Annotated in this window: 55 protein-coding genes, 2 pseudogenes and 1 other annotated feature (2 of these 58 cut by a window edge); of the genes and pseudogenes, 21 read left to right on the top strand and 36 right to left on the bottom strand. The window is 62.8% G+C overall.

Features of this window, described 5'->3' with window-relative positions:
* Positions 1-698 carry the 3' portion of an ImmA/IrrE family metallo-endopeptidase gene (locus tag L8G49_RS18145; RefSeq protein WP_242187157.1) on the top strand. It extends 184 nt beyond the left edge of the window, so 698 of the gene's 882 nt are visible here — the last part of the coding sequence; its start codon lies beyond the left edge, outside the window; the stop codon is at positions 696-698.
* 15 nt (positions 699-713) lie between these two features.
* On the opposite strand, the gene L8G49_RS18140 is transcribed toward L8G49_RS18145, so the two are convergent.
* The 12 genes from L8G49_RS18140 to L8G49_RS18085 form a co-directional block, all read right to left on the bottom strand.
* The gene (locus tag L8G49_RS18140) at positions 714-2,021 is read right to left on the bottom strand and encodes an MBL fold metallo-hydrolase (RefSeq protein WP_242187156.1); all 1,308 of its coding nucleotides are present in this window, start codon (positions 2,019-2,021) and stop codon (positions 714-716) included.
* 95 nt (positions 2,022-2,116) lie between these two features.
* On the bottom strand, positions 2,117-4,054 hold the full coding sequence (locus tag L8G49_RS18135; RefSeq protein WP_242187154.1) for a hypothetical protein: 1,938 nt from the start codon (positions 4,052-4,054) through the stop codon (positions 2,117-2,119).
* Positions 4,055-4,429: 375 nt separating this feature from the next.
* Entirely contained in the window at positions 4,430-5,716 is a 1,287-nt protein-coding gene (locus tag L8G49_RS18130) for a hypothetical protein (protein WP_242187151.1), read from the bottom strand.
* 276 nt (positions 5,717-5,992) lie between these two features.
* Positions 5,993-7,156, bottom strand: a complete 1,164-nt coding sequence (locus L8G49_RS18125; protein WP_242187150.1) for a DUF1501 domain-containing protein — start codon at positions 7,154-7,156, stop codon at positions 5,993-5,995.
* 4 nt (positions 7,157-7,160) lie between these two features.
* The gene (locus L8G49_RS18120) at positions 7,161-8,570 is read right to left on the bottom strand and encodes a DUF1800 domain-containing protein (protein ID WP_242187148.1); all 1,410 of its coding nucleotides are present in this window, start codon (positions 8,568-8,570) and stop codon (positions 7,161-7,163) included.
* Between the two features lie 67 nt (positions 8,571-8,637).
* Entirely contained in the window at positions 8,638-9,084 is a 447-nt protein-coding gene (locus tag L8G49_RS18115) for a periplasmic heavy metal sensor (RefSeq protein ID WP_242187147.1), read from the bottom strand.
* Positions 9,085-9,099: 15 nt separating this feature from the next.
* On the bottom strand, positions 9,100-9,489 hold the full coding sequence (locus L8G49_RS18110; protein ID WP_242187146.1) for a hypothetical protein: 390 nt from the start codon (positions 9,487-9,489) through the stop codon (positions 9,100-9,102).
* Positions 9,482-10,039, bottom strand: coding sequence for an RNA polymerase sigma factor (locus tag L8G49_RS18105; RefSeq protein ID WP_242187145.1), 558 nt, complete (start codon positions 10,037-10,039; stop codon positions 9,482-9,484). The genes L8G49_RS18110 and L8G49_RS18105 overlap by 8 nt, the downstream gene beginning before the upstream one ends.
* A 37-nt stretch (positions 10,040-10,076) precedes the next feature.
* Positions 10,077-10,520 carry an EF-hand domain-containing protein gene (locus tag L8G49_RS18100; protein ID WP_242187144.1) on the bottom strand — a complete coding sequence of 148 codons (444 nt, stop codon included), beginning with the start codon at positions 10,518-10,520 and terminating at the stop codon, positions 10,077-10,079.
* A gap of 98 nt (positions 10,521-10,618) precedes the next feature.
* Positions 10,619-10,870: a hypothetical protein gene (locus L8G49_RS18095; RefSeq protein WP_242187143.1), complete on the bottom strand. Its 252-nt coding sequence runs from the start codon at positions 10,868-10,870 to the stop codon at positions 10,619-10,621.
* A 62-nt stretch (positions 10,871-10,932) separates the two neighbouring features.
* The gene (locus tag L8G49_RS18090; protein ID WP_242187142.1) at positions 10,933-11,244 is read right to left on the bottom strand and encodes a hypothetical protein; all 312 of its coding nucleotides are present in this window, start codon (positions 11,242-11,244) and stop codon (positions 10,933-10,935) included.
* 345 nt (positions 11,245-11,589) lie between these two features.
* Positions 11,590-12,570, bottom strand: a complete 981-nt coding sequence (locus tag L8G49_RS18085) for a LysR family transcriptional regulator (RefSeq protein ID WP_242187141.1) — start codon at positions 12,568-12,570, stop codon at positions 11,590-11,592.
* A gap of 115 nt (positions 12,571-12,685) precedes the next feature.
* Here L8G49_RS18085 and L8G49_RS18080 point away from each other — a divergent pair, with 115 nt between their 5' ends.
* The 5 genes from L8G49_RS18080 to L8G49_RS18060 all read left to right on the top strand — a co-directional run bounded on the left by L8G49_RS18080 (position 12,686) and on the right by L8G49_RS18060 (position 15,376).
* Positions 12,686-13,546, top strand: a complete 861-nt coding sequence (locus L8G49_RS18080) for an alpha/beta hydrolase (RefSeq protein ID WP_242187139.1) — start codon at positions 12,686-12,688, stop codon at positions 13,544-13,546.
* A 66-nt stretch (positions 13,547-13,612) separates the two neighbouring features.
* Positions 13,613-13,996: a nuclear transport factor 2 family protein gene (locus tag L8G49_RS18075; protein ID WP_242187137.1), complete on the top strand. Its 384-nt coding sequence runs from the start codon at positions 13,613-13,615 to the stop codon at positions 13,994-13,996.
* Positions 13,996-14,298, top strand: coding sequence for an SDR family NAD(P)-dependent oxidoreductase (locus L8G49_RS18070; RefSeq protein ID WP_242187134.1), 303 nt, complete (start codon positions 13,996-13,998; stop codon positions 14,296-14,298). The genes L8G49_RS18075 and L8G49_RS18070 overlap by 1 nt, the downstream gene beginning before the upstream one ends.
* Positions 14,295-14,915, top strand: a complete 621-nt coding sequence (locus L8G49_RS18065; RefSeq protein WP_242187132.1) for a pyridoxamine 5'-phosphate oxidase family protein — start codon at positions 14,295-14,297, stop codon at positions 14,913-14,915. Before L8G49_RS18070 ends, L8G49_RS18065 begins: the two co-directional genes overlap by 4 nt.
* Complete coding sequence (locus L8G49_RS18060; RefSeq protein ID WP_242187131.1) at positions 14,912-15,376, top strand: nuclear transport factor 2 family protein; 465 nt, start codon at positions 14,912-14,914, stop codon at positions 15,374-15,376. Before L8G49_RS18065 ends, L8G49_RS18060 begins: the two co-directional genes overlap by 4 nt.
* A 903-nt stretch (positions 15,377-16,279) precedes the next feature.
* Here L8G49_RS18060 and L8G49_RS18055 read toward each other — a convergent pair.
* From L8G49_RS18055 to L8G49_RS17965, 19 genes are all read right to left on the bottom strand, one after another.
* Positions 16,280-17,227 carry a replication initiator protein A gene (locus L8G49_RS18055; RefSeq protein WP_242187130.1) on the bottom strand — a complete coding sequence of 316 codons (948 nt, stop codon included), beginning with the start codon at positions 17,225-17,227 and terminating at the stop codon, positions 16,280-16,282.
* 461 nt (positions 17,228-17,688) lie between these two features.
* Complete coding sequence (gene repC, locus L8G49_RS18050; protein ID WP_242187129.1) at positions 17,689-18,930, bottom strand: plasmid replication protein RepC; 1,242 nt, start codon at positions 18,928-18,930, stop codon at positions 17,689-17,691.
* 375 nt (positions 18,931-19,305) lie between these two features.
* Positions 19,306-21,000 carry an LPD7 domain-containing protein gene (locus L8G49_RS18045; RefSeq protein WP_242187127.1) on the bottom strand — a complete coding sequence of 565 codons (1,695 nt, stop codon included), beginning with the start codon at positions 20,998-21,000 and terminating at the stop codon, positions 19,306-19,308.
* An 18-nt stretch (positions 21,001-21,018) separates the two neighbouring features.
* Positions 21,019-23,112 carry a type IV secretory system conjugative DNA transfer family protein gene (locus L8G49_RS18040; protein ID WP_242187126.1) on the bottom strand — a complete coding sequence of 698 codons (2,094 nt, stop codon included), beginning with the start codon at positions 23,110-23,112 and terminating at the stop codon, positions 21,019-21,021.
* Complete coding sequence (virB11, locus tag L8G49_RS18035; protein ID WP_242187246.1) at positions 23,112-24,113, bottom strand: P-type DNA transfer ATPase VirB11; 1,002 nt, start codon at positions 24,111-24,113, stop codon at positions 23,112-23,114. Before virB11 ends, L8G49_RS18040 begins: the two co-directional genes overlap by 1 nt.
* A 156-nt stretch (positions 24,114-24,269) precedes the next feature.
* Positions 24,270-25,601 (bottom strand): type IV secretion system protein VirB10, encoded by a 1,332-nt coding sequence (virB10, locus tag L8G49_RS18030; RefSeq protein ID WP_242187125.1) that lies wholly within the window; start codon positions 25,599-25,601, stop codon positions 24,270-24,272.
* The gene (locus L8G49_RS18025; protein ID WP_242187124.1) at positions 25,601-26,440 is read right to left on the bottom strand and encodes a TrbG/VirB9 family P-type conjugative transfer protein; all 840 of its coding nucleotides are present in this window, start codon (positions 26,438-26,440) and stop codon (positions 25,601-25,603) included. Before L8G49_RS18025 ends, virB10 begins: the two co-directional genes overlap by 1 nt.
* Before the next feature lies 1 nt (position 26,441).
* Positions 26,442-27,119 (bottom strand): type IV secretion system protein, encoded by a 678-nt coding sequence (locus L8G49_RS18020; RefSeq protein WP_242187123.1) that lies wholly within the window; start codon positions 27,117-27,119, stop codon positions 26,442-26,444.
* Between the two features lie 344 nt (positions 27,120-27,463).
* The gene (locus L8G49_RS18015; RefSeq protein WP_242187122.1) at positions 27,464-28,579 is read right to left on the bottom strand and encodes a type IV secretion system protein; all 1,116 of its coding nucleotides are present in this window, start codon (positions 28,577-28,579) and stop codon (positions 27,464-27,466) included.
* 321 nt (positions 28,580-28,900) lie between these two features.
* Positions 28,901-29,644, bottom strand: a complete 744-nt coding sequence (locus tag L8G49_RS18010; protein WP_242187121.1) for a type IV secretion system protein — start codon at positions 29,642-29,644, stop codon at positions 28,901-28,903.
* Positions 29,645-29,664: 20 nt separating this feature from the next.
* The gene (locus L8G49_RS18005; protein ID WP_242187119.1) at positions 29,665-32,025 is read right to left on the bottom strand and encodes a VirB4 family type IV secretion/conjugal transfer ATPase; all 2,361 of its coding nucleotides are present in this window, start codon (positions 32,023-32,025) and stop codon (positions 29,665-29,667) included.
* Entirely contained in the window at positions 32,015-32,365 is a 351-nt protein-coding gene (locus L8G49_RS18000) for a VirB3 family type IV secretion system protein (RefSeq protein WP_242187117.1), read from the bottom strand. The genes L8G49_RS18005 and L8G49_RS18000 overlap by 11 nt, the downstream gene beginning before the upstream one ends.
* Positions 32,366-32,368: 3 nt before the next feature.
* The gene (locus tag L8G49_RS17995) at positions 32,369-32,686 is read right to left on the bottom strand and encodes a TrbC/VirB2 family protein (RefSeq protein WP_277923353.1); all 318 of its coding nucleotides are present in this window, start codon (positions 32,684-32,686) and stop codon (positions 32,369-32,371) included.
* Positions 32,687-32,697: 11 nt separating this feature from the next.
* Positions 32,698-33,303: a lytic transglycosylase domain-containing protein gene (locus L8G49_RS17990; RefSeq protein WP_242187114.1), complete on the bottom strand. Its 606-nt coding sequence runs from the start codon at positions 33,301-33,303 to the stop codon at positions 32,698-32,700.
* Positions 33,300-33,677 carry a hypothetical protein gene (locus L8G49_RS17985; RefSeq protein ID WP_242187113.1) on the bottom strand — a complete coding sequence of 126 codons (378 nt, stop codon included), beginning with the start codon at positions 33,675-33,677 and terminating at the stop codon, positions 33,300-33,302. The genes L8G49_RS17990 and L8G49_RS17985 overlap by 4 nt, the downstream gene beginning before the upstream one ends.
* A gap of 778 nt (positions 33,678-34,455) precedes the next feature.
* Positions 34,456-34,668: a DUF2171 domain-containing protein gene (locus tag L8G49_RS17980; RefSeq protein WP_242187245.1), complete on the bottom strand. Its 213-nt coding sequence runs from the start codon at positions 34,666-34,668 to the stop codon at positions 34,456-34,458.
* Between the two features lie 126 nt (positions 34,669-34,794).
* The gene (locus L8G49_RS17975) at positions 34,795-35,823 is read right to left on the bottom strand and encodes a magnesium and cobalt transport protein CorA (RefSeq protein ID WP_242187112.1); all 1,029 of its coding nucleotides are present in this window, start codon (positions 35,821-35,823) and stop codon (positions 34,795-34,797) included.
* Between the two features lie 80 nt (positions 35,824-35,903).
* Positions 35,904-36,185, bottom strand: a complete 282-nt coding sequence (locus L8G49_RS17970) for a GNAT family N-acetyltransferase (RefSeq protein ID WP_242187111.1) — start codon at positions 36,183-36,185, stop codon at positions 35,904-35,906.
* 199 nt (positions 36,186-36,384) lie between these two features.
* Entirely contained in the window at positions 36,385-36,879 is a 495-nt protein-coding gene (locus L8G49_RS17965; protein WP_242187110.1) for a TlpA family protein disulfide reductase, read from the bottom strand.
* 550 nt (positions 36,880-37,429) lie between these two features.
* Between L8G49_RS17965 and L8G49_RS17960 the strand changes: the two genes are divergently transcribed.
* The 3 genes from L8G49_RS17960 (at position 37,430) to L8G49_RS17950 (ending at position 38,845) form a co-directional block, all read left to right on the top strand.
* Positions 37,430-37,747: a DUF2218 domain-containing protein gene (locus L8G49_RS17960; protein WP_242187109.1), complete on the top strand. Its 318-nt coding sequence runs from the start codon at positions 37,430-37,432 to the stop codon at positions 37,745-37,747.
* A 148-nt stretch (positions 37,748-37,895) separates the two neighbouring features.
* Positions 37,896-38,501, top strand: a complete 606-nt coding sequence (locus L8G49_RS17955; protein WP_242187108.1) for a transcriptional regulator — start codon at positions 37,896-37,898, stop codon at positions 38,499-38,501.
* Positions 38,498-38,845, top strand: coding sequence for a hypothetical protein (locus tag L8G49_RS17950; protein WP_242187106.1), 348 nt, complete (start codon positions 38,498-38,500; stop codon positions 38,843-38,845). Before L8G49_RS17955 ends, L8G49_RS17950 begins: the two co-directional genes overlap by 4 nt.
* Before the next feature lie 234 nt (positions 38,846-39,079).
* Here the strand turns inward: L8G49_RS17950 and L8G49_RS17945 are convergent, their stop codons facing one another.
* The 3 genes from L8G49_RS17945 to L8G49_RS17935 form a co-directional block, all read right to left on the bottom strand.
* The gene (locus tag L8G49_RS17945) at positions 39,080-40,564 is read right to left on the bottom strand and encodes a hypothetical protein (RefSeq protein ID WP_242187104.1); all 1,485 of its coding nucleotides are present in this window, start codon (positions 40,562-40,564) and stop codon (positions 39,080-39,082) included.
* Positions 40,565-40,578: 14 nt separating this feature from the next.
* On the bottom strand, positions 40,579-41,583 hold the full coding sequence (locus tag L8G49_RS17940; RefSeq protein ID WP_242187103.1) for a site-specific integrase: 1,005 nt from the start codon (positions 41,581-41,583) through the stop codon (positions 40,579-40,581).
* A gap of 688 nt (positions 41,584-42,271) precedes the next feature.
* A complete protein-coding gene (locus tag L8G49_RS17935; protein ID WP_242187101.1) occupies positions 42,272-45,388 on the bottom strand; it encodes a sensor histidine kinase in 3,117 nt (1,038 codons plus the stop codon).
* Positions 45,389-46,322: 934 nt separating this feature from the next.
* Here L8G49_RS17935 and L8G49_RS17930 point away from each other — a divergent pair.
* Positions 46,323-46,766: a hypothetical protein gene (locus L8G49_RS17930; RefSeq protein WP_242187099.1), complete on the top strand. Its 444-nt coding sequence runs from the start codon at positions 46,323-46,325 to the stop codon at positions 46,764-46,766.
* Positions 46,767-46,772: 6 nt separating this feature from the next.
* Positions 46,773-47,282, top strand: coding sequence for a peptide-methionine (S)-S-oxide reductase (locus L8G49_RS17925; RefSeq protein WP_242187097.1), 510 nt, complete (start codon positions 46,773-46,775; stop codon positions 47,280-47,282).
* 100 nt (positions 47,283-47,382) lie between these two features.
* Here the strand turns inward: L8G49_RS17925 and L8G49_RS17920 are convergent, their stop codons facing one another.
* Positions 47,383-47,877 carry a hypothetical protein gene (locus L8G49_RS17920; RefSeq protein WP_242187095.1) on the bottom strand — a complete coding sequence of 165 codons (495 nt, stop codon included), beginning with the start codon at positions 47,875-47,877 and terminating at the stop codon, positions 47,383-47,385.
* 304 nt (positions 47,878-48,181) lie between these two features.
* Between L8G49_RS17920 and L8G49_RS17915 the strand changes: the two genes are divergently transcribed.
* The 5 genes from L8G49_RS17915 to L8G49_RS17895 all read left to right on the top strand — a co-directional run bounded on the left by L8G49_RS17915 (position 48,182) and on the right by L8G49_RS17895 (position 52,049).
* Positions 48,182-49,549, top strand: coding sequence for an FAD-containing oxidoreductase (locus tag L8G49_RS17915; protein ID WP_347272081.1), 1,368 nt, complete (start codon positions 48,182-48,184; stop codon positions 49,547-49,549).
* A 131-nt stretch (positions 49,550-49,680) separates the two neighbouring features.
* Positions 49,681-50,370 carry an antibiotic biosynthesis monooxygenase gene (locus L8G49_RS17910; protein ID WP_242187094.1) on the top strand — a complete coding sequence of 230 codons (690 nt, stop codon included), beginning with the start codon at positions 49,681-49,683 and terminating at the stop codon, positions 50,368-50,370.
* A 41-nt stretch (positions 50,371-50,411) separates the two neighbouring features.
* Positions 50,412-51,029, top strand: coding sequence for a molybdopterin-dependent oxidoreductase (locus tag L8G49_RS17905; RefSeq protein ID WP_242187093.1), 618 nt, complete (start codon positions 50,412-50,414; stop codon positions 51,027-51,029).
* A gap of 1 nt (position 51,030) precedes the next feature.
* Complete coding sequence (locus L8G49_RS17900; RefSeq protein ID WP_242187092.1) at positions 51,031-51,768, top strand: ferredoxin reductase; 738 nt, start codon at positions 51,031-51,033, stop codon at positions 51,766-51,768.
* Entirely contained in the window at positions 51,768-52,049 is a 282-nt protein-coding gene (locus L8G49_RS17895) for a DUF6510 family protein (protein WP_242187091.1), read from the top strand. The genes L8G49_RS17900 and L8G49_RS17895 overlap by 1 nt, the downstream gene beginning before the upstream one ends.
* 408 nt (positions 52,050-52,457) lie before the next feature.
* Here the strand turns inward: L8G49_RS17895 and L8G49_RS17890 are convergent.
* Positions 52,458-52,571: pseudogene (locus L8G49_RS17890) on the bottom strand (IS481 family transposase); the annotation flags it as partial.
* Positions 52,572-52,792: 221 nt separating this feature from the next.
* Here L8G49_RS17890 and L8G49_RS21045 point away from each other — a divergent pair.
* From L8G49_RS21045 to L8G49_RS17860, 5 genes and pseudogenes are all read left to right on the top strand, one after another.
* Complete coding sequence (locus L8G49_RS21045) at positions 52,793-53,914, top strand: methyl-accepting chemotaxis protein (protein ID WP_277923352.1); 1,122 nt, start codon at positions 52,793-52,795, stop codon at positions 53,912-53,914.
* A 224-nt stretch (positions 53,915-54,138) separates the two neighbouring features.
* A pseudogene (locus tag L8G49_RS17875) lies at positions 54,139-55,070 on the top strand (IS3 family transposase); the annotation flags it as partial.
* Positions 54,420-54,536: a sequence feature (AL1L pseudoknot), on the top strand. It overlaps the preceding pseudogene by 117 nt.
* Before the next feature lie 436 nt (positions 55,071-55,506).
* Complete coding sequence (locus L8G49_RS17870) at positions 55,507-55,677, top strand: hypothetical protein (protein ID WP_242187090.1); 171 nt, start codon at positions 55,507-55,509, stop codon at positions 55,675-55,677.
* A 79-nt stretch (positions 55,678-55,756) separates the two neighbouring features.
* A complete protein-coding gene (locus L8G49_RS17865) occupies positions 55,757-56,155 on the top strand; it encodes a hypothetical protein (RefSeq protein WP_242187089.1) in 399 nt (132 codons plus the stop codon).
* Positions 56,156-56,251: 96 nt separating this feature from the next.
* On the top strand, positions 56,252-56,438 hold the 5' end (the start) of the coding sequence (locus L8G49_RS17860; RefSeq protein ID WP_242187088.1) for an IS481 family transposase. Its footprint extends 779 nt past the window's final position; 187 of the gene's 966 nt are visible here — the first part of the coding sequence; it begins with the start codon at positions 56,252-56,254; the stop codon falls past the right edge of the window.

Genomic DNA, 56,438 nt, shown 5'->3' with positions numbered 1-56,438 from the left:
TCGGGATCCTCTATTCGACGAACGTGGCGAGCATCGGTTTCCAGCGGTTCAGCGTCGCGCACGAGCTCGGCCACTACTTCCTCGACGGCCACTGCGATCAGCTCCTGTCGACCGGCCTGCATGTGAGCCGTGCCGGCCAGGGATCGCCGGACCCGTTCGAGCAGGAGGCCGACGCCTTCGCTTCCGGGCTGCTAATGCCGAGAGCGCTGCTACGGCCGCTGCTGACGCGACGTGAGCTCTGCCTCGATCTCCTCACCGAGATAGCCGATGCGTTCCAGACCTCACTCAGCGCGACCGGTCTGCGCATCGCCGAGATGAGCCACGACCCCATGGCGCTTGTCGTCAGCCGCGGCGGGACCATCGAATACTGCCAGATGTCCGAGGCGATGAAACCGCACGCCCGGCGCGGCTGGCTTAAACGCGGCGACCGTCTGCCACCAGGGTCGGTGTCCGCGTTGCTCGCAGGCGACGGCGGTGCGGTTCTTCGCGCCGGGAGGCGCGATGCGGATGTCGACATTGCCGACTGGTACGATTGCGAAGGTCGGGTGCACGGGCGCGAGGAAGCGATCGGCTTGGGAGGCTATGGACGTGTGCTCACGCTGCTGACCTGCGCGTCGGCCGATGAACCCGAAGACGACGACCCCGAGGCCGAGCAGCGCGATCTGGTTGACCGCTGGACGCCACGTTTCGGTCGCTGATCGACGGGCCCGTCGTCATCCAATTTCGATCTCGTAATAGAGGTCGGTCATTGTGAGCCGTTTGGCGAATGCCCGGAGTTCGGGAGAAGCGCCTTCGTTGGCCGCGAAGTCCTGATCCGTCCGCACGACTCGGCCGTCGGCCTGCCGCTCCAGCGCGCCGACCAGGTTCGGCAGTGGCATTCTCCCCCACCCCACCTTCTTCGCCAGGGTCTCGTCGGTCGGGATGAAGGCTATGAGGTCCTTCATCCGCTCCAGGCCCTGGCCGCGCAGGGTCGCGTTGTGGCTTCCGTGGTGCCCCACCTTTAGGAAGGCGGTGCGCGCGATCAGATCGGCGCCGGTGACTTTGCGAGCACCGAGATCCCAGGTGAGCCCGCCCCATGACAGCCAGCTGCCGACCTGCGCGTCGGCGACGAAGAGCAGCGTCCTCTGCGACTTCTCGATCTCGAGCGCGATGACGAGGCTCGTGTTGTTCGTCGCGTTGTCGAGCTTGATGGCGAATTCGCGCGATGCCCCCAGCCAGTCGTGGTCGATCCGCCGCCACTGCTGATCGCCGGATTCAACGGGTTCGCCCCAATATGCACGCTCGAAGAAGTCCGGTTCCTCATGGGCGATCGGGGTTGTTCCTGCTTCGAAGAATGGGGCTGGAATCTCCTGCCGCCGGTGAAAGGGCCGTGCATCGTCGCGTGCACCTTTGCCGTTAACTCCGTCGACCGCGTCGAATAGCGCCTGCGCTGGCCGCGGCGACTCGATGCTGTACGTCTCGCTGTCGTCGCTGAGGCGGTAGAGCGCGGCCGGATCGAGCGGCGGTCCGAGAACGTAGCTCGTCACCCCTTCCACCAGCCGTCGCGGGGGATCGCTCGGCCGGCAGTAGCGGGGAGCGGTCGCGAGCGAACGCACGGTCTCCAGCGCATCGGCCGTCGTGCGACGAGCGCCACCGAAGAAGCCGAGCACGCCGTCCAGGCCGCTTGCGAGCGAAGCGGCGCCGTACCTCTTCGCCGCCTCGGCGGCCGCTGCAACGCGTCTGATCGCCTCCCCGCGCTCCCGGCCGATCCGCTGCGCCACGGGGTCGGCGGGATCCTCCGTCCATCCCATCCAGACCTCCCCGACGCTCAGCTTGTCGGCGGCCGCGGGTTCGCCTGGAAGCGCGAACTGGTCACGCGCCTGGTTGAACCCGGAGACATGGTCCCAATGCTCGTGCGTCACCGCCAGCACGTCGACGTGCCCGCCCGTTTCATCGATGACGTCACGCACGGAGCGCCGGATGAAGTCCGCGCCGCCCGATGTCGTCTGATAGACGCCGCAGTCGATGAGAATGCGGAACACGGGGTCTCCGTTCTGCATTATCGTGACCAGATGGCAGTCACCGAGACCCTGCCGGTACGTTCGTACGCGGATGCGCGTCGTGTCTTCGGGCAAGCTCAGAAACCCCTATGCAGCATGGCGAAGGGCTCCGCCCCGTCCGCTTCGAAATAGAGTTGAGATAGGGACTGGCTGGACCCGTCGGTCGAGAAGAGCCGCTGGCGTTCCCGCCGATCCGCGCTCGAGACGTTCTTCGAGATGCAGTAGCGGATGCGCTCGCGACCTTGCCGAGTATCGATGAGCAGGGTGCACCCGCCGCGAAACCAGAAGCCCTCATCGCGTCCGACGTCGAACGCGACGCAGCGCCGCTGCGCGAGCACGACGACCAGGTCGGTGACGAACGATCCATCCGGTGCGACCCTGCGTGCCGGCCGAACCGAATGGACTTCGAAACGGAACGGCAGGTCGTCCGCATCGGGGGCGAGACATTCGCACCGACCGTGGCCGCCCTCGCTGCCACCAGGGCCGGCGCTGGCGTCCAGCCCGAACTGCCACGCCAGATTCCCGTTCATTCTCTCGTTCAGGAAGACATGCACCTTTTCGCGGTTGGCCATGTGATGCTTGTAGGCCTGGGCCCTGTCGGCGGCGATGTCCCAGCCCAGGTCCAGCGATCGGACCAGATCGCCGAGACCATCCACCTCGAAGTCCGGCTCGTCCCATTGAAGCGATTCCGCGGAGACGGTGCGCAGATCGTCCGGGTAGATCCCGCGGGCGCGGAACGCCTCCAGGAATGCGGTGCGGTATCCCAGCGTGTCGTCGGGCACGATGTCGACGTCGGCCGTAATGATGGCGCGTAGATACTCGCCGAACGTGATGTCGACCGGCGGGCAGTAGTCGAGGGCGCGGATGCACATCCGAAGCACGTGCGTCGCCGCCTTCCGGGCCTCTGCCGACAGGCGCGCGACGAGATCCGGATGCAGCCGACCCGTCCGGAGGACGCCGCTGCCGCCGCTGGCTATGCGGATGAGATCGGCGGTCCGCCGATTGTAGATCGCGAGGAAGGCAGCGAAGGCGGCTGAGACCAGTATCGCCCCGCGGTCGTGTGGTTCCGTCAGGGATCGAAAGTCGCCAACGTCGTGGCCGATGGCCGAGCGGAGGGCGGATGATCGACCGATGCCCTGCCCGAACTGCCTGGCCAGCGACGCCATCTCATCCCCAAGTCCCAGGTCCCCCCTGGTGCGCTGAAGCTCATGCTCCAGCAGACCCGGCAGATTGAAGTGCTGGAAGATGGCGACGATGTCGGCGAACGCCTCGTGGAAGGCGGCGACATCCGGATTCGTCGACTCCTGGAAGCGCCTATGCAGGCCGTCCAGCAGGGCATGGGTGACTTCGTGCGCGATGATGTCGTGGCTTAGGCACGTGAACACCATCGTACCAGGAATCAGGCTGCCCGCAGGAGCCTCTGCCGGAAAGTAGCCGAAGAGCAGGGCCTTGTGGGCTGGACTGTAATAGGCGTTCGGCTCGCGCAGCGCATGCGGATAGATCCTCAATCTCCGTACGAACGCGTCGCGCCATTGCCTTTCGCCGTCCTCCACCCACGTTCGGCGATGCTGGCCCCATAATGCCGTGCGACCGAGCGCACGCTCGAAATGCCCGATCGTCGTCATCGCGACGGCGTAGACCATTTGTTGATGGAATTTCGGGTCGCTCTCCGTTGGCTTCAGCCCATCGGATGCCAGCAAGAAAGGATCGTTCAGGTCCACCGGTTCGTATGCGCAGCCGCTTGCCGGATCGACGTCGACGACTTCCAGATATTCGCCGCATGGTCCGACGCCCAACGGTTCGTCTTCGCTCCCCTCCCACGGTACCAACACGGTGGCCTCGCTGAGGTGAAGCGTGTCCAGGCTGTCGCGGAGCGTCGGATCCGTCGCGAACACCCTCAGACGACGACCGACAGGGACCGCTCGAACTTTGCAGCGCCGAATCGCTGCTTCGGTGGGGGACGGCGACACTTCAAACTTGGAGGCGGGCACCAATGGAAGATCCGATGCGGTCATTTTTAGCCTTTGATGTGAGGATACCGCCGGCTCCGCCAATCAGAACATAATCGGGTGAGTTGTCGCACCGTACCGCCGATCGTCGCATCTTCGTCTGCGCCGATTTGCACTATCACGTTACCGCAATTCAGAGAACCGATTGATGTCATAGCGGCTCGCCGCTCCAATCATGGTGTCATTGCTGCATGATGATCCAGCCGGCTGGATCATTAGCCTAAGCGGCCCGATCAAAACGTTGCTGGAAGACAGGGCGGGCGCCACGCAGCCGCCCAATCGTCCATTCGACAACACCTCTGCAAATCATGATCGTTAATCCCCCACGATTTTGGCGACTAGCAGTTGAACCTTCTTCCACGGGGAATGCGCAAGACTCTTCTACGAGGCTGCCCCGGCGGCAGTGATCTGCTCAGCCTCAGCCACAATCTCCGGCGGCGACCGAGTGCCCATCAGAGCATAGAGATCAGGATCGTTGCGGATGACCTTTATGGCGCGTGAGCACGCCGACTTGGAGATACCAAGTTCTGCCGCGATCTCCTTGTGGATGCCGGTTGGCCACGGCTCTGCCGGCAGTTTGCGGGCGACAGCGTGCAGCACGCCCTCCTCAGGCGCGCGCAGCTTCCGCGAAGACGCCCGATGCTTGACGCGCTTCTTGTTCAAAATAACGTATGTGAGGAGCCCGCGTCGCTCACGGCGCTTCAGTTCGCGAACATAGCTGTCGGTCTCATCCGTCGTTCCGCCAAGCTCCAGGATGCGGCCACCGTCTTCCAGCGGCTGGTCGCTCATCAGGATGTCGCGAAGGACAGCGGTACGTTCGCCGACATCCCGGTCGTTGACGACGAACACAAATCCGGGGCGCAGCGCGAGGTCGCCTTCGGTTGAGGTCGCCGCCGCCTCAAGATGGATCTCTATTCGATCGGCCGCCCGGTCTGGTCTGTCCGCAGGAGGTGCGATCACCTCCGACACTCTGGCCTCCATCTTGGCGATGAACTGGTCGGCGAGGTTGAGGACGAGTTCTAGATATTCCGGACTGATTGTGAGGGCGGCCTTCTTATCGTAGCCATACTTCTTGCGATACTGCTCGTCGGCTCGACCGAGGCGGTGGACGAGAAGGTGTCGTCGATCGACCATCTCCCAAAACGTCGCAAGATCTAGGCCTAGCGAGGCGAACCCCAGTCGCAGCCGTGCGTCGTAGTATTTCGCCGTTTCGCGCATGCCTTTCGAATGAAGTTGGCGTAATTCACCATTTATCAGCCTGTTGCGCAAATGGGTGAGATCGTTCGTGCCGAGCAGCTCGGCGTGGGAGATCTCCAAGATTTTTTTCTGATCGTGAAAGAGCGAACTGTCGTGGACGAAGAGGTCGCGCACCAAGTCCACGAGGAAGACCTCCAGCGTGGATATCAAACGCACGAAAATAACTTCTCGTGCGTAGCGAGGCATCTGTGACTTGGTCTGGCCTATGAAGTCGTAGTGAGAGTCGGTCACCTTCGTTCCGTCAGCGAGCGTCAGCGGCGATACCCCGACGGCCTTATTTCCCCTCACCCTAGCCCTAGTCTGGGCGCCGGCGACCTCGAAGCCAAACTGCAGAGAGAGCCACAAGGCCCGCAAACGCCGCAGCTCGACTTCCGCGTGCGCGAAGCAGGCGAAGCGCACCTTTCTAGCCATTCCAGATCCTCTCACCGTGGCCCGACTCTAGTCCATAACTGTTCATTTACTACCGTCCGCCGCAACGACGGGTTTGTCCTCCACAGCAGCTGTCGGGCGATGCTGCTTGGCCTCGCTTAAGCGGTCGGCCTGCTCACATGAACGGGCGGCTGGTATCGGGCATCGGAAAGGCGCGGGCGAATGGGCGGAATTGGGTCTAAATAACCGGAAGTCGGTCGTTAACGCATACGATGGGCAAGCAGACGAGCTAATCTCGATATCGCAAGCCAAGTACAGTTATGATTGCATTGATCGAGTCCTGATCAGGCCAGACATCGGGCGGTCGCTCGTCGTCTGTACGAAGAGGTCACGTCCGACACGCTCGGGATCTAGCGAAAGACTTTCGGCTGCGGCACCGGCGATCAACGCGTCGAGCGCACTGGTCGGGCGCAGATCGCGCGCCTGATAGAGCTTGCTCGGTGCCAAGCCCGGCCAGTCGGACACGACCCGGCCGCCCTTGACCGCGCCGCCGACCAGCATTGCCACCGACCCGGTGCCATGATCGGTGCCGCCCGTGCCGTTGACCGCTACGGTCCGCCCGAACTCGGTTGCGACCAGCACCGTCGTCGTCGCCCACGCCGCACCCAGCCCGTCGCGCATCGCTGCAAGCATCGCGTCAAGGTTCTTGAGTTGGTTCGCGAGCCGGCCCTTTTGCGCGCTGTGCGTGTCCCAGCCAAGCGTCTCTAGCATGGCTATACGCGGGCCGTTGCTCTTGGTCAGGAAGCTGGCGGTGAGCCGGCCGAGGCTGGCCGGGTCCTGGCCTGCGGCGACATCGGCGGCGAGGCCCCTGGTCTCGAGCGCTGCCTGCCATACCGGGTGGAGCTGCGGATCGGCGTCGTAGAGCGCGGTGACGCGGGTCATCAGGTCGTCGGCCGCATGGGGCAGCGCCGAGGGCGCAAACGAGGCGACCTGGACGGGCCCGCGCAGCGCGGTCGGGACCGTCGCGGCGATGGCGATCGCCTCATCGCTGGAGCGCGGCAGCATCGTCACCAGCCGGTTGAGCCAGCCGTCGCGCACCGCATAGGGCCTCGCGCCGCCGGTCTCGAGCACGTTCTGCCCGTCAAAATGCGAGCGGTCGCGATAGGGCGAGGCGACGGCATGGACGAACAGCGCCTGGCCCTGGCCGTACATTCGGCCGACCTCGATCAACGACGGGTGCAGCGTGAACATGGCGTCGAGCTTCGTGCCCGCGGCGGCGTCGCCGATCAGCCCGCCGCGTAGGGCCGTGAACGCCGGGTCACCGGTCGGCCGCAGGATGTCGAGCCCGTCGGCGGCGCCGCGCTGGATGATGAAGACGAAGCGGCGCTCGGTCGGCACGGTGGCTAGGGCCAGACCGGGGGCGACGAACAGCGCACCCGCGCCGAGCGCGGCATGGGCGAGTAACTGGCGGCGAGCGATCATCGGATCACCTCCTAAGGAAATCGGGCGAGACCAGCATCAACGCGATCGCGCCGACGGGGCTTTCGGAACGGGCGATCTGGGCGGCGGTCGCGGCGCTGAGCGAGGCGGGCATGATCCGAGGGGCGATGACCCGAGCGTCGACGCGCTCGCCGAGCGGAGCGGCGAGCCGCTGCGCGATCTCGACCCGGCGCAGCAGCGCGTCGGAGCCGGACCAGCTTGCCGCAACGTCGTCCCAGCCGGCGGGCGCACCCGGTTTCCATACCCGCTGGCCGAGCTGGGTCTGGAGCGCGGCGATCTGTATCTCGCCAACGTTGCGATGGCCGACGCCGCGCAGCGACGAGATCGTCCACTCCCACGGCGTCTTGAACTTGGTCGGCGTCGGCACCCACGCCTCGGGCGAGGCGATGAGCGCGCGATAAACGGTCGGTAGGTCGCCGTTGCTCCGCGCGAAGCTCTCCGCAAGCCGCGCGACCATCGCCGGTGGTGGGTCATCGCCAGCGAAGTGGCGCGCGAGTTTAGTGGCGATGTGGGTCGCGGTCGCCGGTGCGTGTGCAAAGTCAATCAGCGCTGCGCGGGCCTGCGCCTCGCCGTTCTGCGCGTAGCGCTTGCCGAGGATTGTCCGCGCGCCGGGCTCATGCTGGCCCGGACGGAACGTGAACCGGTCGGGATCGCCCTCTGCCGCGCGTCCGCCGCCCAAACCGTCGACCGTCCACCCGGTCAGCGCGCGCGCGAACTCGGTGACGTCCGCCTGCGTGTAGCCCGAACGCACCCCGAGCGTGTGCAACTCCATGATCTCGCGCGCGAGATTCTCGTTCAGCCCGCGCTTGCGATCGGGGTTGCGCGCGGCGGCCGGGCTGTCGGGGCCGATCGACTGGAACTGGTTCAGGTAGATCAGCATCGCGGGATGCTGCTCGACCGCCAGCGTCATCTCGGCGAAGCGGCCCAGCACATGCGGGCGGATCGCGTCACGCTCGAACGCGCCCGCGAAGGCGGTGACGCGCGCATTGTCGACCGAAACGCAGAAATGGTTGGACCAGAAATGCACCATGCGTTCGACGAACGGCGCCTCGGTCGTGAGCGCGCTGTCGGCGCGGGCCTGGACTCCGTCGCGGTACAGCGCCTGCACATCCTGGCGAAAATCTTTGCGCTCCACCTTTAGATCGGCCTTGGCGTCAGTCGCGCCGTCCTGCCTGGCCATTTGGCGGTTGGCCTGCTGCTGCTCGCGGTACTTCTTCACCGCAGTGCCGGCGTCGTCGAGCGTAGCAAAGGAGGCAGGACGCACGTCGAACCGCGCGAACTGGTCGACGAGCCAACGCTGCAGGTCGGCTGGCGCCGCCTCGTCAGGCCGCGCACCCAGGCCGAAGCGGTTGAGCGCGATCGCGGCGGGCGAGACGGTGGCGGGCTGGGCGGCCAATGGTTGTACCTCGGTGGAGATCCACTGCCTCTTCAACGGGTGTGCGCCGACTTTCCGTCGCTGACGATCAGTCGGTCGCCGGGCGCCCCTTGCTGGCCCGCCGCTGGATCGCGTCGGCGAGCTTTCCTCGGTCTTCGGTCGGCAGCGTCGCGGCATAGACTACTGCCCGCCGCTCAACCGCCGCCCGAACCGCCATGTCCGCCACCCGCGCACGGTCGAGTGCGGCGGTGACCGCGGTCTGATCGACCACTGGCTGTCGCAGCAGCATCGCCGCCTCCGCCTTCGCGGTGCGCGCTTCGACAAGCGTCGGGTGCATCGCGCGGCGCACCTGACGCAGCGCCGTTCGAAAGGGGCGTCGCTCCGACAGCGGCAGTTCGGCGCCCGCGATCCGCATCGACCCCGCGTTGATCATCCGGGCGCCCGAGCGTAGCGAGATGATGCCGGCGACCAGCGCTCCTGCGAGAAACAGGTTTAGGATGATCGAAGCGGCCAGGACGATACGAAGCTTACCCATCGATCAGGTCTCCACTCAGGTGACGTCGCCGAATGACGTTGCGCTATCCGACGTCGCCTCGACCGGCGCGGTGATCGCGACGGCGGCCGTTCCCGCAGTCGCGCCGGCGAGCGCGGCGGCTATGCCGACGCCCGACCACCAAAGCCGCGCGCGCGTCATAGGCGTTCGAGCCGACACTGGCGCGCTGACGATCACGCGCGCTCGCAACGTTTCGTCAGGCGGCGACACCCTCCACGTGTCGAGCGCGTTATCGAGTGCGGAGGCCTGTTCGAGAATAGTGCGACCGGCGGGCTGCGACGCAATCGCCATCGCGGCCTCGCGATGCTGCTCGGGCCAGCGCGCGACGACCGCCCCATAAGTGTCCGCCAACTCCTTGAAGCGCGCGAGGGTCAATGGTTCAGGCATCCGTTCCCTCCTGCGGTTCCGCCAGCCGGGAGCGTAACGTGCGTCGCCCGCGCGCCAGCAGCGATTCGAGCGCCTCTACGCTGATGTCCATCACCGCGGCGGCCTCCGCACCCGATAGGTCCTGATAATGTACCAGCAGGATCGCCTCGCGTTGACGCTCCGGCAACGCTCCGATCGCCGTCGCGACCGCGTCGCCCTGTTCCGCCTCGATCAAGCCGGCTTCGGCGTCCGGCGTCGGGTCGACCGGCTCCGGCAGGGCGTCGACGGTGATCTCGCGTCGACGGCGCAACCGATCGCGGCACAGGTTGAGCACCACCGCATGCAGCCAGGTGTCGAACCGCGCGCGACCGGGCTGCCAAGTCCCTGCGTTGCGCCAGACACGGACGAACGCCTCCTGCGCCACATCCTCGGCCTCGGCGGTGTTGCGCAGCATACGCGTCGCCAGACCTAGGATACGCGGAAGCTTCGCGGCCACGAGCAATCGCGCCGCAGCAGGTTCGCCGCGACCGACCCGCTCGATCAGCGTGGAGTCCGGATCGTGAATGCTCAAGCGCGCGCCGCCCTATGGCCATATCGGTCGATCCATATCAGGACACCGAACCGTCGCCCGCGTCCTTCGCCTTGCGCGCATGGACTGCGGCACGTTCACTGGCGCTGAGCACGCCGTCGCAGTTCGTATCCAGGCGCTTGAAGCGGCGGGTCAGCATCGCTTCGATCTCCGTTTTGTCGAGCAGCCCGTCGCCGTTCGTGTCGAGCTTAACGAAACGTCGCGCGGGATCGCTCTTGCCGGCCTCGGCCGCCGCCACGAACTCGGCGCGGCTGACCTTGCCGTCGCCATCGGTATCATAGGCCAGCAGTTTCCTTTCATGCCGGGATACGAACGTCGACAGGGTCACGCCGGCCGCAGTCACGGCGGCTTCGTGTTTCGCCGGTGCGGCTTGGTCGGCAGGCTTCGCGCAGGCCGCCGCAGGCGCCAGCAAGGCCACCGTCAACGCCGTGCGTCCCAACGTGATTAGCGATATCGTCGTCATGCGGTTGGCCTTCATGGCACCGGGTCGCCGGTCGCGCGGCAGGATCCATGGTCGCGGGAAGCCGCAGGGGCGCGTATCGCTCCTGCGGCGTATGGCGCCTAGTGATACCGCCAACCGCCGTGCCAGCGATAGCGGTGGCCGTAATAGCGACGACCATCCCAGTAGCCGCGGCCAGGATAGAAGACGCCGATCCGAACGCCCCGCGCCACGATCGCGCCACCACGATTGGGACGGCAATAGCCGGCTGGACCACGGTGGGCACCGATACCGCAGCCCTGCCGGGCCTGCGCGGGGGCGACGGAAGTAAAAGCTGCTCCAGCCGCGAGCGCGGCCAACAGGATCTTCTTCATGATGTTCTCCTCACAGGTATTCGAGTGGCGGGGGCAATGACGCCGCCCTCGGCGACACGCACTCAGTAGTGCCGACCGTTGTGCTTGCTGGTGTAGATGTGAGCGCTTGCCCGGTTCTGCCGATGCTCCAGCCGCGCACGCTGGTTGCCGTTCAGGTGACCGCCGTTATTGCTGCGCATCCGCGCTTCGGTCGCGTCGATGCGGCCCTGCTGGCGTTCGTCACGAACGGCTTCGCCGGCGGTCAGGCGACCGCTCCTTACACCCTGATCGATGCGCTCCTGCTGGCTTCCCTGACGCTGGTTGACGCTCTGTGCCTGCACTGTGCTGGACAGCGCCAAGGCAGCGGTCAGAACGGCGGCATAAGGTAGTTTCATCGTCTTGCTCTCCTTGTTACGCCTCCTTCAACGGCGCACCCGATCCTTTCCGTCGCTGCGGCATCGACCGCCCGCTTAGTTTTTTGAAAACTGGAGGTGAGAGATACCCGATCGGTGCCCGCACAGCCGGGATGAACAGATGGCCGGTTCCGGGAGGCGTTAGAATCCAGTCGGATGGCCGGACGTGAGTCGTCATGGCCCGAACCTGCCAAGCAGGAAGCGACCAAATTTGCCGTCCTCTTGCACCGCAGCTTCCCGGAATCTGCCCTCGCTCATCTCCTTCGCACTGATCTCGCAGTCGCCCGATGCGCTGAAGGCTACCGCCGACATGCACCCGATCGCCGGCTACCGAGCGACCGCTTCAGTGATCATGGCCGGCTTCAGCCGGCGGCTCGACCGAGGCTCGCCAGGCTCGAACCGGGCCGCGATGGCGCGGAGGCGCTCCTGCAGCCTCGGCGCGACGAAATCGAGGAAGGCGCGCAGCTTGAGCGGCTGCTGCTGGTGGGCGGCATGGACGAGCTGCACCGGCATCGCGGGTGGCGCGAACCCCGCGAGGATCGGGACCAGCGTACCGTCGCGCACGCCATCGGCCGCCTGATAGGACAGCACGCGCGCGATCCCGAGCCCGGCCATGGCGCCGCCGGTGACGCCCTCCGCCGTGTTGACCGAGAACCGGGGGGCAATGATGACCTGCCGCTGCACGCCGGCCGCATCGACGAACGGCCACTCTCGGTAACGCTGCAATCCCTCGAACGCGATGCACGCGTGGTCGGCCAGCTCGGCGGGCTCGCTCGGTTGCCCACGCCGGTCGAGATAGTCGGGGCTTGCGCATACGACCCAGTGGATGTCCCCGACGCGGCGCGCGACGAGTGCACTGTCGGGTAGCTGTCCGATCCTGACCGCGACATCGACATGGTTCTCGACCAGATCGACCACGCCGTCTGACAGCACGAGCCGCACGCTGACCTCGGGGTACGCGCTCAGGAAGGAGTGGACGATCGGCGCGACGTTGAGAGTCCCGAACAGGATCGGCGCCGTGACGAGCAGCTCTCCACGCGGCGCGCGATACTCGCCCGACGCGGCGCGCTCCGCCTCGGCCAGCTCCGTCAGCACGCGCCGCGCCGACGCAACATAGGCCGTTCCGGCTTCGGTCAGGAGCAGCTTGCGGCTGGTGCGGACCACGAGTTGTGAGCCGAGCATCGCTTCGAGATCCGACACGCGCCGGCTGACCGTCGGAAGCGGCACATTGAGCGAACGCGAGGCGGCCGACAGACTGCCCCCGTCGACTGCTGCAACCAACGTGCGCATCGCTTCGAACCGGTCCACGGCGCCTCTCGAAATGTGGAAGTCTGCGTTGCGGTGATAGCCGCTGCCGCGACAATGCGAAAGGCCATAGCTCTTGGCTGTGGCCGATGAGGCCTAGCCAATCAGGAGATCCACGATGCCCGTCACCTTCAAAACCGCCGACGTCGACGGCCTTAAACTGTTCTACCGCGAGGCGGGCAACCCGGAGCATCCGACCGTGCTGCTGCTCCACGGCTTCCCAAGCGCCAGCCACATGTTTCGCGACCTGATCCCCGAACTGGCAGACGATTTTCACGTCGTGGCACCCGATCTTCCCGGCTTCGGCATGACCGAGCAGCCCGGCCGCGACCAATTCGCCTACACCTTCGAAAACATCGCCGATGTGGTCGGCCGTTTCACCGAAGTGGTCGGGCTCGACACGTTTGCGCTCTACGTCTTCGATTATGGCGCGCCGGTCGGCTCCCGCCTCGCCGTCAAGCATCCGGAGAAGATCACCGCGATCATCACCCAGAACGGCAACACCTATGTCGAAGGCGTGTCGGAGGCGTTCGCGCCGGTACAGGCCTATTGGAACGACCCGAGCCAGGCCAATCGTGACGCGCTGCGCGGCTTCCTGGTGCCCGAGACGACGCTGTTCCAATACACCCACGGCGTCAGCGACCCCGCCAGTGTCTCGCCGGATGGCCGCAACCTCGACGACTTCTACCTGGCGCGGCCGGGTAACGACGAGATCCAACTCGACCTGCTGTTCGATTACCAGACCAACGTCGCGCTCTACGGCACCATCCAGGCCTATTTGCGCGAGCATCAGCCGCCGGTGCTGGCGATCTGGGGCAAAAACGACCCGTTTTTCGTGCCCCCGGGTGCCGAGGCGTTTAAGCGCGACGTGCCTTCGGCCGACGTGCGCTTCGTCGACAGCGGCCACTTCGCCCTGGAGACCCACGCTTCCGAGATCGGCGCGGCGATGCGCGACTTCCTCGGCCGGCACATCGGCTGACGTACCCGACCGGGCGCCGCGCCCCCGGCGCCCGGCCATCCCAGAACAAGCATAAGGACCTCCGGCATGACCAACCCGACCGACATCGTCCGCAGCTTCTACGAGAAGCTGTCGACCGGCGACGCCCTTGGGGCGCTCGGCCTGATGGCGCCCGACATCGAATGGACCACGATGTGGCACTATCAGGTCGAAGGTCGCGGACCCGAGCGCGTCGCCGAGGGCCTGTTCAAGCCGCTCATGGCGGAATGGTCGAGCTTCTCGCTGGTGCCCACCGAGTTCATCGCCGAAGGCGACACGGTTGTCTCGCTGGGCGACTTCACCGGCGTCCATTCCGTGACTGGTAAGCGGTCGGACGCGCGCTATGCCCATGTCTGGACGGTCCGGGACGGCAAGATTGCCCGCTTCCGGCAATATATCGACACACTGGCGATCGCTGAGGCGCGTCGCTGATGCCGCGCGTCGCCATCCTCACCGGCGCGAGCCGCGGCATCGGGCGCGCGACCGCCATCCGCCTCGCCCGCGACTTCGAGGCCGTGACGCTGGTGGCGCGCACGTCCGAGGCGCTGGCCGAGACTGCCGAGGCGGTCCGGTCGGCCGGGGCCGAGCCCTTGGTGATCGCGCGCGACCTGCGCATCCCCGAGGCGGCAGCTACTGTCATCGCCAACGCGGTCGCCTTTCTGTTCGCGCCCGAGATCCACTGGGTGGCGGGGACAGCGCTCCGCGTCGACGGCGGCGAAACGAAGGTGGTATGATGATCCCGAGCAGCGACATCGCGTTCAGTCCCACGACCAAGGCGATCCAGGCCAAGCACGGCTCGCGCGACGCTTATGCCCGTATGGAGGCACGCGGCGGCTTCCGGACCGAAATCGACGATCGCCTCGCTGGCGCCCTTACCGAGGCGAACTCGGCTTACCTCGTCACCGCGAGCGCGATCGGACAGCCCTATGCGCAGCATCGGGGTGGGCCGCGCGGTTTCATCCGGATCGTGGACGAGCATACCATCGGCTTCGCCGATCTGCCGGGGAACCAGCAGTTCATCACCACCGGCAACCTCGCCGAAAACCCGCACGCGTTCCTGTTCCTGATGGATTATGCGCACCGGCGCCGGGTCAAGGCCTGGGGCCGCGCGCGCGTTGTCGAGCCCGATCCGGGGCTCGTCTCGCGGCTGATGCCGGACGGCGAGCAGGCTGAGCCGATCGGCGTGATCCTGTTCGAAGTGCTTGCCTGGGACACGAACTGCCCGCAGCACATCCCGCAGAAGCTGGACGCCGACGTCGTCGCCGCAGCGCTCGCCGAGCGCGACGCCGAGATCGTCCGATTGAGAACCGAACTTGCCGCCCTGCGCGGCGCATCAGGAGACGCGGAATGAGCCGACCCCCGCTGCCGCCCTTCACCGAGGAGACCGCCATCCAGAAGGTGCGGGCGGCCGAGGACGGCTGGAACACCCGCGATCCGGCCAAGGTGGCGCTCGCCTATACGCCGGACAGCCGCTGGCGGAACCGGGTCGACTTTCCAGTCGGCCGTGCCGAGATCGAGGCGTTCCTTTCCCGGAAATGGTCGCGCGAGCTGGAATACCGGCTCATCAAGGAGCTGTGGACGTTCGGCGGCAACCGCATCGCCGTGCGCTTTGCCTATGAATATCACAACGACAGCGGTCAGTGGTTTCGTGCCTACGGCAACGAGAACTGGCAGTTTGACGCGGATGGCCTGATGGACCTTCGGCTAGCCAGCATCAACGAGCATCCGATCGCTGAGGCTGACCGCAAATTCCGTTGGCCGCTCGGCCGACGGCCGGACGACCAACCAGGCCTGAGCGACCTCGCCCTCTGAGGGCGGCTATCGTGCACCGAGGCTTGGGTGCTGCCGGTCGGCAAGCCCCGGTACAGGCTGCCTTGTGCGGCCATCTGCTAGCGCTGTGCGCGAGCCAACGAAGCTGAATGATTGTCCGTAGTTAGAACCCGGTCAAAGGCGCCGAACGTCCAAAATTGGGTGCTTACGCCAGCCCATGAGCCTTCCGCCACAGCACTGCATTGACCGGAACCAGCATCTAAGACCATCGGGCTATCGATGAGCAAGAGCAAGGGACGCACCGGTGCGCACGCGCGCCGACATCCAAGCGCCGCCAACGGCCGCAGAACTCGAAGCGGCCAAGCGCGAGTCCGCCCAGATCGAAGGACGTCTTGTCGGCCTCGCCGCAGGGCATCCGTCAGTGAAAACGTGGAAAGCCCGCCTCCGCTTGGCTCAGGCTGTCATAGCGAGAGCTTCGCGCGAATGAACGACTGGACTTGGGTCGTCCCGCTTGCGGGTTGCATCATCAGGCTCGATTCAAAACGCAAAACTCAGCGGCGTTGAGGGACCGCTTCCCGAAGTTGGCTTCCCGGAAGCTGCCCGTCTCCAATGAGCCAGGTCTGCTCATTTGGAAGTGGATACCGGGAGTCCCTCGAATGTCCGCTACGGCCGGCCGCCGACCTTCGTTGCTGGACCTGTGAATGACGGCTCCGTCCCAACCCCAGTCAATCCCGCCGCCTCCAACTTTCTATCGCAAATCTGCGCCCATTCCATACACCGAGACGGGCTGGGTGCTTTGCGTACGTCCCGACCATATTCTGCGATTTCCCCATGGAGGCGTTATCTTGCTGCAGGCACAGTATGTCCCTTCGGGTAGACAAGCCGGGCTCGGGGGCATTGCGGGGGCCCTTCCCTGAGGGGTCAGGCCGAGACTGTGGCGCGGCCTCAGGGGGAGACTTCCCCCGCATCCTCATAAACCCGGATGTCTTCGTCCTGCTTATCGTCTTCGAAGGCAGGGAGCATTGGTTCGTGGGAAAGCAGGCGCTTCCTCGACGTCGGTCGTGCCATGAAGGTGACAAACGTCTGGAGGCGCGGTCTTCCTGCCGTGGGGACCTTCTCGCTTCGGAGCGACAGCGAATACTCGGGGAGGCTGTCCTTCTCCGCGATCCGCGCGATTTCGCTTCGGGTTGCGCGGATGCGCGTAAGACCGCATCCCATCCGCTGGGCGACCTCCTCCAGTTCGAGCCGATAGGTCTGGCCCGGTTGGCAGTTGAACATGGCCAGCTCGTAAAGACGACGCTCGATGGGAGCCAGGTCGAAGTATCCGAGATCATAGGCAGCCAAGCGACGATCCCGGTGCACGGCGCGATAGAACCAGTCGCAAACCGTCACCTCGATGTACTTTACGCGCTTCTCGCCGTTTACATCGTTCGCGTATCCAACCTTGAACTGATCTAACCAAGAAAAGTTGGTCTCGGTTTCCTCACCACCGGTGACGATGTTCGTTTCCACCACGGTGTTACGAAGACGCCGGAGGGCGTCGATCAGATAAGCATAGGAGCGCTTGCTGGCATTGTTGCCGGTGATGCGAAACAGATCGTGGGCGGTGAACCGTATCGTGCGCGACGTCGTGCCACCGCGATCGAGCAGATCGATCATGATGCTCGCGACGTAAAGGAGGATTTCCTTGTCGTAGATCGTCGCGATGCCGTGCTTGCCAGCCGAAAGCTCGATGTTCACCCCCTCGGCCGAGAAATTCATCGGTTCGAGCTGCCGCGCCTTCTTTAGAGCAAAAAACGGGAAGGCCGCGACGGTGCGTTCCCCCAGGATTTCGCCGAGGAGGGGACTATCGATCGGGAACAGGGTGCCTTGCGGGTCGGGTGACCGGGCCATGCGGTGGACTCCTCGATCATCAGATTGGCCGCTTTTTGATCTAAAACGCAACGCATGGCGCGCCCGCCGGGGCCTTTCGTACGGTAAAGCACGAGTCTTTGTTGGCCGGAGGAGACCCGATGCGACGTTCGGAGGGGCGGAAATCGCACATGTGGCGGCACTAGGAGTCGCATCGGTGCGATTCGCGGGGACCGCGGCCGATTCGCGGACACCTTTCAGCGAGATCTTCGTGCTTTACCGTACGAAAGGGGGGTGAGGCCGCTCCGGGCGGCGCGCGTACGAGGGGAAAGGATGAAATAGCGTACGAAAGGGTCGCCTTTCAGCGGCCTTGATGCTGGGTTTGGGGCCATTTGGGTGCCCAAAACGGCGAAGATCGGTACGTCGGAGGCCCACGGCGGCGAGCTCGTGCTTTACCGTACGAAAGGGTCGGGTCCGAGCGGCGATACGGCTGATCCCATTCCTCATTGCAGCGCCGAACCGGCAGTGCGGAAGCCCCAGAGGCTCTTGGGCAAATCGAGCTCACCCCTGTGCGCCCGCGTCACCATGCCGGCGAAATACGCGCCCGGGGTGAGGCGAATTTCGTCCCTGGCCTGACGCTCGGCGGTGATCATGATTGCAAGGGAAGCACCGTCGACGCCGAGCTGGTCGAGCGCATCTACCCAGGTCCCGGTGCGGATGCCGAGATCGGTGCGCAGGCGAGCGGCGGCGCGGTGGAGATCCGGCCAGGTCGGCCTCTGGGCACCGACATACATCGCCGTTGTCGGGAACAGCTCGACGAGCTCGACCGGAGAGGTCTTGAACGTGCTGCTCGACGGCGACGGCGGGCCATCCGGTTCGATAGGATCGACCACCTCCGGGTCCGAACTACTTTTCTGCAAAGCCTGTACGGATTTTGAGGAGGGATTGGTTTGTATATGTATGAAGGGCGAGGATTCTGACCCTAAGGCGTCTAATTCATCAGGAAACATATGTCGGTCGATCGTCAGGCCGACCAGATCCTCGATCCCGGGTAAGGCAGACAGCGCCTCCTCATATGCCGTGCTGTCGCGGACGGAGCGCGCTGCGGCAGCCTGCGCAGCCGCGCCTTCGATTGCTGTCTGGAGAGCCAGCCAGTGCGAACCCGTCAGACGCATGTCAGCGGCTTGGGCGAGCACCTGGCTGACCATCCGTCGCACGCGTGCGATCTCCTGTCGGCCGTGCTTCTCGAGCCGCGAGAAGGCGCTGTGGGCCTCGGCGGCGGCCTTCAGTTCTGCGAACCGGGTGCGGAGCGGCGAAAGATCGATGCCATAGGCGCTGATGATCTGTCCGGATTCCCCACGTTGGCCCCGTCGGCGGCCGTGAGCGGCATCTCGCATGGTGATCAGCGCCAGCTTGCGGAGTAGGCGCAGGCGGGCCTTGATCGCGCTCACGGTTACGCCGGCGAGTTCGGCCAAGGTGTAATTGCTCGGCCACGCGATCGGCGTGCCGCCGGCTTTATAATCGTCGGGGCGGGTATAGCCGATCAGGTGCTTCAGGGTTTCGAGCGCGGACGCGCTGAGCCCGAGCCTGGTCTTGGCACCGTCGAGCACCCGGTAGAGCTCGTTGCGATCGATGTCGACGGCGTCCTCGATGCGCGCGGCGAGCTCGCGCTCGATATGCCTTGTGAGGGCCGAGATCGGGCGGGCGCCGGTTCGGCCGGTAAAGGCGTTTTGGGTATAGGTCATCGTTCGGCACTCCACTGTCGGAGGCCGTCACCGGGCAAAGAGAAGGCGTGGCGCGAGACGCGCGTTCTTGAACGGGGCCGGGGAGCGTGCTACCTAGGCGGTACTGTTGTTGAGCCTCACGCTTGCAGGCGTGTGGTAGCGGATCTCCGCAGGGTGCCCGGCCTCGAGCCGGGCATTCTTTTATGTGGTCACGGCCAGCTCCCCTTGTTGGCCTCGATTCGGGTACGAAACGCACCGCCGGATAGGCCGGCATCAGAAGACACGGACTCCCTTCGGCGCGGCAAGCAGGATTGTTCGTGCTTTACCGGACGAAAGGTCCCTGAATCTCGTGCTTTACCGTACGAAAGCCCGGATCGTTTCGCGCCGGCATCCCGCCTATTGCCGCGGCGCAGGAATCGTATCGGCCTTGATCGTGGGGTTCACGACTTGCCTGGCAGCTGGCCGGGTCTGCTCAGGCTTTACGAAAGGGGGATCGAATACTTTCCCATTGGCCAGTTGTTGGCCGACGGCGGCCGTGAGTGCCCTTTGTACGTCAGGCATTTCGCCGATCGTTTTTCCCAGCTCCTTTTCGGCCGTCAGGATGCCGATCATGAGTTCGAGCTGGGCGTTGCGAAGCCGCGGGTCAGCCAAGCGATCCTCAGGGTTCTTTTCGGCGAACAGCGATGCCAAGTCCTGGCGCGCTGGACGGGGCACGCCTTCAGCCTGCGCGCCCGGTGCTTGCTGCACCTTGTTGTCGGGCCGTTCACGATCCCATTTTTCGTAGGTGGCTTGCGTGGCGGAGGAGGGGTGGTGATTGACCGCTAGCCCGACCTTGTTTGCTTCCAGCCACACGGCATCCTTGAATTCGGCGGTTCCGTCGACCTTCAGCGTCTGCCAGCCCCGATCGCGTGCGAGAGCGACGATGTCGGCGATCACCACACCCTCGTTATGAGATGTCGAGATTGACCTGGCGTCCAGCGTGATCGCGGCGATCTTGGCACCGCGCTCGAAAAGTTCGATCTTCTTCTGATTATCGGAGACGTGCACCCCGTAGCGCCGGCGTAAAGCTTCGGGAATGGTGGAGTCATCATCGGCCGCGAGCGCGGTCACGACCGTCTCCGTGTCTCCTGGCCTCAACATCCCGCGAAGCAGGCCTAGGAATCCGACGCCGTGTGCTTCGGCCGCACGGGACGCCGGCTCGGCGGTCAGCTCGACGAACTCTCTGACCTGCTCTGCGGATTGCTCGCTGCTCGCGCCATCTGGCGCTTCGATCCGGTTAGACCCTTCGTGCTGGCGTATGTCCTGATGGCCCCGCGCGTCCTCGGCCAATTCAAGATCGCGTTCCGCGCGCCGGACGCGGGTGGGTATCGGCGATCGGCCATCCTCATCGTCACCCGCCAGGATCATGCCCAGCTCAGACCCAAGACGATCCCGGGGAACGGGCGCACCGTCGGCGTCGAGTTCGGCTTCGAACGCGCGGCGTACCAGAGCCTGTCGCAGCTGCTCTGCAATCGGTTCCGGCGCCATTGCGATCAACTGCTCGACGCGGTCGGCGAGGCGGCTCGCCACCTCGCTCTCGTCAACGCGATCGCGACCGGCGATGTCTGCACGGACCTGGCCCTCAAACTCGGTGACGAGGCGGTCAGCCATCGACGGACGTTGATCCACGCCCGCCTGCTCCATTGCGGTCACCTGCTGTGAGACGGCTTCCTGGCGCGCTGCGACCTCGTGCCGATTAAGGCCGGAGCGTACAAAGTAAACGGCGTCGGCGACATCACTGTCCCAGGCGCCGTCCTCGCCCAGTGACCGCAATTCGTCGGGATCGTACCCCGCTTTCGTGAAGGCACTCGACAGGCTCGGGCTCTTGAGCACGCTCTCCAGCGCCTCATTCAGCCTGTCCTGGTTCACATCGATCTTCTCGTAGTGAAGCTCGCGCTGGAATGCGTCGAGCCCATCGTTCAGATCCTCGTACAACGCCTTGTGGCTCGCTGTGTGCTGGCTGAGGGTCAGCAGCAATCCGCGATCACCCTCCGACAGCCCCGCGGACTGCTCGCGCAAGGTTCCAGCCGCTCCACCATCAACATCGGCCATGATCCACTCCTCCGGGGCTTACGCCGCCCGCTGTTTTGCATCCTCGATAGACTTCGAATACCGGCTCGGGCGCTTGGTAGGCGCCGGCACCTCGCCCTGTGCGATCACGCCACCATCACCGGCGGCGGTCTTGGCAGCCTCATCCGATCGTGCCGCTGGCGCTGGGGCCTTGGCATCCGCGATGATCGACGCGAACGCCGCGGCGGTCTGCGGGTCAATCACGATCCGCTCGAGCGGGACGCTGGCGAGGTCTTTCTCGTCCAGAACCCGGCAGCCCTGCCGGCGGACATAGCGCTGATAATCGTCCATCGACTGGACAGGGGGCACGACCCAGCCGCGCGCCGCGCGTGCCCGGAAAGTCCTGTTCTCGAAATAGCGTATGCGCTGATGCAGGATGGGCCGGCCCGCGCCCGGCTGGAAAATCAAACCCATGCGTTGCGGCATGTCTTCGACCTCTTGCGGCATGAGCAACGGCCGGCTTGCTTCCGAATGCGAGATATTCCCGAGGTTGCCGCTGGATGATTGAAACAGGGCGGTGCGAGAGTCGCTTCTCGTTCGCGTCTTTACCGTCTGGGTGCCAAGCCGCTCGGAGATGTCCTTGGCATCGGCGAAGGTATTGGGCGTGTAGAAGATCTGGATGCCGCAATTGGCTTCGATCTCACGCGCCATGTGCGGGCCGTACACTGCAACGATCTGCGCCGGACTCTGGAATACCGCGGCGATCCGGACGCCGTAACCGGCGAGGTAGCTGAAGCCTTCGCCCAAGACGTCCATTTTCCCGAGCCGTTTGAATTCATCGACGATGAGGATGACAGGTACGACGTTCCGCTGTCCGGGGACGAAACCCGTCTGGCGCACGATGGCGGCCCTGATCTCGGCCGCCTTCTTATCCTCGCCACCGGCCGCGCCGCGTTGGATGTCGCGCGCCTTTCGGGCGCGCTCGCGCTTGTCGAGCGGCCGTGGAGGCAGTTCGCGGGTGTGGAGGTCCCCGATCTGCTGGAAGATGACATTGTAGAGCGGCGCGAGCAGCGTCATGTCGCCAGGATCCGAGCCCATGAAGATGCTCATCGGCAGGGTGCGGAGCTGGCGCAGGTCGAAGTCGCTCCTCCGCGTCGCCATCACGATTTTCGGATTGGCGAATAAGCCGAGCTTGGATTCGATCGTCGACTTCACGCTACCGAACGTCTCCGTTGGAATGCTGATGAACGATCGTAGCAATTCGACCGCGCCGGCTGCGATGTTGGCCGACGGGTCCTTCTCGATTTGCTCGAGCACCTGGCCGAGCCTGTTCTGCGGATCGTTGGTTAGGATGCGGAATATGTTGGCAATCGTGAAGTCGAAGTCAGGGTTGGCGGCCAGATAGGCACCGACACCCACGAATCCGTTACGCGCGGCGTCTGTGAAGAAGGGGTTTCCCGAGATCGGGTAGGGGAGCCACTGCAGCGACATGCGCTGCAGCTCCGATACCACGCCGATCGCGTCGTCGCGATCGATGTAGCCGAGCGGGTTGAAGCAATGCGTTTCGCCGGTCGAACTCAGCGGATCGAACAGAAAGACCTTCTGCCCGAGCACCGTCCGTCGCCATCCCGAAGTCGCTTTGTACGCCTCGCGCTTCATATCGAGTACGACCGTTGAGCCGGTGAAGTCGAGCAGGTTCGGAATGACGAAGCCCACGCCCTTACCGGTTCGGGTCGGAGCCGCCATGTAGATGTTCATCTCCATTGGTGCGCGGAGGAGACCGCCGGCCGCCCAGCCGATGATCGGGCCGTGGCCCGAACGAAGGCCTGCCTTGCGGATCTCCTGGTTCGTACGAAAGCGGGCATTGCCGTATAGCCCCTCCCGCTGCCGCCGAAGTGCAATGCCGGCGACGAGGGTCGCGAACAGGCCGACGCCGAAGGCGAGCCAGAAGGGGCGTGCCATCCAAGGTTGGCCGAGCGCCCGCCACACGACGAACGGCGCGGCCGCCCAATGGATTCCCGGCGAGATCATGCGGTTCCAGGCAAGTGCGCCGAAGACACCGATGGTCGCTGCGACGACAGTCGCGAAGATTATCACCGTGAACCAGACGCCAACTTGAAGCTGGCGATTGTACCGAAACCAGACCGGTGACATCAGAGCACCCCCTTGTCTTCGGGACGGAACAGCACCTCGGTCATGCGGTATTGGGCCGGCCGATCGCCGTCGGGGTCGAAGCGTCTCATCTGCACCACAACGTCGATCAGTGCCTTCAGCAGGCCGCGGATATCGTCGCGGTGAAGGTCCGAGCCACCAGGCGACTCCTTAACCAGCAGCGTAAGCTGCTCGAGCGCACCTTCGGCCGTGTTGGCGTGGACCGTTGTGATCGAGCCGGGATGACCCGAGTTGACGTTGCGAAGATAGAAGAAGGCGGTACCGTCGCGAAGCTCTTGCAGGAGGATGCGATCGGGTCGCATCCGCAACGCAGATTCCAGCAGTTCCTTCGCCCCGATCTTCTGGAGCGAGTTGCCGTCCTTCGAGTAGGTCATGTGGACCGCATTGCGATGGGGAACCACCAGTTCCCGCGTGTCTTCGATCGTGAGAAGCCGCTCATACTCGGGAATCAGCTTCACAAGACCTTTGGCGAAGCTCGTTTTTCCGCTGCCCGTGGCGCCCGAGATGAGAATATTTTTACGGGCCTCGACGGCACGCTGGAAAAACCGCGGCCATTTGCCTTGGTCGCGCAGCGCCACGAGCTCGTGGTCCTCGACGCTCATGCCGACATCGGCCGCCCGCGTACGTTCGAAAAGGCCCTGCTCCTCGAAGTCCGCCATTGCCCACGTGACGGCCGATGCCTTGCGGATCGTGATCGAGACGGTTTCGGTGGGAACCGCAGGCGGCACGAGGCACTGCACCCGCGCTCCATCGGGGAGCACCGATGACACGACCGGGTTTTCGGAGTCGATGTCTTGGCGCGTGATGCCAGCCATCAGATCGCAGAGCTTGCGCAGCCACTTATAGTCGAGCTGGGGCGCGTCGAACCACTCCCATCCGGCGCGCGTCTCGATCCCGATCTCGAAAGGCTTGTTGATGACGCATTCCGTCACGTCGTCACGTGCAAAAAGGGCGCTAATTGGCGCGAAGTAGGTGTCGAACATGTTGGTGTCCGAGAGGCGCACAACCGTCACTTCAGTGTCCGGCCGAAACTCGTCCATCGCCCGACATAGGTCGTCCGGCGCCGAAGCGAGGCGTGCTTGCCAGCCTGAACCCCCATCCCGGCTGGAGGCATGCATGTCGGCTTGGGGCGCATCCTATCAGCGCCTCACGCGTACGTCGTAGACCGACGAGAAGTCGAAATCCTTCGCAACGAAGATAGCGACTTGGTCGCCCTGGTTCTTCTTGAGTATCGGCTGAATGTTGATCGTACCTCGAAGTGCGGTCGAGGCTGTGTCTGCCGGGACCTGGGTGGTCTGCGAGCCGCGATTGGCGAAACGGCTGCTTGCGATGTCGCCGAGATCCTGGAGCACGCTGAGCATCAACGCGCCGCCGAACCGCTGCCAGAACATGGTATCGACACCGCCGGCCATGCCGGCGCGGCCGAGATCGTCAGCGGCCGGGGAGCCCAAGTCGATCGCCACGCCGCGCGGCGTAAGCGCGCGCGTCCAGAGCACGAAGAGCCGAGCCTGTCCCTGATTGATGCCGCCCGAATACTGGCCGAGAACCTTTGTCCCTTTGTCGAGGATGACCACGCGACCATCCTCCGAATAAACGTCGTGGCCGATCACGCACGACACATAGCCAGCCTGTGTCGAATTGATCGCGGTCTGCAGCGTGCAAGGAACAAGCGTCCCAGCCGAGAGGAGGAAGGAGCGGTTCGCGACGACCGTCGCGCGAGCACTCTCGATCACATGGTGTCCAAGTTGCGACGATAGACCGTCTTGCGTCGGGCTTGCGCCTGACCCGCCAGGCGGGAGCGGCGCTGCGGGGCTTGCGGGTTGGCCGGCCAGCTGACCTTCACCCGAAGCTCCGGGTTCTCCAGTCAGTGCCGCGAGCGCCTGTCCCGGGCCTGCCTGCCCTTGTTCCTGCTGTCCAGCTGCGGCCTGTCGCAGACCATTCATGCCGCCCGAGAAGCCCATGATGGGCGCTCTCCGCGACGCCTGCGCAAGCGCCACGCGCGGATCGACCGTGTGCTGGCCACTAGATCCGTTCTGCAGTGGCACACCCAACCTCTGCGCATCGGCTGCCGACATGCCTACCGGAAGCTGCTGCCCCGCAGGTCCCAGCGGATTCGACACCATAGTCGTGCCATTCGGCCCCATTGCGACCGCGTTGGGCGCTCCGGTCGCGGGCAAGCCGAGCAACGCCTGTCGAGCTTGATCCTCTGTAATTGCGTCGCGCTGCGCGAGCGTTGTCGCTGTGCCTGGTGTCGTCGAGGCAGCGGCAGGCCGGAATGACGTCCTTGCATGGAATAGATACCAGCCGAGAAACAGTCCCAGCATGATCACGACGACAGCGCCCATCAGCACCGTCATGGGCGGAATGCCGCGGAAATCGCGCTCGGCCCGCGCTATCGCGCCGCCTTCGACCCGATCGACCGGCGCTCCTGCGGCGTCGCGGATCACGCCGTCGCTATCCACGGTCTCCATCAGTTCCTGCTCCCGCGCACTTGGCGCTCGATGACCGGTGAGGCGGTGCCCGTCCGCGTGTCGCGCTCGTTGCGGAGGGGGCCCCTGTTGGTGATGCAAAGCACCAGCCCGCCCTTGCGGAGCCTGAGCTCGTGCCAGACGCCGTGCAGCACCACATATTCCTCGCGCACGTCGTAGGGGACGATGCTCTCGGTGCCGTCACCGTTGACGGAGAGGATCGAGGGAATGTCGGCGTGCCCCGGGTACCGCAGTACCGTGAACTCGCCATTGTCCGAGATCTCGCTCGGCTGGAGCTCGCTGGAACCCTGCAACCAGTATTCGAGATTGCGAGTGCCCTCGATCACGGCGTGGTCGAGGGCCGTGTTGACGACCTTGTCCTCGACGGCCTGAATGCGGCTCTGCTGTGCAAGGACCGCTAGCTCGGCCGTCATCCGCGCCTCCTCAGCGGGATAACGAAACTTCACCGAGTATACCGGTGGGCCTGTGTTGATGCCGAGCTCGAACTGATAGCTACGCGTCGTGCCCATGTAGCTCGTCAGCACGATCAGGTTGGTCGGGCGCGCGCGCTCGCGAGGCTTCAGGAAGATGATGTTTTTGACGGGCACGATCTCCCAGGAGATCGTGTCGCCGAGAGCGGCCTGCGTGACGACCTCGTTCGCGCCGAACTGTATCTGGATTGCGTGCCGGAACGATCCGCTGATCGAATAAACCTGGTTGGCGTCATAGGCGACGGAAGTCACGCGGGAGTCCCGTGGGCCAGGACGCGGCTTCGTTTTTGCCTCCACGGTAGAAGACACGAACAGTGCGGCGATCGCCCCCGCCAGCAAGATCCCCCTCATTTCATACCTCCGGCGACGTTTGGTAGCTAACAACGGTGAACCCGATCGGATTGACGTTGAGATCGCGTTCGAGCTGCGGCCGGTTGGTTATCTTGAAGGTCAGGGTCGCAACGTAGCGGCTGACCAGAGGGAGTCCGACGTGCGAATAGACCGTCCGGGAATAATGAACCTCGGCGACATTCTCGTTGATGAAGCTAATCGATCGAATATCAATCGAGGCCATCGGCGTGTCTTTGAACACATGCTGCGGACTTGCCGGATCATTCCGACCGAAGAAGTCGCTGTAGCGTCTCTTTTCCTCGTCCCCAGACATAAGGAGGACCGCCTCGAACATTTCGTTTTCGGCAAGTGGGATCCATCCCTCGCGATCCTTGACGTATTGCGAGATGAAGTATCGCTTCACCGACACGTCGTAGCTCATGGGGTTGGTACCGCTCAGCCCGGGGACGATCGAGGTCTGCCCGGTCGAGCGATCGACTTGGATGACGAACGGCTCAACACGCTTCAAGGGAGCGAGCATCGCAACTGCGCCGACGCTAACTATGGCTAGCAAACTGGCTACACTAGCGACCGTCCAGGCCAACCGGACGCTTCGCTTCGCTCGCAAGACGTCGTTGCGCTGCCAGTCGAGCGCATTTTGCTCAAGCTGCTTCCTTTCCGCTTTTGTGTACTCGCGCATGGTTCAGCAGCTCGGATAATAGGGAAGGAGCGAGCCGGTCGTGACCGGCTTCGGACCCGCCGAAGGGGCGCCACTTGAAGCACCCGGCGGACCTGCGTTGATTGGCTCGTCGCTGGTAGGCGGCCCCGGCGCAGCTGGGGGCGAGGGCGGGGAGATCGGCGGTGCCGACGGGGCCGCTGCCGCGGGCTGTGGTTGACCCGGAACGGGCAGGGACGGGAGGACCGTCCCGGTCGGGTTTGCAAAGCGATACGGTCCAGCGCATTTTGCCAGCTTCGGGACGCGGGCGCCCATGCAGCCGGAAGTCAGTGCAATGAACGCCAGGGCGACGGCCGATCGCTTCATCATCAATTTCCTTTTCTGATCGAGCCACCGCCGCCGCCCGCTCCGGATGACCCTGACGGCATCCGGCCGCGATTCATGCGGTTCATGATCTGACTGACCCCGACCGCCATGAAATTATGGCCGCCCGACGCGGAGCCCCCGAAGATTCCTGATGAGATTGCCGGCGCCTGGAAGAAGAAGAGTGTTCCGAGGATGTAAATGACCGCGACAGAAATGCAGGCCATAATAACTTCCGCGGTCGACGCGAGAGCGACCGTCGCACCGCCACTGCTTGCGTTCAACACTTGGCCCGCAGCGCCCGTCGTCACAGACACACCCGTTACATCGGACATAACGGCTGTGTTGAGGCCGATGACCATCGCGGAGACAATCGCGACGATCACCATCAGGAAGACGTAGTTCAGGAGCTGGCTCAGCCAACCTTGGAACACCCAGCGAGTTTGAGCGAAGAGTGTGCAGGCTATCGCGATAGGGGTCAGCGCGAGCACCACGTCCAATGCAAAAAGCGCGAAGACATAGATCACAAAGCCAATACAAGCGGACAGGCCGGCGATCAGGAGAACGACGACGAGAGCAAGTGATTCCACCAGTTTATCCGCCATGAGCGTAATCGACTGGCCTGGACTCATTATCGCCGCTGTCGTGTTTGCGGCGTTTTGCCCTAGCACCGAGCCGACAACGGAAGCCGCCGAGCTCGCGCCCGTCATGTCGGCTTCGTCTTTCGCCCACTTATTCTGAACTATGGCGACCAACTTCTGGGCGTTTCCAAAGTATTTATCCATCGCCTCACCTGGGTTGGATATGGGCGTCCCTCCGCCGGCTGAAATGAGGGCGCCCGGAAGACCATTCGCGGTTGTGATTACGGTTGACGTAAATCCTGTCGATCCGATCAAGGCAATCACGAGCCCAAATTTGAGCGCCGACATTCCAAGCTCGGCAAGGGGGCTCGCAACGATTCCGCGTATCACCATGATACCGAGTAGAACGAAGTAGAGAACTCCTGCGGCAGTCAAAATCGCGATGGCTATGGGAAGAAAGCCCGCGCTATAGCTACTGGTAACGTTCGCAAACGCAGCGGCGAGATAACCGTAAGCAGATGATAGAACGTTAAACTTCACCTTGCATCGCCTTAATGCTGTAGGTTGGTTCCCGCCAAATTGCTCCAGCCTTGCCGTTGACGCTCCTCGTGGGCCGCGAACCGAATGTTGGCATCAGCTGTCACAGCCTTTCGGCATTCTTCGGTGTCGGATTGCGTCCGGAACGGAGTCTTACTTTTGATGTGACCCTCACACTTCTCTAATAGGTCATCCCGGAGATCTTTGTCGGCCTGATAGGCCTCCACCGTTTGATGCGGAAATTCGTCTCGGGGAGAGCATCCCGCGAGAAAGCTGAACCCGATGAGTACCAAGATAGGCTTCCGTTGCATGGTATCGTCTCGCCTATTGTTGAAACTGAGTTGCGGCCGACGACAATGCAGCGTTTGCAGATCTCGATCGGCTCGCCCAATATTGCTTCAGCAGAAGATCGCTCTGCGCCTGTTGGCTCATCTGGATCGCTTGCAGCTTCATGAGATCATTGGTCGCCTGCGCGCTTTCCACCGTCGCTCGGACATTTAGGTCCATCACGTCCTTCGGATCCTTTGCCGAAGTGATTTGGTTCTGCAGATCCGCAAGACCTGTCGTGCGCTGATTGCCGATCGCGAGACTATTGCTACCGACGGCCATCATGTTTGCGGCGCCGCCGTTCACAGCGCTTAGATAATTCGCGTAGGCCTCATTGACCCCGGCGGCATACGTTGTCCCGTTGCCGTCAGAAGCCGGCAGCGCATATTGCTGCTGATATGTCTTTGCCAACGCACCGATCGCACCGATCGCCGACGTGTTCCCAGACAGCAGTTTCGCCATGTCCTGGGCTTCCACCGGTAGGAGATTCCTCACTGCGGAATTGTTCAGGACGGTCGCGATGCTGGCGGCATTCGTGATGTGGGAGAAGCTCTGGTAGGTTTGTTCCAACTGCTGGATCTGCGTTACCGCCTTCTCGATCTGCGTGGCAGAGTTCGTCACCTGCTGGATGATCGACAGATACTGGAGCTCGTCGTGGACCGGGATGCCCTGGGCGAACGCCGGCACAGCGGCCGTGAGTGCGAATGCGGCGAGCGCCGCCTTGATCGATAGCTTCATCATCCTTCTCCTCGTCGGCATCCTCATCGGTGTTGCTGAAAGTAAGGGAGCCAGTCGGCGGGCCGATCGCCGCGCGCAGCAATGGCGTCTTCCATGACCTTGAGCGTTTCGGCCCGTCCCGAAAGGACCGCGATCGCGTCGTCCATGCCGGAGAGATCGAGCCTCGCGACGACCGAGTTCTGACCCTGTTTGATCAGGAATGCTCGACTCTCCGGGGTCAGCTCCTCCTTGATGAGCTTGAACTCGGCGGCGGTGAGGCCGAGCCCCTCGCGATACTCACGCTCGCGCCCGAACTGGTTGGGAAGAATGATCTTGGTCGCGGTCTGCTCGATGATCGAGTGGCTGATGCTTGATCGAAGCGCGTCGGCCGGGCTCTGCGTCCCGAAAACCAGAATGCCGTTTTGCTTGCGATAGGTTTTCAGACCGTCCTGAGCGAACGCCTTGAAGGCGTCATCCTCGAGCGCTTTCCAGAACTCGTCGATGTCGACCACCAAACGTCGGCCATCTAGCAATGCATCGATGCGGTGGAACAGGTAGAGCATGATGGGGGTACGCACCTCTGCGTGATCAAGGAACTCCGTCATGTCGAAGCCCATGAACGGCGCGCCGAGGCTCAGCTCGTCCTGCTCATTGTCAAACGCCCAACCCAGCGCGCCATCGCGCGCCCATCGATCGAGCCTTGCGCCGATGCCCTCGGCATCCCTGTAGCCGAGAACCTGCCGCAGGGCGCCGAGAGACCGCTCTCCCGGTTCGAGCCGCATTACGGCATCGATACCCTCGTCGATGCGTAGCTCCTGGGAAACCGTGAACGGTTGACCCTCGCGCCGCACCAGCACGCGCACGAACTGCTGAAGGAATGCGATGTCGCCGGGGCTGTTGGTCAACCCCTTGAGCGGAGCGAACCCCGTTGTCACCCCATTCCTGAGAGGCAGATAGGTGCCGCCGCACGCGCGCACGAAAATCTCTGCGCCGCGGTCCTTGTCGATGAAGATTTGTGTCGCGCCGGCCTTTTCGAGCTGTGACATGAGGAAGTTCTGCAGGACGGTCTTTCCAGCGCCGGTCGGACCGATCACGAGCGTGTGACCAAGGTCCTTGAGGTGGAAATTGAACCAGTAGCTCGAGCCGGACGTCGTCTTGAGCAGCGCGACGGCGTCGCCCCAGTGGTTCGCCGTCGCCTGCCCGGCCGGATAGGTATAGAAGGGTGACATCGCTGCGAAATTGCGCGAGCTGATCGCGGCCGGCCGAGCCCGCATCTGCCAGTTGCCCGGCAGCTGTGCCCAGAAGCTGGCCTCCAACGCGAGCGACTCCCGGGCGGCGACCATGCCCGTGTCCGCCAGTGCCGCGCGGGCGCGCGAAACACGGTCGATCAGCCGCTTCGGGTCCGCGTCCGTTACCATGAGTGACAGATGATGATCGCCCATCACGAAGCGATTGGAGCTGAGCTCGTCCATGGAGGCGACAAGTTCGTCAGCCTGGCTGAGCGTCACGTCGTCGCTGCTCGCCAGCTGCCGCCGACGCTTCTGCAGCTTGTCCATCGCATTGGACTTCACAAAACTGGTGAAGCTCTGCGTTAGCACGAACGGGAAGTCGAGCTTCAACAGCGCGTTGAACTGGCCCGTTCGCGTCTGCGCCACGTAGTCGCGGATGCCGAACATCGCCCCGAAGTGCGTTTCGTGCGGAAGCCGGAATTCGATCGTCTCGCTGCCGAAGACAATACGGCTCGAGTACAACGCCTGCCCGATCGGGCCGTCGACGATCGGGATGCGCAGCTCGTCCCCCATCATGAGGTGATGGAGCACCTCCAGAGGCCGCGAGAACAGCACGCCGTTATGCTCGTAGGTCGTGAGCGCCACGGGCTCACACTCGGCGAGCATCGTCTCGAAATCCCGGCACTTCTCGTTCAGCAGCAGCAGCGAGCGAGGATCGATTTCCTCCTCACCCTTGCGCTTGAGACCGAGGAAGCCCGTGACTTTGTCGGCCAGCAGATCACCCGGTTTGACGATCAGCGTGACGTAGAAGTCGTTCCGATAGATCGCCCTGCCGAGCAGTTTGGCGTAATATTGCTCGTCGAGGTCGGCTGCGAACTGTGACCTGAAACCCTCCGGCCGATATGGTTCGATTGGTCGCCGGACAATGTGCGTCCAGATCGCGAACCTATCGTCGCAGAGCGAGCGAAACAGGATGTTGAGGCTGTTATGCCAAGCTGCCAGCTCTTCAGGATCGCGCGTTTCAAACGAGCGCCCCTCGACGGCATACATGCGCATACAGCAGCCGTTTTCGAGGATGATAACGTCATCCGCAGCGTGTCGCAGGTAGGGGAGATACGGTACGTAGTCCGCCTCGCGCCCAACGACCTTGGCGTTCTTGACGAGCCTACTGGCCATCAGCGCTACCGAAACCCTTCCTTCGCGCAAGGAAGACGGCTGTTGGAGAGAAGGTGTTGCCGCCCCAAATCCGGCGGGTAGAGGTCGAGGTTCCGGGCCCGAAGCGGGTGCGCACCCACAAACCCAGTAGCCGAAAGGCATTCATATCGTACCGGACCACGGCAAGGGATGCGAGATAGAGCGGCCCGGCGGTGAGGATGCCCCAGAAGACGTTCTGCGTCGCGCCGAACACGATCATGCCCACGACCATGATGACACCCGCCGCTTCGAGTGGAACGTTCATGAACGTGGCGGGCCGCGTCATGGAAATCAGCAGAGGATCTTCGCCTTCGCGCTCCATGGCTCAGCCCGTCGCGCCGCCGCTGAGCCATCCGACGATCTGCGTGGCGCCGAAGACGATGCCGATACCCACGAGCACCGAGAAGAAGCGTGGCCAGTCGAGACGGCCCGTCATTTTGGCAAAGCCCGCACCCATCACGGCAAGGATCCCGATCGGCACTGCGGCCGTTTTGACCCACGCGGTGATGCTCGTGAGACCATTCGAGATATTCGTGGGATCGTCGGCAAAGGCAGGGCTCGAGAAAAGCATCACCGCCAGCGCCAGCGGCACATACCGCGCTCGGTCGAGTTGCTTCCGCCTTTTCTCCAGTAGGTTTCGCATAGCTTCCCTCCTCATTTGAACACGAGCACCGACGTCGCGCCTTCACCGACTACCCAGGGCTGTGGCGCCGCTTTGGCGTCGGCAATCTGAGGCGCGATCGTGCGAGCTGCCGCCAGCGCTTCGAGAGACACGACACCGGCAGCCATCATCTGTGGCACCAGCCTTCCTGCCGCCTTCCAGACCCGGTTGACGTAGTTGTTCCTGAACCCGACCGTCGTGCTGCCACTGTTGTAGAGGCTGAATGTCCGGCTGATCGCCTCGAGCCCCTGATAGTCGCGCGACGCTCGATCGTAGTTCGCAGTGAGGACCTTCTCGGCCGCCGCCAAGTTGCTGCACGCATCGAAAGCCGTCGTCACAGACAGGCCGGTCCAGACCAGATTCGCGGAGTTGATTTGTGCGATTCCAAGGTCGACGGAATAACCGGCGCTTATCCATCGGGTGGCAATCGCTGCCGCCTCCTCGGGCGTCCGGGCTCGGAAGCGCCCAAGGTGGTTCACGTTGATTGCAAGCGTGTCGAAGGAAGACTCCACGCTGGCGATCGAGACAATTGCCTCCGGGGCGATGCCGGGTGAGCATTGCTGCGCAAGCGCCAAGACGACGGGCAAGGCGAGGATCATTGCTGCCGGGCCCCTTGAGGTGCCGACGCATCTCCGCCGCGCATGGCGGCGATCCCATCGATAGCGGCGAGCGAATAGGTCTGCTGACGGCCATCGCTGAAGGTCATCTCAACGCGATAATTCGCGCTGCCCTGTTTGCCGTGGATTGTGGTTTTGGAGACCCCGCCGCCGAGACAGGGAGGGAACGCCTTGCCCGTCGCGAGGTCTCGCCAGAGCTTATAGATCGGCGGAACGCAGGCCCCGTATTGCGTCGGCCCGCCCGGATTGGAGAGGCACAACAATACTTGGCAGCCATAGTCGCTGGCCAGCGCCGGCGCTGACCAGCCGCTCCCAGCTGCCACCAACGCGATTGATACCGGAATGCCAAAGCGCATCGCTAAGCCTCCCCCCGTGCTCCGCTCCAGCAGAGTCTAGGTAACGGAACCCCATTAATGCTGCCGTGACCTTGGTGCAACCCTCGGGGAACTCGGGTCTGGAGCGACTTAACCGTGCACAGGACGGTGTTTCGGGTCGTGAAAGGCTGTCCGGTTTGAAGTAATGCAAGGTGCCGACCAAACCTAAGTGCCGCTATTACCGAGAGAATTCCCAGCGAGTCCCGGAAGCAACGAGTGGTATGGAGTCCACCAGTCTGAGGGGAGGAAGGCAAGCCGGAGCTTACTCCGTCGTTGAGATTTGGACGTCACAGAACCGACGTGGGACGATGGGGAACCCGCCAACGAGAGAACATGTCATGCAGGTTTTCCGCATGTGTCCCTCCCAGACACAGAGCACTCTAGTCATGCGCTGGCGATCGGCACCGGTGGTTACAAACCGCCGCCGCATAGCTTCGGAGAGATGTTGTTATTGGTCTGTCCGCGTCACGGAGAGACCATCGTCGCTGCTCCGCCTCGTCGGTCCAGGCATCGATCAGGCCGGACAAGATACTACCTTGGAGTTGTCGGCAACCAGTTTCGCTGACGGAAGCAAATCAAGAGTACGAAGATTGGCGGTTCGCGAGCTTCTGACAGCGACGCGTTCAGCGAGGTCGCAACGCCGGCCGCCGCCGTCCGTTCTAAGTCCGACGGCGTCCTGCGTTCGCCTGGGCCCGAAGCCCGGTCGTTTTCTCCGTATCTTGAAGAAAGGGCGCCAAGTTGCGAACGCAATGGGTGTGTCTTATTCCTCTTCCTCGAACGTCACGGCGACATCGGCGTTCGCGCTCAGCCGCACCTGATTGCCCTCGACCTCCGCCACCAAACCACGCGAAATGAAGTGATGGTGACCCTTATGGTGCCCTTCGCCGCTATCCGACTTCTTCAACTTAAGGCGATCCCCAGTGACGCTGTCGACCGTTCCGACGTGGACGCCATCGGCGCCGATCACTTCCATGTCTTCCGTTACGGCTTGAAATCCGGCCACTGATACCTCCTGATGCGACTGACGTAATAGCGATGCCGACGGCGCCTCCGGCGCTGACGACTGGAGTGACTCGCCCGCGCAAGGCCGCCGGTTACATCAGAGATGCATTTCTTCGGGCGACCGAGGCGATCGATCGGTAAATTTTGGCTTAGGCGGATCGGATTGGAGCCAGCCAAGCCGCCGGAACCGCCAGTAGAGGAACGCGGAGATCGATCCCATCACGCCCATGAGGACCCAATATCCCCAGATCGTGTTCGTGCCAGGCATGTTCGTGAAGTTCATCCCGTAGATTCCCGCGATCGCCGTCGGAACGGCGAGTATGGCGGCCCAGGCGGCAAGCTGGCGCGTGATGGCCGATTGCCGTTGCTGTTCGAGCAGACTGCTCGCTTCCAGGGCCGCCCGAATGACGTCAATAAGGCCCGTGCTCATCGTATCGATGCGGATCAGGTGATCGAGAACGTCGCGGAAATAGGGCCTGGCTTCACTGGCCACGCAAGGCACGTCAAGGTTGGCCAATTTGTTGCAGACCTCGTTCATTCGGGTGAGGACATGCTGGAAATGGATAGTCTCGCGCCGAAGTTGAAAGATCCGCGCGATCTCGTCGCGATCGAGAGAATCGTCGAGAAGCCGCTTCTCCATGCGGAGGACCTCGTCAGCGATCGTCTGAACAACGGGAAAATAGTTCTCAACGATCAGATCGAGCACTTCGTGTACGACGTATTCTGGACTTTTGATGTTGCGCGCGGCGATGCGCTGTATGCTCTCCCTCAATCGTCCGCCAAACGCGGTTTCCATTCGACAGACCGTGATGACGCGTCCCTCGCTGAGGAAAATGCTCACGTCGGTATATTCGATTTGATCGCCGCATAGCTCAGCCGCTTTGGCCACGACGAACACGTGATCGGAATAGAAATTGACCTTCGCGAATTGAGTTGTGCTCATCGAGTCTTCGACCGCGAGCTCGTGCAAGCCATAAACGCGCTGCAGCTTACCGATACTCTCGCCTTCGGCGTCGACCACATCGATCCAGATGAATCCCTGCTGCGGCGTCTCGAGCGCCGTTTCGTCCCAGTCCGTCCAGCGGGGTGCAACCTCCTCTCCGTGGGTCGCGACAACGATGCTCAAATCCGACTCCTTTGAAACGCATCCGTCCGGGCAACGAGTTCGCAAACGCCCGGCGCGGATGCGAGCGACGTCATCACGACTTAGCCATCAAGCATCGCAGCGTATGCGGGATGTCTGGTGGCAAAAGCCGCCATGAAGGAGCATTTCGCGATTACGCGGCGACCCTGCGCCTTTAACGTCTCGAAAACTGCCTCCGCTAACCGGCTGCCGATGCCTTGCCCCGCATACTCGTTCGGAACCTCGGTGTGCCGAAGCACAACCCGACCGTCCTCGAGAGCGTAATAGGCCACCGCCGCCACCCCCTCAGCGATCGGCAACTCGTATCGGCTCATCGACTGATTGTTGATAAGTCGAGCTTCCACCGAATCCTCCTCCAAGGTGCTGGGTACCGAACAGCCTCATCAGTTGCAGCGGCATACATGGCTGAAACTCGATCTGGAGGGCATGACGGTTACATCTGGGCGGAGCTGGCCACCGGGCGCGGAACTCGTAGCGGAGAGTGTTAATGAACCCCGGGAACCTTCGGCGGGCCGTAATCGAATTGTTAGGTCGCCGGGTACCCTACGCAGTCTGGGCTAGAAGCACTCCGACAAGCGCATCCGGATCCAGTTGGAAGCCATCAAAAACGACCACGCCATCGGGCGCTATTACGACGAACCACGGAGTACCCCCGGTGCGATACGCCTCCATCACCGCCGGCACAGCGGCACCCGCTTGCGGTTCGGCGTGGCCGAAGGGAATTCTCAAGCCGTAGCGACGTTGGTTGCCCCGGAGGTGCTCGAACGTGTTGACGTCGAATCCCTCGAACACGGTTTGGATGGCCGCGAAGCCGACTCCTTTATCGGCCAGTCTTCTGACGAGCGCACCAAGGGCGGGAAATCCATGCGCGTGGCAACCAGCGCACCAGTCCTGAAAGAAATATAGAACTCGATACCCGTTCCCCAGATCTTCGATCGACATCGAGTCCAATTCGTCACCATTGCTGTCGATCCAGCGAACGGCCCGCAACGGCGGTGCTGTCAGACCCACGATTCCGTTCTGCATTTCGATCTCCAAGGAGGCCTTGCGGCTTTTGAGCGCCGAAGGGAGGAGCCCCCCAAGGGCGGTCTGTTATGCGGTTGCTTCACCTCGCCGCGGCAGCACCCAGTTTGGGCCAACAAAATGATAAGTGCAGCCGCGCGGGATCCGCTCGACAGCATCTATGATGACGGGACCGTCGGTTCGCAATGTTTCGCGCGAAGTCGCTCGAACGGTGAAGCCGGGCACCATCGCAACAGGCGCGCGACGATAGCATGATCGGGCTTCGGGTATGGCATGGCGTCGCGAAACGCGGGCACGCCGACGTTTTCGGCCTCAGAGGCAATGAGCCCGAGAGCTGATATGTCGTAGACGACCACCTTCACCGGCATCTTGCGGTGCCAGTGGTCAGAAGGTGGCCTATACGTCTGACCCTTTGAGCAGTTGGTAGCGTCTTGGGCCCGGATCTGACGCAATCCTAAGTGGTCTCCAGCACCGACGATCGATAGGTCTTGGGATGGTTTCATCCGGATGGTCTGTGCAGCCCGGTGCATTGATGTAACGGTCAGGGAGATTCGAGCGAGTATGCATGAAGCACCTATTCCAGGAGTTCCAGATGCTTGAAGCCGAAGCGCGGATCGCGACAGTCGAAGCCAGTCGCTACCTGACGGGGATTGCCGAGGCCTGGGTGCACACATATCCCGTGCGGTACGATACGCTTACCGCGGAAATCGAGCTTCCGGGGGGCGAACTTGTCATGACGGCAGACGGTGACAGCCTTTCGCTGCGCCTCATCGGCTCGGACCGCAAACGCTTCGATGATACCAAGGAGTCTGTTGCCAAGCACGTGGACCGGGTTGCCGAGTACGAGGCGGGCGTGCGGTGCGTCTGGCACGAGATCTCCTGACTGCGTGTGCGGCTTGCCCACGAGACGATCTCGTCTCGTGTCGAACCATGCTCACCTATCGGAGTACACGAGGAGAGCACGTCCGCGGCGTGCGCGATGTAACCTTCGGTCGCTGTGCATCGATAAGCGGGCAACTGTTCGGGGCCGATTGTCGCGGCAAACCGACATCACGAACGTTGGCGATGGGATCGAGGTTGTTGAAATGCGGGCATTCATCGACTTCGAAGCGTCGTCACTCGGCCGCCATGGATATCCGATCGAGGTGGCCTGGGTTCTAGAAAACGGCACGGCCGAGACATTTTTGGTCCGCCCGCTCGAGGAATGGACCGATTGGGACTCCGCAGCGCAGGCGATACATGGAATCTCGAGAGACCAAATACTCAACGAGGGCATCGCGAGCGACGTCGTAGCGAACCAACTGATGGCGGCGCTACAGGGCCATGAGGTGTTCGCGAGCGCGCCCTCATGGGACGGAAAATGGCTTAGTGTCCTCCTGCGGTCGGCGGGACTGCCCCGTCACGCCATTCGATTGATCGACACAGATCTTGGCCTGGCCGAACTCGCAGAGGCGCTTCTTGCCCCATTTTTGCCCTCCTCAGAAATACATCGCGCGACTAGAAAGGTCCTCGCTGAAGCGGCTGGCCGGTTCGAGAATCGTCCGCCGGCGCACCGCGCGCTGCCGGACGCGCGCCAGGAACGCGAACGCTGGCTCGCTGTCTCGGAATTGGCTCATGCGTTCGGCGCCGCACGATGAGCAGCACACCCTCGGGAAAGATAGGGTTAGTCATCGAGTGGATTGATATCAGAGAGCTGGCCGGTGGCGTAGCGCTGGGCCAAAGCTACCTCTTCTGCACGCTTGGCCAACATATTTTCCATGTCACTCTGGTCCGGCGGAACGGAGACGCTTTGTGTTGGTCAACCGGCGGGACGGCGCCGCAGGCGGCTTTGCTGCTCGACCGCGAGATGGCCATGGTCACCCATTTCGCCGAGCCCAACCTGCCAACGCCGACAGAGCAGCAACTGACAGCGGCCACGATCCGCATTGCTAACCTGGATGGACGCGGACTGGCCTATGAGCACGATCGCTACGGGCGCTGAGCCCGTCGCTCGTGCATCGCTGAAACTTTGGCGGCGTGATCGACGAGTAAGCCTAGTCAGGGCTGCCCTCTCGGGTTGCCCGACATCGCCATTCGAGTTTGTCTGGGTTGTACAGCGAATGAGAAAGCCACCGAGCGCTCCTTGAAGGGCCAGCCTAGCGGGTCATTCGGTGGTTTAGAGGATAATCTGCGGTTGGGTTTCGATGTCGTCGGCCTATTTTCCGGCCTTGTATCCTTACGGTGTCTGAAGCACGGCGATGAGGCCGAAACCGGAATGTTTGTCGACGCGGACGGGATACCAGGGCCAGAAATCGCGCAAGACCTCGGGGTGCGGATGGCCGTGCGTGAAACCCGGGTCAGACGAAAAGATGCTAGCCGCCGGCTTGAAGGCAGCGCCAAGGCCATCTTGCCAGTTCTCGCGGGAGCCGTGGTGCATGACTTGAAACAGCCCGGCTCGCGCTATCCGGCCAGCGGAGAAGAAGCGCTGCAATGCCGCGAGGCGGGCAGGATCGTCGACATAGCCGTCGCCGGTCGCGAGTTGCGCCAAATTGTCCTGGCCGTGGCGCCGCGCGAACGGAGCGGTCGCGGCGACAGCGTCGAACTCGATCCTTGCTCCGACCGGGCCGGAGTAGAGGAACAGGGAGATCAAGTTTGCGGGCGTCGAGCCCGCACCGAACGTATGCTGGTAGAGTTGCTTCAGCTTCTGGAGCGTGGAACTGCGCTGGGCAGGATGGTCCAGAAAGTTCTTCGCGAGGGCCTTTGCCTGGCTGACGAACGTCGGGCTCGTGAGCGGCTGCATGGACGCGTCATTGTAGGGCACGAATTCCCAAAGCGATGGCACGACGATCCGCCCTTGCGGCTGAAGGAACCGGACCTCGATATTTGTGGCCGGCAAGATTGCTGGATCGTCCTCGCTCCCCGGAGGCGGAGATCCATATTCCGGCTTTCCTCCCTCGATGCCGGGATCGGGATCAATTGGATCCTCCGGCCCAGGCACGACGTCGTCAGGACCGGCCGCCGGCACGAACACGACTTCGCCAATTCCCCCGCCGTCGATGCCGGCAAGAAAGGCCGCGGGGTCAAGATAGAAGCCGAAGGCGGCATCGGCCTCGGTCAGGCCTTCGCCGATGGCGATCAGAAGCCGTTGCCACAGGGGGATGTAGGGCAGCAGCAGAGTGCGAACCGAGACGCCCCGGATGAGCGCGACGATCCCATTGATGTGGTCCCTATCAAAGTGCGACAACACAACGACGTCGATGGGCTGGCCACCAAGCCTTTGCCGAAACCGGCGGATCGCCGCGTCGCGCTCTTTCGCGCCCGAGGACGAACCGCAATCGTACACCCAATTAAAGGTGCCGCTGCGCGCGCCCGCTAGCCGACCTGACCAGAAAAGCCCCTGGCCCACCGGCCACCAGGTAAGGTCAATAGTTGCGAGACGAGTCGGCATTGCGGTCTGATCCTGTTCGTCTAGGTCGGCGTGCTTGAGCGGACCGGGTCGGGCCAGGCAATCTGCCATGTAGGCGAGCGTTAACTCGAGCGGGGCGGGTGCGATCTCTGGCCAGAGTCCGTTTGCGATTTGTGAGATCAGGCGATGGTTCAGGTCGCGCCCGGGCCTGGTGAAATAGGAGAGGATCGCCTGCTTCGTCAGCTCGGGCCGCAGCGCCAACATCGTCTTGATCATCGCGATCTCGACAGAGCGCAGGGTGTCGGCGCCGGCCATTCACTCGCCGCGGATCACAGGAACCGTTCGCCGGCGTGGTCGGCAAACAGCTCGTGGTTGCGAACATAGTCGGAGAGCACCTCGAGCGATTTATGCCGGCTCTGCTCCCGCATTTTGAAGATGTTGGCGCCCCGCCGCGCCGCCTCGGTCAGGAAGCCGGCGCGCAGCGAGTGCCCTGCGACCTGCTCGGGATCGTAGCCGGCCGCCTGGGCGCGCGCTTTTACCACCAGCGCGACCCCGCGGTCGCTCATCGGCTTAGCCGTGATCCGCCCCTGTGGCGTCAACTTGCGGAACACCGGCCCGTCCGCGAACCCGGCGAGCGTCACCCAGGCGAGCAGCAGCTGCTTGGGTCGGATGCGACTGCCCTCCGGTATCGCGATCTCGGCGCCCGCGCCCTCTTGGTCGGTCTTGGAGCGGCCGATCAGGATGCGGATGCCCTCGGGCACCATCGCAACCTCGTCGAGCTGAAGCGCGACGAGCTCGGAGCGTCGGAACGCGCCGGCCATCCCGATCGCGAGCAGCGCGCGGTCTCGCACCGCTCGGGGGCTGTCACCCTCGATCCCGTGCAACATGTCGCGCAACATGTCGGCGTCGGCGGCGCGCTTCTTGCCCTTGCGGACGCCGTGTGTGCGGCGGATGCCGGCAAGGACGTCGCGGATCGCCTGCGCGCCGACGCATGCTTGCGGCGCGTCGAACCCCTGGGCGCGGTGCATGTAGCCGATCGCCGCGAGCCGACGCCCGATTGTCGCCGTCTTTACGCCTGCCTCAGCCTCGGCTGCGAGGAACGTCGCGACTGCGGCGGGCCGCGCGGGCAGAGGCTCGATGCCGCGGCTATCGCACCACGCGGTGAAGATCGACCAATCCGAGAGGTAGGCGCGGCGCGTGGAGGCGGCGCGCGACGCGGCGGCGTACCCCCGTGCGGCATCGACCTCCGCCTCGAGCACAGCCGGAAGGACCGGCGCCTCCAGCATCGGCGCGGGGCCGACGAGCGCGCGACCGGCGCCGGGTTCGTCAGCCACGGCCGCCGCCACGTCCGGTTCGCTGCTTGGTAGTCGGTCCGCGCGTAGTCCGCGAGTTGCCACGTGGAAAGGCGCGGCGCCGAGCAGCGCGCGCCGGCCCGTGGCTGGCTTGATCGCGGCCGAGCGCGAGGCTGACGCCGAGCAACCGCCCGAGCATTGTACGCCATCCGACCAGCCACCCGCGTTGCTTCAACGCACGCCTCCTTATGCCTTCGGTGATCCTAACCGGACCCTCGGAAAAGGTCACATTCTTTCTTCCGAGAATCAGCGTTATCGGAAGAAACATCGTCAGTGGCTGGGCAGGCTATAGGATCAAACGAGCTGACCCTTGAGCCTGCCGGCGCCCAGCCATGGCGCACGTTGCTGTCCTATCGGCCATGCGCCCCGGCCACGCCTGCTCATCGGCCGCAAATTGCGCGAGCACGTCACGAAACGGTCGAGCAGATCCTTTTACAGCAGGCCTGCGGCTCATCCGCAGCTCTGGTCGCCCCTGATATGATCCTGATCGGAGTGCTGCGCCCGTCATTACGTCCCTGTGGCGGTGGCCGTCGGGGTTGGCAGCGTCCCCGAGGTCCTGGTTTTGGAAGCCCGACAACACGTTGCCTCCGTATCAGAGCCACGCCAGTGGAACTCAGAGGTTCTGTACCTCACGTGAGAAGAAGTCTATGGTAGAACCTAAAGAGCGCAATCATCCGTCGGCTGCAGTCGTGAGGTCCGGAGTTCGCCTCAAACCCAACCCCTTCAAAACGGATCCCCAAATACTGGTTAAGGCTCTATAGTCGCGAGCATATGCTATTCTGCCTGGTACGCGGAGATGGACGTCGGTTCCCGCAGTTGATGTCGAGAACAGAAGCGTAGCGCCTATGTTGTCTGCTCGTTCGTGCATCCCAATAAGACCGAAATGGCCGGGCTTTCCGCTTTTTAGGATCGCTTCGTCTATCCCCGCGCCATCATCGCTAACGCGAACAACAAGACTCTGCCCATAATGGATTGTCGTAACGATCCGGCTACACCGCGCATGGAAACATGCGTTTCTGAAGGCCTCGACACCTATACGATAGACCTCGTCGCGTACAACGGGATGCAGCTTGCGGACGTCGCCTTCGCGGCTGAACAGCGCCTTTACTTTTCGCGCAGCGCTTTCCTCCAGTGCGACAACCTGAAATGCCTCCAGCAAGTCTCCGACACCTTCGGTCGAGGTACGCAAAGAGTCAACGACGGTTCGACCCTCGTCAACAGCCCGCCCCAGCCAATCGGACAAGCTTCTGAAGGTCGCTTGTCCCGATGCGGTCGTTTCAATCTGCTGGCCATCGTCCGCCAGCAACTTGCTCGCTAATACCGTCTGCATAAGTGTGTCGTGCAGATCCCGCGCGACTCGCGTACGCTCTTGCAGTCGGCTATCGAACTGGAGACGCAGCGCTTCGGCCTGCGCGCTGATCCGCCAGCGAACGACGAGCCAGATGAGACCCATGAGTGCGAACCCGCATACGGTCTTGAACAAGACTGTCTGCCACCAAGCGGGTGGCAGGGCGAGTAGTGAAGTGGCAGCCTCGGCGTCGCATACATCGTCTAAGTTGCAGGCCGACACAGCAAATCTATACCGGCCGGGCGGTAGATCGTTGTAGAAAGCCTGACGTCGATTGCCCGCGTCTATCCAGTCTTCGTCATGACCGAACAGTCGGTACTTGAACGTCAAATTGTCAGGGTGTCTATAACTAAGCCCTGTGTAGTCGATTTCCAGCCGCCGTGTCAGCTTTGGCAGAGTCAGACTCGCAGCCGGCCTCAACGAAAGACGATCTGCAATCAGCCCCTCTATTTGGGTTGACGGAGCGGCTCTATCGACCGGAACGTCCAACGGGTCAAACTTGTACACATAGTTGCTGCTCGCGAAATAGACTTGTCCATGCGGTCCAGAGAGCAATGACGCGCTGTCGCTTGGTACATAACCAAGCGACGCATTCGTTTTACCGACGCGAACAACATGCTTCGGCGTGTTGCGCCAGGCGTCAAGATCCCCTTTGGATATCTTGAGCAATGCACAACCCGACCCCAACCATAAGTTCTGGCGCGCGTCGAAGGCCAGACCGGAGAGGTCAGCACACGGAAGGCCGTTGGCTTGCCTTAGTGCCCTAACCTGTCCGTCCTTGACCCAAACTGCCCCGTTCGAAGTCGCCAGCCAAAACTCATCCGGTGCCACTGGAACGATTTGTCGTACGTGATCGCCGACCTTGCTGATTGGGCCGATTACACGCTTGAAGACGCCTCTATTGAAATTGTAGATCGTCGAGTCGCTCGCGGCAATCCATAGACCCCCCGCCAAGTTGGTTGAGATCTTGTCGATACTGACGTGCCGCGAGACTGACGGTATGGCGACCTGCTGCCGGAGCTTTCCATTCCGGAAGCGCCATAACCACCCTTGAGCATCTCCTTGCGATCGATCGCCCACTGCGACCCATACGTCACCAGCCTCGTCTTCTGCAAACCCAGCGACCTCGTCCGGCGGCCGACCGCTGTGATCTCGCAACTCACGCGGTTTTCGATCCTCGAACAGAAAAAGTCTGCCGTCGCCACCGGCCCAGACTGTTCCGCGACTATCGCCGAAAGCTGTTCCGAAAGCGATCTTAACCGGCATCTTGCGGTAGGACGCGGCGACCCCATTTTCCGTGATCCGATCGACAGCGAAGCCATTAAAGGCGTAAAAGGCCCCGTCGCGGCCTTTTGTTAAGCTGTTCACGTCATCAGCGGAGAGCCCCTCCCGGGCGCCGATACGTGTGACGGCTAGGGGGTAAAACTGCTCGACTCCTGCGGGTGTCACCACCCAGACGTCGCCTTCGTAATCCTGCAAGATGTCGGTCACGAAGTCACTGCCGAGACCGTCCCTGTGGTCGAAGCGATCGGAGTTTCCGGCGGCCAACCGGAATAGCCCATTGTCGCGGGTGCCGATCCAAAGGGCGCCGTGACTGTCGCTCAGCATTCGCCAGATATCGATCGTCCGGTTGTCTACATTCGGTATCGCCACCCGCCGCCAAGTGCCGCTCTCATGCTTCCAAAGGCCGCTGCTTCTACCTCCCGCTCGCACGCCGGCCCAAATTGCATCCTCAGGGCCGACCGTCATCGCGACGGCGTAGGCGTTACCTTGACCAACGTTGTAGGTTGCCGAGGGCCGCCCGCGAAGCCAACTGCAAACCCCCTTGCGACCACCCACCCAGAGCACCGACGACGATGTTGCGGTTATGCCATAGTCGCCGGAGCAGGTCAGGCCGTCCGCTTGTCCGTAGCAGCGCACGTCAACGGCGCCCACGGAACACAGGGCCTCGGCGCTCCGTTTGTGCTGCCCGAGGTTGCCGAACCAGACCTTGCTGTCGCGGTCTTCGATGAAGGGTCCCGGCGTCGTGAGCGCAGACGGGTAGTGATAAAACGCGCTCCCCCGAACGCGGCTAAGGCCGTTTTGCGCTCCGATGTATAGGCTGCCGTCGCGCGATCCCAGCAGGTGCACGATTTGCTTCAGCTCGGGCGTTTTCGGCGACGATGGAGTCCAGAGAGAGAACCGAACGCCGTCAAATCGGTAGAGACCGTCCGAACTGCCGATCCAGATCTGACCATCGGCTGTCTGAGCGATCGACATCGGCGGACTCTGAAGGCCGGCCTGTCCGACCCGCCAGATCCTATGGCCGTACTGGCTCAGTCGCTGTTTCGGGCTTAACGCTAAAGCTCCTTGATCCAAGACGGTCCCTGTCAAAAGCAGGGTGACGGCAAGTAGCGCGCGGCCGATCGGAGATCTGATCGCCTCCTGCGGGAGCAGCATAACGGAGCGTGCTCTTTGCCATGGTCGTGCTTTGCCAAAGCGCTTGCAGCGCAATCCATGCATATGACGTGCATCTTTGAAGTTTGGGGTCAAACCTGCCCCCTGTCACACGCCGAGACCGACATACTCGGATGATATATCCGGGGCCCCTGGCGAGCCAATACCCACCCCACGGTAGAAGCAAGAACTGCACGTTTACCAAATGTATCTATATTCATGCCATTCGCCCTAGTCGGATTGGCCGCGCTGTCGCGATAGGCTTCACCGCTATAGCCCCAAGAGGAAGGCGGTCGCGAGAGGAAACACCGAGATCCAATCCTGGGCAGAGTGTTGCACTCGGTGCGGGCGCAAAAGCGACGGCTGCCCGCGTGACAGGTGAGCCTGCCTACACAGCGGCGTAGAGCAAGCTCGAGGCCACCGACCGCTGAACCTGCGGGCAGTACGAGCCGCCTGTCCCGCGGGAAACTGCTCGGGCGTCAGATATCTAAAGGCCGGGCGCATGTGGCGGCCTTCAACTTATCCGGACGCACAGTTTGTGCTGGAAGGCAGTCTACGCGATGAGGGCCATCGGTTACCGCGTGTAACCGATGGCGCCTCCCGGCCGATTAGCCAGGCGACGCTCGGAGGCGGTACGGTCGGTTCGCCCATGCCACCACGGCGATCAGGCGAGCGGATCAGTGTAACCAAGGCGGGTGAGTGCGCGAATTCGAAGTTGGAAGACATGCTGGCCGTCGCTTTCGTCCCCCTGAGCCCGGCCAATAGTTTCCCGGAGTTGCACCGATCGTACCCGCTCGGCTTCTCCGCTCCGCATCCGGCCGGCTACCGTCCCTCCCACGCCGGCCGGATGCCTCGGAGCACGGCGGCGAACGCCGCCGCGTTCTGCCGATGACCATCGGGCCGACCGCAATCCCTATAAAGCCACAACGAGGTAATCATGGACAAGCAGAAGGTACGAGAGACGATGCTCCAACTGGAAGAGGCAGCCTACGACGCCTCCCGCCAAAGCTATCTGCAGTACATCTCCGCTGCCCGGCTCGATCGCACCGAACCGATCGAGAATGACGAGCAAGCGCAGGCCGAGTTCGCGCGCGACCTGTCGGAAGCCTTCGACCAGCCGATCCATGCGCATTCCGAGAAGCTCGAAAAGCTTCGCCGGATCGACTTCGCTCCGAAGCGTGCCGTCGACGAGGGGGCGATCGTGAAGGTGGCCGGTCGCTACTTCGTCATTGCCGTCGCCAGTGACAAGTTCACGTGTGAAGGTCACGAATTGATGGGCATCTCCACGGAGGCGCCGATCTACCAGGTCATGGCAGGCAAAGGTGCCGGCGATAGCTGTTCCTTCAACGGACGAACCCTCATCGTCGAAAGCGTCGAGTAGCAGGCAGTGAGCGCTGCGGATGCGGACGAGGATCTTGACCGGTTCGGCATTGGTGGCGGATGTCACTGGTGCACCGAGGGTGTCTTCCAGACGCTCAAAGGCGTCGAGTCCGTAGAGCAAGGCCACATCCGATCGCTCCCGCCCGCTGACAGTTGGGCGGAGGCGGTGCTCGTGACCTACGACCGAAGACAGATCTCGCTGCGGCTTCTGATCGAGGTCCACGTCCGCACGCATCGATCGACGGCGCCTAATCCGCTCGAAAGCAAATATCGAAGCGCCGTGTACGCGTTCGACACCAAGCAGCAGGCGCTTTGCGTCGACGCGCTAGCGGAATTGAGGTGTTCTTATTCCGAGAAACTGACGACTGCCGTTCTGCCGTTTGAGGCGTTCAAGGCATCTCCCGAACACTTCCGGAACTATTATCGCGTGGATCCGGACCGACCTTTTTGCAAACGCTTCATCGATCCCAAGCTTAGCGAGATACGCCGCGCCTTTCCCAAGTTCGTGATGCCCTGATGACTGGCACGCGAGCCAGGTAGCCGCTCTTCAAGGTCGCAGGTGAATTGGCACCATACGGCCTCAAGCGAATCGGCCACCCGGATCGCCTTGAGAGAAGTCAGGAGAGCAGGCTTCTCGCAACGGCGCCTGCGATCGCCCCGAACAGGGCGTGAAGCGCGAGAGCGACCGGCACCGGATTGAGGCGGGCGACTTCGCGCGAGCCGGCATGGAAAGCGCCGATGACGTAATAGTTGGCGAGCCAGATACCGATGCCGACGATCAGACCGGTGAGCACGTAGGCGCCGGTCAGGTTTTGCGCGATCAGTACGATCAGGACCCCGTAGACCGCAGAGAGCAGCATGTGGAGCAGCACGCCGACAACGGTGCTGGCACCGAGCGCTTCGATCTTCCTCGGTCGAGGCCCAAGGACAATGCCGCCGATGCGATTTGGGAGCGCCCAGAGGCCGCGCCCGGTCCCGGCCCCGTACAGCATACCCATCGCCGCGATCGCCAAACCACCGACGATTCCGCCAATCGCTCCTGCAGAAACTGGATTCATGTCCTCGTCCTCAATTTGTGGAAGGCGTGTTCGCCTGCCCGGGTGAAATGTCATCGGCTTCGCTTGCTAGGCGGCCGAGAGGCCCTGAACCTCCGGGCGCCTCTCGAGAGAGTCTGCCCCGGAGTGTGTTCAGGCATGCATTCCATCCTCGCTGCAGAGCTGCCGTCGGTTACCGGGTGGCGCAGCAGGTACCTTAAGGGAGGCAGGCTGAAGTGGCATCGCAGTGTAACCGCCGCGCGGCCATGAACGAGAATTGCGAGTGACCAACACGGATGAGCGGATCGATGCTTTCCTACTTTCTCGCCTTTATCTCTTTTAGTGCTTTTCGGCCCGATACTTCGCCGGGGTATGCGCACTGATGCCTAGTTTCGACGCGATAATCGTGGGAGCCGGGCAGGCAGGGCCGCCACTGGCAGGGAGGCTCACCTCTGCGGGTTGGAGCGTCGCTCTTATTGAACGCGATCTGGTCGGTGGAACCTGCGTCAACACTGGCTGCATGCCGACGAAAACGCTGGTGGCAAGCGCCTACGCCGCGCATCTCGCTCGCCGGGCCTTGGATTTCGGCGTGCTGACAGGGCCGGTTGCGGTGAACATGCCGACGGTTGCCGCACGGGCCGCGAAGGTGGTCACCGATGCACGCAGCAGCAACGAGCAATGGCTTCAGACGATGGAAGGACTGACGTTCCTGCGAGGTCATGCCCGCTTCACCGCTCCGGACACGATCACCGTAGATGGCGAGAAGATTACGGCCCCTCACATTTTCATCAATGTCGGAGGACGCGCGTACGTACCCGCCTTGCCTGGGATCAACGAGGTTCCACATCTCGACAACTCGGACATGGTCGCGCTCGATTTCGTTCCACAGCATCTGGTCGTGGTGGGCGGAAGTTATGTGGGGCTGGAATTCGCACAGATGTACCGCCGTTTCGGCGCCGCGGTGACCATCGTCGAACGCAGCGAGCGGCTCGCCAGGCACGAGGATGTCGACGTCTCGGATGCCATACGGGAGCTGCTTGAAGCTGAAGGTATTGTGGTGCGGACGAGGGCCAACTGCATCGGCTTTGCGGCGCATGAACAGGGCGTCGCGGTGTCCGTCTCCTGCGAGGCAGGCGAACCGGTAGTCGCCGGCAGCCACATCCTGCTTGCCGTTGGACGCCGACCCAACACGGACGACCTCGGGCTGGACATGGCCGGCGTCGCGATCGACGATCGCGGCTACATCATGGTGGACGATAAGCTCGAAACGAACGTGCCGGGGATCTGGGCACTGGGCGATTGCAACGGTCGTGGGGCGTTCACGCACACCGCCTACAACGACTTCGAAATCGTCGCTGCCAATCTCCTCGATGGCGAAGACCGCAAGCTCTCGCAGCGAGTGCCCGGATATGCGCTCTACATCGATCCGCCGCTCGGTCGTGCGGGCATTACCGAGGCGCAAGCGACGGCCTCTGGGTTCGACATCCGCGTATCCAAGCGCCCCATGACGCGCGTCGGCCGCGCCGTGGAGAAGGGTGAAACCAAGGGGTTCATGAAAGTCATCGCACGCAAGGACACGGGGAAGATCCTCGGAGCCGCAATTCTTGGCGTGGGCGGCGACGAAGCGATTCACGGCATTCTCGACATGATGAGCGCCAATCAACCGGCTGCAGCCCTCCGCTGGGCAGTGCCGATCCATCCCACCGTGTCGGAATTGATTCCCAGTCTGCTGGCGGACCTGGGGGTGTAACCTTCTAACGGTCTGTTACGAGCTTAGACCTGTAGCAGGCCGATGCCGGGCGGCATCGTGCCTGTTCGTGACTGGGCTGGCGATCGCTGCCGCGCGCGAGCGACGGTGGCCCGCCACGGAGGAGTTGATCGATGTTTTCTGTGATGTTCGAACTCCAACCGAAGGCCGAGGCCGGAGAAGCCTATTTCGGCAACGCCAAGCTGCTTCGGGCCGAATATGAGAACATAGACGGCTTCATCGACCATATCCACTATCGGAGCCTTCGGCGCGAGGGCTGGATCCTGTCACTTTCAAGCTGGAGAGACGAGAAGGCGCTCGTGCGGTGGCGCGTACGCGCCCACCACCAACAGATCCAGGAGATCGGTCGAGACGAGATTATGGCAGATTACCGATTTCGGATCGGGCAGGTTACCGACGATACGGCGGCCGCGGACGGGCTGCAGATGGTCAACCAACGGCTCGACGAAAGTGAGATCGGCGCCGGCGTGGCAATCACGCTCATCACCGCGCGGAACGACCCGGAATGGATCAAGGTGGTCACGGCGGAAGAGCTAGCGGAATGGCTGGGTTTTGATCCATTCTCAGAGGGCGACTGCATCGCCTGGGACGTCTACGAGGAGGTGGAGCGCCCGGGAGAGTTGCTACTGCTGACCTCATGGAAGTCCCACGAGGCCGCAGACGCCTTCAGCGCGATCGGGCTGAAACCTGATGACGCGCGGTTCCGGCGTATTCGGGTAATCCGCGACTATGGCATGTTCGACCGCCGCGAGGCGCCGCAGTACTTTGCGGACGCGCGGGGGCAGGAAACGCTTCATGCTTGAGAGCGCGATCGACTGTTCATTTCCGGTTTGAGGAGCAGGCCATGATTGTCACCAGAGGTTTCTCCGGCAGGGGGCGGGGCGGTGCTGCAGATCGCGACCGTGTTCCTCCCGGCCAATTTGTCACGCCGGATTTTCCTGTCCTTACGGCAGGTCCGACGCAACACACGTCCCTCGACGATTGGTCGATGAGTTTGGAGCATGACGGCGGGACGCTCGGCCGCTGGACATGGCGCGAATTCGAGCAGCTGCGGCAGACGGATCGCACGACAGACATCCATTGCGTGACCAAGTGGACCAAGTTCGACACGCGCTGGCGCGGCGTCACGGTCGACGAACTGTTGTCCGCAGCGGGCCTTGCCGCGGCCCCCGATCTCTTCGTGATCGCACATTGTGACGGCGGCTACACCACCAACCTTCCGGCCGCAGAACTCCTCGGCGGCAAGGCAATGATCGCTACGCATTACGAGGACTTGCCGTTGCCGGCGTCGCATGGAGGCCCTGCCCGCCTGCTCGTGCCACACCTCTATCTCTGGAAGAGCGCCAAGTGGGTCCGCAAGCTGCAGTTCGTGGCGAGAGACAAACCCGGATTTTGGGAGTCGCTGGGCTACCACAATTTTGGCGATCCCTGGCGTGAACAGCGGTACACGGGAGATCCATGAAATGGCGAATGAGCAGGCCCGGTGGCGTGTGGCGACCCTCGCGGAGAAGCGACGCGAGACGCCGAACGTCTGGTCCTTTTCCTTCGCCGTTCCAGATTGGCCTGGCCACCTCGCTGGTCAGCATGTCGACCTGCGGCTGACTTCCGAAGACGGTTACCAGGCCCAGCGGAGCTATTCGATCGCCTCGGCGGCGGGGCGACCGGAGCGGCTGGAGCTCACGATCGAGGAAGTCGCGGGTGGTGAGGTCTCGCCATTCCTCGTCAATGACTTCTCGCTCGGCGATGGGCTCGAGCTTCGTGGCCCTATCGGCGGCTATTTCACGTGGGAGCCCAACTCGGATCGGCCTCTGATGCTGATCGGTGGCGGGTCAGGAGTAGTCCCGCTAGTGTCGATGCTACGCACCCGTGCCGCTGCCGGAGCAAGAAACCCTGCGACCCTGCTCTATTCGGTCAGGACGATCGAGGATCTGATTTACCGCAGCGAACTCGAACAGTCGGTCGAAGGCTATTCCCATGTCCCGACGATCACGCGCGAGGCGCCGCCCGGTTGGACCGGAGAGCGGCACCGTATCGACCGTGCAATGCTAGAACGGCACGTGCCGCCGCCGAGCGCGATCCCTATCATCTTCGTCTGTGGCCCCACGCGGTTTGTGGAGACGGCAGCGGAGCTCCTAGTAGGAATGGGGCATCCCGAGGCTTTGATCAAGACCGAGCGGTTCGGTCCAACAGGAGAGAGTTGATGCCTGCGGACGAGTATATCGATGGTAACGCCGCCGCAGGGGCTCTCGGCCGAATATTTGCGGTCGACGTGACCGCAGCGATGCTGACGTGCGACGAGTGCGAGCGGAAGGGGCCAGTAGGCGAGTTGCAGCTGTACGGAAGTGGGCCGGGGCAGGTGCTGCGGTGCGCCTCCTGCGGCACTGTCAATTTAAGAATTGTCGAGATACGCGACCAGCTTGTGCTTGATCTGAGAGGATGCACGAAGCTGATTTTCACGTTGCCGGTCGCCGATACCGCCTGACTGCCAGGCGGTATGCTGCGCACTATTAATCGTACTGCGTCAACCCTTCGGCCGATCGGCGAAGAGGCGACGGAGCGGTGTAGTAGTCGTTAATCGGCGGCAGGGTGTGGCGGCGGAACGCCACGACCATCGCCTCTTCTCAGTGGTGGGAACTGTGGAATGAATCGCCTTCGGTTCTATCCGGCATCGCTTGACGCTCGCCTGCTTACGCCACTTCTGCACGGTGGTCGGGTCCCATACCGACAGGCGAACACCTCGCGCCATCTTTACTCCGCTGTATTGCTATCCTGCCTCAGTCATGACCCGGGGGCTGCCTCAGCCGCTCGGGCGCTCCAGGGTAAAACCCTGTCATTGGCGCCTCCCGCCGAGCATGGTGGTCGATCGTATCAATATCGCGGAATCGTACAGCTAGGTGTTTAGTCCCGGCATTTGGTGGATCGGATCGAGTGTGAATCGCTCTGGCTCGATTGTCCAGATTTTGCAGATGTATTCGAAGGGGGTGAGGCCCTTGCGCCGTTTCAGCGACGGGCCGGTTAATCTCCGTGCTCTCGCAGATTATCAGCACCAAGCCTGTAACATCATGTGCAGCATCGCGAGGAAGGTCGATGACCTACGGTAACCGGGGCGACTGTGTGGGATCATGTCGAAACCCGCCGAATACTTAATAATAGCGGCAGTCAACCTATTCCACTCCCGAATAGGCCAATCGGTGTTTTTGCAAGCAGACGACAGGGTTAAAAAGCATGTCAATAAGCGCAGGTGACGCAAATACACCGTTGGATGCGGTGGACGGAATCTCACTTGCTCGCAGACTTCAGGATATAACAGACCGTGAGCAGCGGCTTCTTTCTGCGCTGGACGCCGGCAGCGCCGGGATCTGGGATTGGAATATTGAAACCGGTGAATGCTGGTTTTCCGATGTATGGCTAATCATGCTCGGGTACCAACCGGGAGAACTCGCGGCTCACGTTAGTACGTGGGAGGCGCTGGTACATCCGGATGACAAGCCGCGGGCGGGCAAGCGGATCGAGCAACATCTCAGCGGCGCTACGCCATTCTACCAGTGTGAACATCGTCTGCGCTGCAAAGATGGCAGCTGGTGTTGGGTTCTGGCCCGCGGTCGCGTCATCAACCATCAGGAGGATGGGCGACCGCTGCGCTTGGTCGGCACCCATGTCGATATTCGAGATCGCAAGGAAGCCGAGACAAAGATCGCCTTCATGACGGCCGAAATTGCGACAGCTGCCGAACAATCGGCTGCCGCGATGAGCGATGCGGCCCGCACCGCAGCGGGTCTGATTAGCGCGATCGACGAAGTCCGATCCGAATTCAAGCTGGCCCATGCTGCTACCGTCTTAGCGGCGGATGAAGCGGCGCGCACAGAAGCAATCTCGCGCGACCTTTCGCTGCATGCCGAGGAGATCGCCTCTATCGTTACTCTCATTCGAGATATTGCGCGTCGCACTCAATTGTTATCTCTCAACGCGACGATTGAGGCAGCTCGCGCCGGCGATGCCGGTAAGGGCTTTTCGATTGTTGCTCAGGAGGTGAAGAGCTTGGCTAATCAAACGGCGCAAGCGACGGACAGCATTGCAGCCAAGATCGACGCGGTTCAAACCTCGACCAGAGCTGCCGTCAGCGCCAATGAGTCGATAAGAACCGGCGTTGCGGGAGTTATCGAATGCGCTATCCGTCTTAGATCGACCTTTGCGGAACAATCGGAGAAGGTGACGATAATCACAGCCGCGGTCGATGAAACGGCGATGACCGCCAAATCGATGTCTGACACCATCTCCGCAATACGCTCTAGTTCGATAGCGGCGATTTCGGACGTAAGTCACGCAATACCGAAATCGATTCAATAGATCGCAGACTATGGGCACCGAGAAATGCTTCAATCACGAGCAGGATGGAGCGGCAACGGTGTTACCTATTGAAATCGAAATCCGGCGACCGGATCTGGTGGATCCGCGCGGGGCGACTTTTGCGCTACCATATCTGGAGCAAACTTTCTGAGGTGCGCACGGAAGGGCGTTCTGAACCGCGCCGGGTTTGCCGGAGGCTCCAACTCCTGAGAAGTGGAGCCTGTATGAGCAAGACAACGAACAAGTTTGGGCCGGAAGTTCGCGAACGCGCGGAACGGATGGTTTTCGATCACGAGCGGGATCACCCGTCCAGATGGGCGACCGTGGTCTCGATCGCGGAGAAGATCGGCTGCGTTCCGCAGACCCTGCATGAGGGGATGAAGAAGGCCGAGGTCAACAGCGGCAAGCGCGCCGGTGTCCCGATTGAGGTTGCCGACAAGGTGAAGGCGCTTGAGCGCGAGGTCCGTGAGTTGCGGCAGGCCAACGAGATCCTTCGCAAGGCGTCGGCATATTTTGCGCAGGCGGAGCTCGACCGCCCGTTCCGGCGATGATCGCGTTCATTGACGATCACCGCGATGCCTATAGGGTCTTGTCCGTCTGCCGCGTCCTGCCGATCGCCCCATCCACATACCACGAGCGCGTCGCGCAGCGACAGGATCCGACACGCCTGTCGGCGCGGGCACGGCACGATGTGGCCCTCAAGCCCGAGATCGCGCGCGTGTTCGCCGAGAACTTCGCGGTCTACGGCGTGCGCAAGGTCTGGCGGCAGAAGATACGGGAGGGCGTGCGCGTCGCCCGCTGTACGGTCGCCCGACTGACGCGCGAGTCGGGCCTGGCACGCGTGATCCGGGGCAAGCCGGTGCGCACCACGATCAGCGACAAGGCGGCGCCGTGCCCGCTCGATCACGTCAACCGCCAGTTCTACGCGCCAGCGCCGAACATGCTGTGGGTCTCGGACTTCACCTACGTCGCGACCTGGGCGGGCTTCGTCTACGTCGCCTTCGTCATCGACACCTACGCCCGCCGGATCGTCGGCTGGCGGGCCAGCAGGACGGCGCACGCCAGCTTTGTGCTGGATGCGCTCGAGCAGGCGCTGCATGATCGCCGACCGGCGCATCGCGGCGACCTGGTGCACCACAGCGACCGCGGGTCACAAGTCGGATTCAACCGGTCGTCGCAACACCCTCAAGAAGGAAGTTGCGATGAAGGCTCACAGGCGTGCTTCGGATCGGTGTACGCGTAGCAAGATGCGTTCGTCCGGACATCCGCCCGGGTGGCAGCGTGAGAACGTCTGCACTTTCTGGCAAGCGATCTCTTGTGGAAGATCGACCGAAGATGTGGCGATGGATGCGGGCGTTTCCGGGCCCGTTGGCGTCCGCTGGTTTCGGGGAAAAGGAGGGATGCCACCAACTCATGTATCGCCATCAGCGAAGCCATCCGCCGTAGTCATGCGCGCGCGCGCGGTTCGTCCGATCGACCCCGGATCGCCGCTTGACCGCTTTGGAGGAACTATAGCGCCACAGACGCTTTCACCTTTGCATCGCTGGGTTCCCCCCTTTCCCAGCGCCTAACCCGCGCCTCGCCAATTGACCATGGCGGGGCGCTTTTCTTTATCCCTGTACCGCCGCCACGGCGCAACCGACGGCGGTTCCGCCCGGATGGGAGCTGATGCCGCGCCCATCGTCGTCGAGGGTTGGCAAGACAAGGCCGACACCACTGAGAGCGCGCATCGCGACCCCCAGCTCGGCCTTGAACGCGTGTAACCTTTCAACGTCCAATTGCGACAATTCGAGGCGAGCTTCAGCGGGCTCTCAGAAGCACGGGTTGAAGAGGGGGACAGCGTTGTCTGACGAAAGCATGCAACCGGGTAACTTGACTATCAGTGCGGACCCCGCGTTCGGGGTGATCCGGGTGTTGGGGGTTGGTTTTTGGACACCCACGATCATCGGCGACCACTTCGACGAGCTGGCATTTGTCATGCGCCCCTACCGGGCCGCCGGCGTATCCGTGAGGATGGTGGTCGATCTCCGTAAGTCGGGGATCCAGTCGCAGGAGACAATCGTCCGGATGCAGGCGGGGGTTAAGTCCGTCACGCGGCCTGGTGACCGCATGGCTATCGTGGTCAGCTCCAGCTTGGCCAAAATACAGATGCGGAGAATGATCGGCGGCGAACAGCATGAGTTCTTTGTCTCGCCAGGAGCAGCTCAGACCTGGGCCGACGCTTACCAGGCACTGACATGACAGACGGCCGGGCCTGCTGGCCGGCTGCGGCGCGTCTAGGTGTTTAGTCCCGGCATTTGATGGTGCATTATTCCGCCAGCAATGGAAGGATGCGCTATGGGACAGGTTCTTCACGGGAGCGCCCGCACGACAGCGGCGGTCCGTCGAGCGATACAGCATAGTCAAGAGAGCCTGAGGGCGCTGGCCCGGCGCCACGGCGTCAACCCCAAGACCGTCGCCAAGTGGAAGAAGCGCACCGCTGTCGCTGATCTTCCGACCGGCCCGAAGAACGTCAAGTCGAGCG

The sequence above is a fragment of the Sphingomonas sp. CARO-RG-8B-R24-01 genome, assembly GCF_022662295.1.
GTDB lineage: Bacteria > Pseudomonadota > Alphaproteobacteria > Sphingomonadales > Sphingomonadaceae > Sphingomonas.
This window is presented reverse-complemented; position numbering and strand designations above follow the sequence as displayed.

Excerpts from the sequence above, each read along its gene's own strand:
- L8G49_RS18060 (WP_242187131.1), top strand. The coding sequence starts at position 14,912 with ATGAGCCGACCCCCGCTGCCGCCCTTCACCGAGGAGACCGCCATCCAG.
- L8G49_RS18045 (WP_242187127.1), bottom strand. The coding sequence starts at position 21,000 with ATGGCCGATGTTGATGGTGGAGCGGCTGGAACCTTGCGCGAGCAGTCC.
- L8G49_RS17950 (WP_242187106.1), top strand. The coding sequence starts at position 38,498 with ATGAGCAGCACACCCTCGGGAAAGATAGGGTTAGTCATCGAGTGGATT.
- L8G49_RS17930 (WP_242187099.1), top strand. The coding sequence starts at position 46,323 with ATGGACAAGCAGAAGGTACGAGAGACGATGCTCCAACTGGAAGAGGCA.
- L8G49_RS17900 (WP_242187092.1), top strand. The coding sequence starts at position 51,031 with ATGGCGAATGAGCAGGCCCGGTGGCGTGTGGCGACCCTCGCGGAGAAG.
- L8G49_RS17960 (WP_242187109.1), top strand. The coding sequence starts at position 37,430 with ATGAAGCACCTATTCCAGGAGTTCCAGATGCTTGAAGCCGAAGCGCGG.
- L8G49_RS17990 (WP_242187114.1), bottom strand. The coding sequence starts at position 33,303 with ATGATCCTCGCCTTGCCCGTCGTCTTGGCGCTTGCGCAGCAATGCTCA.
- L8G49_RS17870 (WP_242187090.1), top strand. The coding sequence starts at position 55,507 with ATGGCGGGGCGCTTTTCTTTATCCCTGTACCGCCGCCACGGCGCAACC.
- L8G49_RS17935 (WP_242187101.1), bottom strand. The coding sequence starts at position 45,388 with ATGCTGCTCCCGCAGGAGGCGATCAGATCTCCGATCGGCCGCGCGCTA.
- L8G49_RS18005 (WP_242187119.1), bottom strand. The coding sequence starts at position 32,025 with ATGGCCAGTAGGCTCGTCAAGAACGCCAAGGTCGTTGGGCGCGAGGCG.
- L8G49_RS18130 (WP_242187151.1), bottom strand. The coding sequence starts at position 5,716 with ATGGCTAGAAAGGTGCGCTTCGCCTGCTTCGCGCACGCGGAAGTCGAG.
- L8G49_RS18040 (WP_242187126.1), bottom strand. The coding sequence starts at position 23,112 with ATGTCACCGGTCTGGTTTCGGTACAATCGCCAGCTTCAAGTTGGCGTC.
- L8G49_RS21045 (WP_277923352.1), top strand. The coding sequence starts at position 52,793 with ATGTCAATAAGCGCAGGTGACGCAAATACACCGTTGGATGCGGTGGAC.
- L8G49_RS17985 (WP_242187113.1), bottom strand. The coding sequence starts at position 33,677 with ATGCGCTTTGGCATTCCGGTATCAATCGCGTTGGTGGCAGCTGGGAGC.
- L8G49_RS17920 (WP_242187095.1), bottom strand. The coding sequence starts at position 47,877 with ATGACATTTCACCCGGGCAGGCGAACACGCCTTCCACAAATTGAGGAC.
- L8G49_RS17910 (WP_242187094.1), top strand. The coding sequence starts at position 49,681 with ATGTTTTCTGTGATGTTCGAACTCCAACCGAAGGCCGAGGCCGGAGAA.
- L8G49_RS18115 (WP_242187147.1), bottom strand. The coding sequence starts at position 9,084 with ATGGGTAAGCTTCGTATCGTCCTGGCCGCTTCGATCATCCTAAACCTG.
- L8G49_RS18090 (WP_242187142.1), bottom strand. The coding sequence starts at position 11,244 with ATGAAACTACCTTATGCCGCCGTTCTGACCGCTGCCTTGGCGCTGTCC.
- L8G49_RS18135 (WP_242187154.1), bottom strand. The coding sequence starts at position 4,054 with ATGACCGCATCGGATCTTCCATTGGTGCCCGCCTCCAAGTTTGAAGTG.
- L8G49_RS18110 (WP_242187146.1), bottom strand. The coding sequence starts at position 9,489 with ATGCCTGAACCATTGACCCTCGCGCGCTTCAAGGAGTTGGCGGACACT.
- virB10 (WP_242187125.1), bottom strand. The coding sequence starts at position 25,601 with ATGGAGACCGTGGATAGCGACGGCGTGATCCGCGACGCCGCAGGAGCG.
- L8G49_RS17895 (WP_242187091.1), top strand. The coding sequence starts at position 51,768 with ATGCCTGCGGACGAGTATATCGATGGTAACGCCGCCGCAGGGGCTCTC.
- L8G49_RS18125 (WP_242187150.1), bottom strand. The coding sequence starts at position 7,156 with ATGATCGCTCGCCGCCAGTTACTCGCCCATGCCGCGCTCGGCGCGGGT.
- repC (WP_242187129.1), bottom strand. The coding sequence starts at position 18,930 with ATGACCTATACCCAAAACGCCTTTACCGGCCGAACCGGCGCCCGCCCG.
- L8G49_RS18080 (WP_242187139.1), top strand. The coding sequence starts at position 12,686 with ATGCCCGTCACCTTCAAAACCGCCGACGTCGACGGCCTTAAACTGTTC.
- L8G49_RS18065 (WP_242187132.1), top strand. The coding sequence starts at position 14,295 with ATGATGATCCCGAGCAGCGACATCGCGTTCAGTCCCACGACCAAGGCG.
- L8G49_RS17915 (WP_347272081.1), top strand. The coding sequence starts at position 48,182 with ATGCCTAGTTTCGACGCGATAATCGTGGGAGCCGGGCAGGCAGGGCCG.
- L8G49_RS18100 (WP_242187144.1), bottom strand. The coding sequence starts at position 10,520 with ATGACGACGATATCGCTAATCACGTTGGGACGCACGGCGTTGACGGTG.
- L8G49_RS18010 (WP_242187121.1), bottom strand. The coding sequence starts at position 29,644 with ATGATGAAGCTATCGATCAAGGCGGCGCTCGCCGCATTCGCACTCACG.
- L8G49_RS17905 (WP_242187093.1), top strand. The coding sequence starts at position 50,412 with ATGATTGTCACCAGAGGTTTCTCCGGCAGGGGGCGGGGCGGTGCTGCA.
- L8G49_RS18025 (WP_242187124.1), bottom strand. The coding sequence starts at position 26,440 with ATGAGGGGGATCTTGCTGGCGGGGGCGATCGCCGCACTGTTCGTGTCT.
- L8G49_RS18070 (WP_242187134.1), top strand. The coding sequence starts at position 13,996 with ATGCCGCGCGTCGCCATCCTCACCGGCGCGAGCCGCGGCATCGGGCGC.
- L8G49_RS17980 (WP_242187245.1), bottom strand. The coding sequence starts at position 34,668 with ATGGAAGTGATCGGCGCCGATGGCGTCCACGTCGGAACGGTCGACAGC.
- L8G49_RS18000 (WP_242187117.1), bottom strand. The coding sequence starts at position 32,365 with ATGGAGCGCGAAGGCGAAGATCCTCTGCTGATTTCCATGACGCGGCCC.
- L8G49_RS18095 (WP_242187143.1), bottom strand. The coding sequence starts at position 10,870 with ATGAAGAAGATCCTGTTGGCCGCGCTCGCGGCTGGAGCAGCTTTTACT.
- L8G49_RS18075 (WP_242187137.1), top strand. The coding sequence starts at position 13,613 with ATGACCAACCCGACCGACATCGTCCGCAGCTTCTACGAGAAGCTGTCG.
- L8G49_RS17945 (WP_242187104.1), bottom strand. The coding sequence starts at position 40,564 with ATGGCCGGCGCCGACACCCTGCGCTCTGTCGAGATCGCGATGATCAAG.
- L8G49_RS18055 (WP_242187130.1), bottom strand. The coding sequence starts at position 17,227 with ATGGCCCGGTCACCCGACCCGCAAGGCACCCTGTTCCCGATCGATAGT.
- L8G49_RS17995 (WP_277923353.1), bottom strand. The coding sequence starts at position 32,686 with ATGCGAAACCTACTGGAGAAAAGGCGGAAGCAACTCGACCGAGCGCGG.
- L8G49_RS18020 (WP_242187123.1), bottom strand. The coding sequence starts at position 27,119 with ATGCGCGAGTACACAAAAGCGGAAAGGAAGCAGCTTGAGCAAAATGCG.
- virB11 (WP_242187246.1), bottom strand. The coding sequence starts at position 24,113 with ATGTTCGACACCTACTTCGCGCCAATTAGCGCCCTTTTTGCACGTGAC.